Source organism: Pseudomonas sp. GXM4, from assembly GCF_008923895.1.
Classification (GTDB): Bacteria; Pseudomonadota; Gammaproteobacteria; order Pseudomonadales; family Pseudomonadaceae; genus Aquipseudomonas; species Aquipseudomonas atacamensis.
The window spans coordinates 1-57,671 of record NZ_WBRZ01000005.1 but is presented as its reverse complement, the minus strand read 5'-3'; the positions used below and the strand labels follow the sequence as shown (position 1 = coordinate 57,671).

53 protein-coding genes (1 of these 53 running past the window's edge) are annotated in these 57,671 nt (G+C 60.6%); 3 read left to right on the top strand and 50 right to left on the bottom strand.

Going from position 1 to position 57,671, the window contains the following annotated elements:
• From flhB to F8N49_RS01770, 50 genes are all read right to left on the bottom strand, one after another.
• Window positions 1-953 carry the 5' portion of a flagellar biosynthesis protein FlhB gene (gene flhB / locus F8N49_RS02015; protein WP_071171448.1) on the bottom strand. The gene continues 187 nt to the left of window position 1, outside the view, so only the first 953 of its 1,140 coding nucleotides appear in the window; it begins with the start codon at window positions 951-953; its stop codon lies beyond the left edge, outside the window.
• Between the two features lie 3 nt (window positions 954-956).
• Complete coding sequence (fliR, locus tag F8N49_RS02010; protein ID WP_071171447.1) at window positions 957-1,742, bottom strand: flagellar biosynthetic protein FliR; 786 nt, start codon at window positions 1,740-1,742, stop codon at window positions 957-959.
• A gap of 3 nt (window positions 1,743-1,745) precedes the next feature.
• Complete coding sequence (gene fliQ / locus F8N49_RS02005) at window positions 1,746-2,015, bottom strand: flagellar biosynthesis protein FliQ (RefSeq protein WP_016771067.1); 270 nt, start codon at window positions 2,013-2,015, stop codon at window positions 1,746-1,748.
• Window positions 2,012-2,770, bottom strand: coding sequence for a flagellar type III secretion system pore protein FliP (gene fliP / locus F8N49_RS02000; protein ID WP_071171446.1), 759 nt, complete (start codon window positions 2,768-2,770; stop codon window positions 2,012-2,014). Before fliP ends, fliQ begins: the two co-directional genes overlap by 4 nt.
• On the bottom strand, window positions 2,770-3,222 hold the full coding sequence (gene fliO / locus F8N49_RS01995; RefSeq protein WP_024012109.1) for a flagellar biosynthetic protein FliO: 453 nt from the start codon (window positions 3,220-3,222) through the stop codon (window positions 2,770-2,772). The genes fliP and fliO overlap by 1 nt, the downstream gene beginning before the upstream one ends.
• Window positions 3,223-3,681, bottom strand: coding sequence for a flagellar motor switch protein FliN (fliN, locus tag F8N49_RS01990; protein WP_016771070.1), 459 nt, complete (start codon window positions 3,679-3,681; stop codon window positions 3,223-3,225).
• A gap of 55 nt (window positions 3,682-3,736) precedes the next feature.
• Window positions 3,737-4,705 carry a flagellar motor switch protein FliM gene (gene fliM, locus F8N49_RS01985; RefSeq protein WP_003222890.1) on the bottom strand — a complete coding sequence of 323 codons (969 nt, stop codon included), beginning with the start codon at window positions 4,703-4,705 and terminating at the stop codon, window positions 3,737-3,739.
• A gap of 9 nt (window positions 4,706-4,714) precedes the next feature.
• Window positions 4,715-5,218: a flagellar basal body-associated protein FliL gene (fliL, locus tag F8N49_RS01980; protein ID WP_016771071.1), complete on the bottom strand. Its 504-nt coding sequence runs from the start codon at window positions 5,216-5,218 to the stop codon at window positions 4,715-4,717.
• Window positions 5,219-5,431: 213 nt separating this feature from the next.
• On the bottom strand, window positions 5,432-6,799 hold the full coding sequence (locus F8N49_RS01975; protein WP_151550689.1) for a flagellar hook-length control protein FliK: 1,368 nt from the start codon (window positions 6,797-6,799) through the stop codon (window positions 5,432-5,434).
• Between the two features lie 105 nt (window positions 6,800-6,904).
• On the bottom strand, window positions 6,905-7,252 hold the full coding sequence (locus F8N49_RS01970; RefSeq protein ID WP_151550688.1) for an Hpt domain-containing protein: 348 nt from the start codon (window positions 7,250-7,252) through the stop codon (window positions 6,905-6,907).
• A gap of 30 nt (window positions 7,253-7,282) precedes the next feature.
• Entirely contained in the window at window positions 7,283-8,986 is a 1,704-nt protein-coding gene (locus F8N49_RS01965) for a fused response regulator/phosphatase (RefSeq protein ID WP_151550687.1), read from the bottom strand.
• Window positions 8,987-8,991: 5 nt separating this feature from the next.
• Window positions 8,992-9,297, bottom strand: coding sequence for an STAS domain-containing protein (locus F8N49_RS01960; RefSeq protein WP_016771075.1), 306 nt, complete (start codon window positions 9,295-9,297; stop codon window positions 8,992-8,994).
• A 164-nt stretch (window positions 9,298-9,461) separates the two neighbouring features.
• Window positions 9,462-9,911 (bottom strand): flagellar export protein FliJ, encoded by a 450-nt coding sequence (gene fliJ, locus F8N49_RS01955; RefSeq protein ID WP_122747427.1) that lies wholly within the window; start codon window positions 9,909-9,911, stop codon window positions 9,462-9,464.
• Window positions 9,912-9,917: 6 nt separating this feature from the next.
• Window positions 9,918-11,276 (bottom strand): flagellar protein export ATPase FliI, encoded by a 1,359-nt coding sequence (fliI, locus tag F8N49_RS01950; protein ID WP_016771077.1) that lies wholly within the window; start codon window positions 11,274-11,276, stop codon window positions 9,918-9,920.
• Window positions 11,266-12,072 carry a flagellar assembly protein FliH gene (fliH, locus tag F8N49_RS01945; protein ID WP_151550686.1) on the bottom strand — a complete coding sequence of 269 codons (807 nt, stop codon included), beginning with the start codon at window positions 12,070-12,072 and terminating at the stop codon, window positions 11,266-11,268. Before fliH ends, fliI begins: the two co-directional genes overlap by 11 nt.
• Window positions 12,073-12,076: 4 nt before the next feature.
• Complete coding sequence (gene fliG / locus F8N49_RS01940; protein ID WP_016771079.1) at window positions 12,077-13,096, bottom strand: flagellar motor switch protein FliG; 1,020 nt, start codon at window positions 13,094-13,096, stop codon at window positions 12,077-12,079.
• A complete protein-coding gene (gene fliF, locus F8N49_RS01935) occupies window positions 13,089-14,876 on the bottom strand; it encodes a flagellar basal-body MS-ring/collar protein FliF (RefSeq protein ID WP_071171439.1) in 1,788 nt (595 codons plus the stop codon). The genes fliG and fliF overlap by 8 nt, the downstream gene beginning before the upstream one ends.
• Window positions 14,877-14,890: 14 nt before the next feature.
• Entirely contained in the window at window positions 14,891-15,220 is a 330-nt protein-coding gene (gene fliE / locus F8N49_RS01930; RefSeq protein ID WP_016771081.1) for a flagellar hook-basal body complex protein FliE, read from the bottom strand.
• A gap of 128 nt (window positions 15,221-15,348) precedes the next feature.
• Window positions 15,349-16,731, bottom strand: coding sequence for a sigma-54 dependent transcriptional regulator (locus F8N49_RS01925; protein WP_151550685.1), 1,383 nt, complete (start codon window positions 16,729-16,731; stop codon window positions 15,349-15,351).
• 5 nt (window positions 16,732-16,736) lie between these two features.
• Window positions 16,737-17,948 carry a PAS domain-containing sensor histidine kinase gene (locus F8N49_RS01920; RefSeq protein WP_122505929.1) on the bottom strand — a complete coding sequence of 404 codons (1,212 nt, stop codon included), beginning with the start codon at window positions 17,946-17,948 and terminating at the stop codon, window positions 16,737-16,739.
• A 110-nt stretch (window positions 17,949-18,058) separates the two neighbouring features.
• Window positions 18,059-19,534: a sigma-54 dependent transcriptional regulator gene (locus F8N49_RS01915; RefSeq protein ID WP_016771084.1), complete on the bottom strand. Its 1,476-nt coding sequence runs from the start codon at window positions 19,532-19,534 to the stop codon at window positions 18,059-18,061.
• A gap of 172 nt (window positions 19,535-19,706) precedes the next feature.
• On the bottom strand, window positions 19,707-20,003 hold the full coding sequence (locus F8N49_RS01910; RefSeq protein WP_071171436.1) for a flagellar protein FliT: 297 nt from the start codon (window positions 20,001-20,003) through the stop codon (window positions 19,707-19,709).
• A gap of 11 nt (window positions 20,004-20,014) precedes the next feature.
• The gene (gene fliS / locus F8N49_RS01905) at window positions 20,015-20,413 is read right to left on the bottom strand and encodes a flagellar export chaperone FliS (RefSeq protein ID WP_071171435.1); all 399 of its coding nucleotides are present in this window, start codon (window positions 20,411-20,413) and stop codon (window positions 20,015-20,017) included.
• A gap of 129 nt (window positions 20,414-20,542) precedes the next feature.
• Window positions 20,543-22,003, bottom strand: a complete 1,461-nt coding sequence (fliD, locus tag F8N49_RS01900; RefSeq protein ID WP_071171434.1) for a flagellar filament capping protein FliD — start codon at window positions 22,001-22,003, stop codon at window positions 20,543-20,545.
• Window positions 22,004-22,085: 82 nt separating this feature from the next.
• Window positions 22,086-22,442 (bottom strand): flagellar protein FlaG, encoded by a 357-nt coding sequence (locus F8N49_RS01895; RefSeq protein ID WP_071171433.1) that lies wholly within the window; start codon window positions 22,440-22,442, stop codon window positions 22,086-22,088.
• A gap of 72 nt (window positions 22,443-22,514) precedes the next feature.
• Complete coding sequence (locus F8N49_RS01890; RefSeq protein WP_071171432.1) at window positions 22,515-23,366, bottom strand: flagellin domain-containing protein; 852 nt, start codon at window positions 23,364-23,366, stop codon at window positions 22,515-22,517.
• Window positions 23,367-23,608: 242 nt separating this feature from the next.
• Window positions 23,609-23,875 (bottom strand): hypothetical protein, encoded by a 267-nt coding sequence (locus tag F8N49_RS01885; protein WP_071171431.1) that lies wholly within the window; start codon window positions 23,873-23,875, stop codon window positions 23,609-23,611.
• A complete protein-coding gene (locus tag F8N49_RS01880) occupies window positions 23,872-25,161 on the bottom strand; it encodes a motility associated factor glycosyltransferase family protein (RefSeq protein WP_151550684.1) in 1,290 nt (429 codons plus the stop codon). The genes F8N49_RS01885 and F8N49_RS01880 overlap by 4 nt, the downstream gene beginning before the upstream one ends.
• Before the next feature lie 87 nt (window positions 25,162-25,248).
• Entirely contained in the window at window positions 25,249-26,175 is a 927-nt protein-coding gene (locus F8N49_RS01875; protein ID WP_016771093.1) for a ketoacyl-ACP synthase III, read from the bottom strand.
• A 227-nt stretch (window positions 26,176-26,402) separates the two neighbouring features.
• Window positions 26,403-27,455, bottom strand: a complete 1,053-nt coding sequence (gene pseI, locus F8N49_RS01870; protein ID WP_122602236.1) for a pseudaminic acid synthase — start codon at window positions 27,453-27,455, stop codon at window positions 26,403-26,405.
• On the bottom strand, window positions 27,448-28,953 hold the full coding sequence (pseG, locus tag F8N49_RS01865) for a UDP-2,4-diacetamido-2,4,6-trideoxy-beta-L-altropyranose hydrolase (protein ID WP_151550683.1): 1,506 nt from the start codon (window positions 28,951-28,953) through the stop codon (window positions 27,448-27,450). Before pseG ends, pseI begins: the two co-directional genes overlap by 8 nt.
• Window positions 28,950-29,645 (bottom strand): pseudaminic acid cytidylyltransferase, encoded by a 696-nt coding sequence (gene pseF, locus F8N49_RS01860; protein ID WP_151550682.1) that lies wholly within the window; start codon window positions 29,643-29,645, stop codon window positions 28,950-28,952. Before pseF ends, pseG begins: the two co-directional genes overlap by 4 nt.
• 6 nt (window positions 29,646-29,651) lie before the next feature.
• Entirely contained in the window at window positions 29,652-30,815 is a 1,164-nt protein-coding gene (gene pseC / locus F8N49_RS01855) for a UDP-4-amino-4,6-dideoxy-N-acetyl-beta-L-altrosamine transaminase (RefSeq protein ID WP_151550681.1), read from the bottom strand.
• A complete protein-coding gene (gene pseB, locus F8N49_RS01850) occupies window positions 30,812-31,813 on the bottom strand; it encodes a UDP-N-acetylglucosamine 4,6-dehydratase (inverting) (protein ID WP_110645058.1) in 1,002 nt (333 codons plus the stop codon). The genes pseC and pseB overlap by 4 nt, the downstream gene beginning before the upstream one ends.
• A gap of 22 nt (window positions 31,814-31,835) precedes the next feature.
• Entirely contained in the window at window positions 31,836-34,751 is a 2,916-nt protein-coding gene (locus F8N49_RS01845; RefSeq protein ID WP_151550680.1) for a TIGR00180 family glycosyltransferase, read from the bottom strand.
• 52 nt (window positions 34,752-34,803) lie between these two features.
• Window positions 34,804-35,538 carry a cephalosporin hydroxylase family protein gene (locus F8N49_RS01840; RefSeq protein WP_122698914.1) on the bottom strand — a complete coding sequence of 245 codons (735 nt, stop codon included), beginning with the start codon at window positions 35,536-35,538 and terminating at the stop codon, window positions 34,804-34,806.
• 63 nt (window positions 35,539-35,601) lie between these two features.
• On the bottom strand, window positions 35,602-36,459 hold the full coding sequence (locus F8N49_RS01835; RefSeq protein ID WP_151550679.1) for an NAD(P)-dependent oxidoreductase: 858 nt from the start codon (window positions 36,457-36,459) through the stop codon (window positions 35,602-35,604).
• Window positions 36,456-37,682 carry a class I SAM-dependent methyltransferase gene (locus F8N49_RS01830; RefSeq protein WP_122752069.1) on the bottom strand — a complete coding sequence of 409 codons (1,227 nt, stop codon included), beginning with the start codon at window positions 37,680-37,682 and terminating at the stop codon, window positions 36,456-36,458. The genes F8N49_RS01835 and F8N49_RS01830 overlap by 4 nt, the downstream gene beginning before the upstream one ends.
• A complete protein-coding gene (locus F8N49_RS01825; RefSeq protein ID WP_071171420.1) occupies window positions 37,679-38,239 on the bottom strand; it encodes a dTDP-4-dehydrorhamnose 3,5-epimerase family protein in 561 nt (186 codons plus the stop codon). Before F8N49_RS01825 ends, F8N49_RS01830 begins: the two co-directional genes overlap by 4 nt.
• Window positions 38,236-39,318, bottom strand: a complete 1,083-nt coding sequence (gene rfbG, locus F8N49_RS01820) for a CDP-glucose 4,6-dehydratase (RefSeq protein ID WP_151550678.1) — start codon at window positions 39,316-39,318, stop codon at window positions 38,236-38,238. The genes F8N49_RS01825 and rfbG overlap by 4 nt, the downstream gene beginning before the upstream one ends.
• Complete coding sequence (gene rfbF, locus F8N49_RS01815; RefSeq protein WP_071171418.1) at window positions 39,300-40,073, bottom strand: glucose-1-phosphate cytidylyltransferase; 774 nt, start codon at window positions 40,071-40,073, stop codon at window positions 39,300-39,302. The genes rfbG and rfbF overlap by 19 nt, the downstream gene beginning before the upstream one ends.
• Window positions 40,074-40,739: 666 nt before the next feature.
• The gene (locus tag F8N49_RS01810; RefSeq protein WP_071171417.1) at window positions 40,740-44,342 is read right to left on the bottom strand and encodes a glycosyltransferase; all 3,603 of its coding nucleotides are present in this window, start codon (window positions 44,340-44,342) and stop codon (window positions 40,740-40,742) included.
• 114 nt (window positions 44,343-44,456) lie between these two features.
• Window positions 44,457-46,025 (bottom strand): flagellar hook-associated protein 3, encoded by a 1,569-nt coding sequence (locus tag F8N49_RS01805; RefSeq protein ID WP_071171416.1) that lies wholly within the window; start codon window positions 46,023-46,025, stop codon window positions 44,457-44,459.
• 13 nt (window positions 46,026-46,038) lie between these two features.
• Entirely contained in the window at window positions 46,039-48,084 is a 2,046-nt protein-coding gene (gene flgK / locus F8N49_RS01800; RefSeq protein ID WP_151550677.1) for a flagellar hook-associated protein FlgK, read from the bottom strand.
• A gap of 25 nt (window positions 48,085-48,109) precedes the next feature.
• Complete coding sequence (gene flgJ / locus F8N49_RS01795) at window positions 48,110-49,423, bottom strand: flagellar assembly peptidoglycan hydrolase FlgJ (protein WP_071171414.1); 1,314 nt, start codon at window positions 49,421-49,423, stop codon at window positions 48,110-48,112.
• Window positions 49,424-49,434: 11 nt separating this feature from the next.
• Window positions 49,435-50,523, bottom strand: a complete 1,089-nt coding sequence (locus F8N49_RS01790) for a flagellar basal body P-ring protein FlgI (protein WP_024012083.1) — start codon at window positions 50,521-50,523, stop codon at window positions 49,435-49,437.
• Window positions 50,524-50,550: 27 nt separating this feature from the next.
• Window positions 50,551-51,246 carry a flagellar basal body L-ring protein FlgH gene (flgH, locus tag F8N49_RS01785; RefSeq protein WP_016771110.1) on the bottom strand — a complete coding sequence of 232 codons (696 nt, stop codon included), beginning with the start codon at window positions 51,244-51,246 and terminating at the stop codon, window positions 50,551-50,553.
• Window positions 51,247-51,297: 51 nt separating this feature from the next.
• Complete coding sequence (gene flgG / locus F8N49_RS01780; RefSeq protein ID WP_016771111.1) at window positions 51,298-52,083, bottom strand: flagellar basal-body rod protein FlgG; 786 nt, start codon at window positions 52,081-52,083, stop codon at window positions 51,298-51,300.
• Between the two features lie 45 nt (window positions 52,084-52,128).
• Window positions 52,129-52,869: a flagellar basal body rod protein FlgF gene (locus F8N49_RS01775; RefSeq protein ID WP_016771112.1), complete on the bottom strand. Its 741-nt coding sequence runs from the start codon at window positions 52,867-52,869 to the stop codon at window positions 52,129-52,131.
• A 342-nt stretch (window positions 52,870-53,211) separates the two neighbouring features.
• Window positions 53,212-54,774 carry a sigma-54-dependent transcriptional regulator gene (locus tag F8N49_RS01770; RefSeq protein ID WP_071171411.1) on the bottom strand — a complete coding sequence of 521 codons (1,563 nt, stop codon included), beginning with the start codon at window positions 54,772-54,774 and terminating at the stop codon, window positions 53,212-53,214.
• 391 nt (window positions 54,775-55,165) lie between these two features.
• On the opposite strand from F8N49_RS01770, the gene phhA reads away from it, so the two are divergent.
• The 3 genes from phhA (at window position 55,166) to F8N49_RS01755 (ending at window position 57,622) form a co-directional block, all read left to right on the top strand.
• Window positions 55,166-55,957 (top strand): phenylalanine 4-monooxygenase, encoded by a 792-nt coding sequence (gene phhA / locus F8N49_RS01765; protein ID WP_071171410.1) that lies wholly within the window; start codon window positions 55,166-55,168, stop codon window positions 55,955-55,957.
• Window positions 55,958-56,072: 115 nt separating this feature from the next.
• On the top strand, window positions 56,073-56,429 hold the full coding sequence (locus tag F8N49_RS01760; protein WP_016771115.1) for a 4a-hydroxytetrahydrobiopterin dehydratase: 357 nt from the start codon (window positions 56,073-56,075) through the stop codon (window positions 56,427-56,429).
• Complete coding sequence (locus tag F8N49_RS01755; protein ID WP_071171409.1) at window positions 56,429-57,622, top strand: amino acid aminotransferase; 1,194 nt, start codon at window positions 56,429-56,431, stop codon at window positions 57,620-57,622. The genes F8N49_RS01760 and F8N49_RS01755 overlap by 1 nt, the downstream gene beginning before the upstream one ends.
• Window positions 57,623-57,671: the final 49 nt, after the last annotated feature.

Sequence of the window (57,671 nt, the reverse complement as noted above, 5' to 3'; positions counted from 1 at the left end):
GCAGGCGACTCGAGCAGCATGACGTTGTTGGCCACTGCGATTTCGCGGATTTTCAGAGCGATGAAGTCGCTGCCCTTGGCCAGCAGCACCGGCGCGCCGCCCTTCTCCGAGTCGTATTTGAGCGCGACCGCGTAGTGGGTCGGGTTGGTGATGACCACGTCGGCTTCGGGGATTGCGGCCATCATGCGGCGCTGGGACATCTCGCGCTGGGTCTGGCGGATGCGTTGTTTGACCTCCGGGCGGCCTTCCTGGTCCTTGTGTTCGTCGCGCACTTCCTGCTTGGTCATCAGCAGTTTCTTGTGCGCTTCCCAGAGCTGCACCGGCACGTCGACGGCGGCGATGATGATCAGGCCGCAGGCCAGCCAGAGGGTGCTCCAGCCCACCAGCAACACGCTGTGGATGATCGCCATGTCCAGTGGTTCGTGGGCAATGCGCAGAAAATCATCGACGTCGGCGGACAGCACCACCAGCGCCACGCCCAGGGTAATCAGAAATTTCGCAAGGGCCTTGAGCAGCTCGACCACAGCCTTGAACGAAAACATGCGCTTGATGCCGGCTGCCGGATTCATCCGGCTGAACTTCGGCGCCAGCGACTTTGCGGCAAACAGCCAGCCACCGAGAGAGATCGGTCCGATGATGGCGGCGAGCAACAGCGTGATCATTACCGGCTGAATCGCCAGCAAGGCGATCAGGCCCGACTCCAGCAAAAATCGGCCCATGGCGCCCTGATCCATGACCACTTCGCGCGACAGGGTGAAGTTCAGGCGCATCACGTCCATCATTTCTTGCGCGAGCATGCCGCCGAAGATCAGCAGCGCAGAGGCACCGGCCATCATCACAGCCAGAGTGTTGAGCTCTTTGGAGCGGGCAATCTCACCCTTCTCACGGGAGTCCTTTTTGCGTTTCTCCGTGGGGTCTTCTGTTTTGTCCTGACCGCTCTCGCTCTCTGCCATGACTCAGCGCGCCCGTGCCAGTTCGCGTAGCAACTGCAAGGCCTCGCTGGCCAAGGGTTGATACTGGTTGAGAATGTCCGCAAGCCCCACCCAGACGATGAACAGGCCGAGCACCATGGTCAGTGGGAAACCGATCGAGAAGATGTTCAGTTGCGGCGCAGCGCGTGTCATCACGCCGAAGGCGATGTTGACTACCAGCAGTGCGGTGATCGCCGGCAACACCAGCAGCAAGGCGGCGCCGAGTACCCAGCCGAGTTTGCCCGCCAGTTCCCAGTAATGCGCAACCATCAAACCGCCACCGACCGGCAGCGTGGTGAAGCTTTCAGTCAGGACTTCGAATACCACCAGATGGCCGTTCATTGACAGGAACAGCAGCGTCACCAGCATGGTGAAAAACTGCCCGATCACCGCCACCGAAACGCCGTTGGTAGGATCGATCATCGAGGCGAAGCCCATGCCCATCTGCACCGCGACAATCTGCCCGGCGACGGCGAAGGCCTGGAAGAACAATTGCAGGGAAAAGCCGAGCACGGCGCCGACCAGAATCTGCTCGCCGATCAGCAGCAAGCCGCTGAGATCCAGCGGGCTGACGGCGGGCATCGGCGGCAGCGCCGGGGTGATGACCACGGTGATCGCGACGGCGAAATACAGACGCACGCGCCGCGGAATCAGGGTGGTGCCGAACACCGGCATGACCATCAGCATCGAGGCGACGCGAAACAGCGGCAACATGAACGACGCCACCCAGGTGCTGATCTGGGTGTCGGTCAGCTGAAGCAGCGACTGCATGGCTTAGCCGATGACCATCGGAATGTTTTTGTACAGCTGGATGATGTATTCCATGAACGTCTGCACGATCCACGGACCGCCAATGATCAGGGTCACCAACATCACCAGCAGACGCGGCAGGAAGCTCAGGGTCTGTTCGTTGATCTGCGTGGCGGCCTGGAACATCGACACCAGCAGGCCGACCAGCAGGCTCGGCACCACCAAGATTGCAACCATCATGGTGGTCAGCCACAGGGCTTCACGAAAGATATCGACCGCGACTTCCGGCGTCATGGCGAAACACCTCCAAAACTGCTGGCCAGAGTACCGATGATCAGCGCCCAGCCATCGACCAGCACGAACAGCATGATCTTGAACGGCAGCGAGATGATCAGCGGCGAGAGCATCATCATACCCATGGCCATCAGCACGCTCGCCACGACTAGGTCGATGATCAGGAACGGAATGAAGATCATGAAGCCGATCTGGAAGGCGGTTTTAAGCTCGGAGGTCACGAACGCCGGTACCAGAATGGTCAGCGGCGCCTGATCTGGGCTGGCGATGTCGGTGCGCTTGGACAGGCGCATGAACAGCTCCAGATCGCTGGTGCGGGTCTGGGCGAGCATGAAGTCCTTGATCGGCACCTGAGCCTTTTCCACCGCTTGCTGGGCGGTGAGGGTTTCCGCCAGATACGGTTGCAGCGCGTCGTTGTTCACCCGGTCGAATACCGGCGCCATGATGAACAGCGTCAGGAACAGCGCCATGCCGGTGAGGATCTGGTTCGACGGCGTCTGTTGCAGGCCGAGGGCCTGACGCAGGATCGAGAAGACGATGATGATCCGCGTGAAGCTGGTCATCAGGATGACCGCCGCTGGAATAAAGCTCAGCGCGGTCATGATCAGCAGGATCTGCAGACTGACCGAATATTCCTGCGCGCCGTCGGCATTGGTGCCCAGCGTGATCGCCGGGATCGACAACGGATCGGCGGCGAACGCCAGCGGCGCGGCCAGCAACAGGAGCAGCGTCAAGACGATGCGGAGCGCACCCATTACTTCGTATCCTTTTGGTCCTTGCCAAGAATCTTCAGCAGATGCTGAGCAAATTCCGGCGTCGCTTTTTCACTGGCGGTGGGGACTTCGACCGGCTCTTTGAGCACATGCAGCGCGGTGATGGTGCCGGGGCTGAGGCCGAGCAGAATCTGCTCGTTGCCGACCTGCACCAGCATCAAGCGGTCACGCGGACCGAGCGCGCGTGAGCCGATCAGCTCGATTACCTGACCCTTGCCCGCTGGCCCCGCCTGCTGCACGCGGCGCAACAGCCAGGCGAGGAAGAAGATCAAGCCCAGCACCAGCAGCAAACCGAACACCAGTTGCGTCAACTGACCGGCCACGCCGCTGTTGACCATCGGCGCGGTGGCGGCAGGCGCGGCAGTGGTTGCGCTCGGCTCGGCAGCCAGCACGCTCAACGGCCATGCCAGCAGCACCCAGAGAAACCTTTTCACTCAGCGCAGCTTCTTGATGCGTTCGCTTGGGCTGATCACGTCGGTCAGGCGGATGCCGAACTTCTCGTTGACCACCACTACTTCGCCGTGGGCGATCAAGGTGCCGTTGACCAGCACGTCGAGCGGCTCACCGGCCAGACGATCAAGCTCGATCACCGAACCCTGGTTGAGTTGCAGCAGGTTGCGGATGTTGATGTCGGTGCTGCCGACTTCCATGGAGATCGACACTGGAATGTCGAGGATCACGTCCAGGTTCGGACCGTCGAGGGTCACCGGATCGTTGTTCTTCGGCACGCTGCCGAACTCTTCCATCGGCAGACGGTTGGAGCTGGAAGTGCCGGCGTCGGCAGCCAGCAGTGCATCGATGTCAGCCTGGCCGGCATCACCGGTTTCTTCCAGGGCCGCAGCCCATTCATCGGCGAGTGCCTGGTCGTCCTGCGCGTTCATATCGTCGTTCATCATGTGTCCTCGGCGGGCAACAATTCGGTTAAATACGGGGGTGAAAAGCGCCGCCTCAGCGACGCTCGATCGGCTCGATCACTTGCAACGCGAGGTTGCCTTTGTGCGAGCCCATCTTGACCTTGAAGGCCGGCACGCCGTTGGCGCGCATGATCATGTCTTCCGGCATCTCGACCGGGATCACATCGCCCGGCTGCATGTGCAGGATGTCGCGCAGCTTCAACTGGCGGCGGGCCACGGTGGCACCGATCGGCACGTCGACATCGAGCACGTCCTGGCGCAGGGCATTGACCCAGCGCTCGTCCTGATCGTCGAGGTCGGACTGGAAACCGGCGTCGAGCATTTCCCGCACCGGCTCGATCATCGAGTACGGCATGGTCACGTGCAGATCGCCCCCACCGCCATCGAGTTCGATGTGGAAGGTGGAGACCACAATCGCTTCGCTCGGGCCGACGATGTTGGCCATGGCCGGGTTCACTTCCGAGTTGATGTACTCGAAATTGACTTCCATGATCGCCTGCCAGGCTTCTTTCAGATCGACGAAGGCCTGCTCGAGCACCATGCGCACCACGCGCAGTTCGGTCGGGGTGAATTCACGCCCTTCGATCTTGGCGTGACGGCCGTCGCCGCCGAAGAAGTTGTCCACCAGTTTGAACACCAGTTTGGCGTCGAGGATGAACAGCGCAGTGCCGCGCAGCGGTTTGATCTTGACCAGGTTGAGGCTGGTCGGCACGTACAGCGAGTGCACGTATTCGCCGAACTTCATCACCTGCACGCCACCGACAGCCACGTCCGCCGAGCGGCGCAGCATGTTGAACATGCTGATGCGGGTGTAGCGGGCAAAGCGCTCGTTGATCATTTCCAGCGTCGGCATGCGTCCACGGACGATGCGATCCTGGCTGGTCAGGTCGTAGCTTTTGACACTGCCGGGTTCGGCAGCATTATCGGTCTGTACCAGACCATCATCGACGCCATGCAAGAGCGCATCGATTTCATCCTGGGACAGCAGATCCTGCACGGCCATGTCGTGTTCCTACTGCAGTACGAAATTAGTGAAAAGCAACTGTTCGATGACCACTTTGCCCAGTTCTTTCTGCGCCACTTCCTGGACGCTGGCGGTGGCCTTCTGGCGCAACATCTCCTGGCCGACCGGGGTCGCCAGTGTGGCGAAATCCTGACCGGAGAAGAGCATCACCAGGTTGTTGCGGATAACCGGCATGTGCACTTTGAGCGCGTCCAGATCGGCCTGATTACGCGCCAGCATGGTGATGCTCACCTGCATGTAGCGCTGACGGCCGTTCTGGTTGTAGTTGGCAACGAAGGCCGGCGCCATCGGCTCGAAAATCGCCGCCTGCTTGCCGACCGGCGCTGCTTCAGCGGCCTCGGCAGGCTTGCTTTGCGCGCCGTGCATGAAGAACCAGGTCGCCCCGACGGATGCACCAATGGCCACCAGCAACGCCAGCACGATCACGATGATCAGCTTGAGTTTGCCTTTGGTTGCGGGGTCTTTTACTGCTGCAGCTTCGCTCTTCGCCATGCCAATAATCCGTCACTAATCGGGGGTTTCACAGTCGCACGGCAAGGCAAGAGCAAGTGTTATGCCAGAAGTGTCAGCGCGTCATCTGAACGGCGCCATAAACAAATGTGGGAGCGAGCCTGCTCGCGAAAGCAATGTGTCAGTCAACATATAGGTTGAATATCACATCGTATTCGCGAGCAGGCTCGCTCCCACATTGGGTATTGCGTTGCGTCAGGCGTAATAGTCGACCGCGCTGCTGCCAATGACGCTGGTAGTCTGCGCCGCCACTTCAGCGACAGTAGCGGGTGCCAATTCCTCATCCGCCGAATCCAGGCGTCCGCCGGCAGCGCTGGTCCGGCCACTCTGCCCCTGCTGCGCCTGCTCCTGGCCTTGCTGCCCCTGCCAGCCACCGTTCTGGTCGGCGACGTTGACGTCGACCTGGCCCATGCCCTGCTGGTTGAACATGTCGCGCAGGCGGTGCATCTGGCTGTCGAGCGCTTCACGCACGCTCGGATGCGCGCTCATGAAGGTGACCTGGGTCTGCTGATCGGGAACCATGTTCACGCGGATATCCAGACGCCCCAGCTCCGCCGGCTGCAACTGAATGTCGGCGGCCTTCAGGTTGACGCTGGACAGGTACATGACGCGGTTGACCACTTCTTCGGTCCAGCCACTCTGGTGCATGGCGATCGGCTGATTCACCGGCAGCGCATTCGCGGTTTTCGGCGTAGCGGCCTGGGTCAGTGCCGCGAGACGGTTGGCGAAGTCGTCGACACGGGTGTCGCTGGTGGCGGACTTCAGATCCTTCAGGCCATCGTCGATCAGCCCGCTAAAAGCTTGTTCGCCGCCTTGGCTGGTGCTGTCCTTGTCGGCCTGCACGTCGAGCATGCTGGCCATGCCGGCGGCAAAGTTCTGCGCGGCGGTCAATTCGCCGTCAGCCTGAGCTTGAGCAGGCGTGGCTTTCGGTTGCGCCTGGCTGGCGGCGGAAATATGCCCGCCCTGCTCCATCGCCATGCGCACGGCCGGCAGCGAATCGAGCGGGTCGGCTGTCGGATCAAATTCGCTGTCGGTGGCCGCCGGATCTTTGACCATGCCCGACACGACCGCCAGTGCAGGCGCTTCGGTTTCCGGCTGGGCTGGCGTGGTGACTGTTGGTGCTTGCACCACAGGCGCTGCCACCAACGGCTGAACGACTTGCGCCAAGGCCGGATCAAGGGCCGGGTTTACTGGCGCGGCATCAGCCACAGGGGTTTGTACGGTTTCAGCGGTGTCATCGGCAGTGGCAGTCGCGTCGTCGCTCGTCGCCGCTTTGTCGGCAGGCAACGCTTTGCCGCTATCGGCAACAGCTGGCTCGGGCGCGGCAGACTGATCTTTGCCGATATCCTTTTTGCCGCTGCTGTCTGCGACCTTATCGCGTGCCGGCTTGACTGAGTTGTCGGCGCTCACGGCAGGCTTGGCCGGCGCCTGATCGGCAAACACTCTGGCGAAGCTGGAGGCCTTGTCCCCGGCGTCTGCGGCCATTGCCGACGATTTGGCAGAGGCGGCTTGCGCCTTGGCCTGAGCGGCGGTCTGAAGAAGAATGTTGGGGGTCGCAGGCATGACACGGTCTCCGCTGCACTGGGATCGTAGGTACAGTTGAGCAAGATAACTGCAAGTGCCGGGCCAGTTTGGCCAGACACTTGCGAAAAGCGCCGGGCGGCAGCTTCAGTGGATGTGGGCGTGGTGCTTTTCGCTTTCGTACACCGGGCGTACTTCGGCGAATTCGGAATGGATATCGGCCACCAGTTGAGCGAGCGCTTCCGGACTTTTGTCCTTGGCATTCGACTCAAGGTCCTGGCACAACTCAGCCAGTCGAACCGCGCCCATGTTGCTCGCGCTGCCCTTGAAGCTATGGGCTACATCGGAAAGCGCTTTGACGCTGGTGCTGTCCTGCAACTCGTGCAGGCGGCTTTGCGAATCTGCCAGAAAAGTCTCCAGCAATTCCGTATAGCCGTCCTCCATCACCTCGCGCAAAGTATCGAGGACTTCGCGATCAATATGTGTGTCTGTCACTTGCTCACTCCTTGATCAAGAATGGGCGGATTATGCCTCAATCTCCCAGAAAAACTCCACGCTGGCACTACGACCCTGGTCTGACCAACTGGCGTTGCGCCCCAGTTGCCGGACCAGACCGATGCCGCGTCCCGACAAGCGGACGTTATCCACGGGCCGCTCCATGACCCGCGCCACATCAAAGCCCTTGCCGCTGTCCTCGACGCGAATGACCAGCCGCCCGCCCTCGCCTTGCGGCTGGACCTGCAGATGCACGCGCACGAAACCGTCTTGCAGCGCCTCCAGCCGCGCCGCGCGCATTTCATAGTAGCGGGCGAAACCTGCCGCATCGCGTTTAAGGCTGGAGTCCAGCCCGAGCACGCCGTGCTCCAGGCCATTGGAATACAACTCGGCGAGCACGCTGTACAGCGCCCCGCTTTGCGCGCGCAACCCATGCACCTCAAGCAGCAACTGCAAGAGGAACGGCAACGGATTGAAGCGCCTGAGCGTGGCGCCGCGAAATTCGAAACTGGCCGACCAGTCCAGCGGGCACGACTGGCCGCTGTCGGAATACACCGGCGCCGCGCCGTGGGTCTGCGCCGACTCAAGCAGACTGACTTCGACCATGCTCACATCGTCGCGGGCCAGCCCGCGAAAATCGCGCAGTGCCTGTTCGATATCCTCGAACAACCGATCCGGCTCGCGGTTCGCCGCAAACACCTGCTGCAAGCGTTCGACGCCGAACAACTGGTCATTGGCATCGCAGGTATCGATTACCCCGTCCGATAACAGAAACACCCGATCATCGACGGCCATCGGATAGACATCCGTACGGTCATCGAAGGCCTGCGCGCTGAGAATCCCCAGGGGCAAATGCCGCGCCGGCAACGGCACGCGTTCGCCACCGGCCATGCGGTGCAAGTAACCGTCGGGCATGCCGCCGTTCCACACCTCCACCGAACGGCTCTGGAAACTCAGACTGAGCAAGGTAGCGCAGCAGAACATGTCCACCGGCAGGATGCGTTTGAGCTTGGCGTTCATCTCGCGCAGGGTTTCGGCCAGGCCATAGCCCTTGGCGGTCATCCCATAAAACACTTCGGCCAGCGGCATCGCCCCCACCGCTGCCGGCAAACCATGCCCGGTGAAATCGCCGAGCATGACGTGCATGTCACCGGCCGGCGTGTACGCCGCCAGCAACAGATCGCCGTTGAACAGCGCGTAAGGCGATTGCAGGTATCGGATGTTCGGCGCACTCAGGCAACCGGAATGCGCGACCTTGTCGAACACCGCTTTGGCCACGCGTTGTTCGTTGAGCAGATAGTCGTGATGTCTGGCGATCAGATCGCGCTGCTGCAGGACAGTCGCCTGAAGGCGGCGCAAGCGATCCATCGCCTTGATTTTGGCGGCGAGTATCACTTGGTTGTACGGCTTCGCCAGAAAATCGTCACCGCCCGCCTCCAGACACCGGGCCAGCGCTTCACTCTCGGTCAGCGAGGTGAGGAAGATGATAGGCACCAATGCTTCACCCGCCAGTGCCTTGATCTGCCGCGCCGCTTCGAAGCCGTCCATCACCGGCATCAGCGCGTCCATCAACACCAGATCGGGCTGCTGCTCTTTGAACGTTTCGACCGCTTCGGCACCATTGGCCGCCGTCAGCACCTGATGGCCCTGACGGCGGACGATGGTCGACAGCAGCAGCCGGTCGGCGGCGCTGTCTTCGGCGATAAGAATGGTCAGCGGCTCTTGCGCCTGCATGGGCGTCAACTGATGTCGAAGAGTTTGTCGAAGTTGGAAATCGCGAGGATTTTCTTCACATCGGAGCTGCTGTTGACGACACGGATATCCGACTCGTCGCCACCGGCGTGATCACGCAGCAGAAGCAGCATGCCCAGCGCTGAGCTGTCGAGATAAGTGGCCTCTTTGAGGTCGACCACGATGGATTCGGGTTTGTGTGGGAGCCGTTCATACGACTCGCGAAATTCCTGATGGCGACCGAAATCGAACCGGCCTTTGACGGCGATGGTGAGCTTTTTCTGGTCTGGAGAGACTTCTGTAACGACTGACATTGACTGGCTTCCTTGTCATTGACGAACCTGTACAAGGTGTAGCACCTGGATAGGGTTGGGGCAAGGCTGGAAAAGCAGATCAAAAGATCGCAGCCTCCGGCAGCTCCTACATTTGAAAATGCATTCCCCTGTAGGAGCTGCCGAAGGCTGCGATCTTTTGATCTTTAAAAGGCATCACGCCGTGGCAAACGCTGTGACAGTTCATCGAGCAGCTTCTGCTCGCGCCTGTCTTCAAGGCGTTGCGCCTCATCACGATAGCGCTGCACCAGTTTGCGCAAACCCTCGACGCGGGCAAACGCCTGCTGCCACTCCTCACGCGCCTTGTCGAGTTTGTTCTGGTGCCAGACCAGGCTCTGCCGTTGCTGGTCGACGGCGGTGTCGAGTTGCGCGAGAAAACCCTGAAAGCCCAGCAGCCATTGCCCGGTCACGCCGGTGCTGCCGCGCACGATCCATTGCTGCGAGTAATCCAGACGAAAGGCATTGAGGTCGGCCAGTTTGCTTTCGGCAACTTTGACCTGGCCCTGAAAGTAGGCGAGGCGCTGCACGGCGGCTTTCTCGGCCTTTTCGGCCATGTCCACCACCGGTGCCAGGCGCGCGGCGCGGCTGACGGCCATGGCCGGTTACCCGCCCGCCGCAGGGGCGAACAGGGTTTCCAGATAGGCCTGACTTTCACCCAGATTTATTTTGTCGTTGAGGCCCTGGCGCTGATACCTGACCAGTTGTGGTTGCAGGGAAATCGCCAGATCGGTCTCGCGATCGCCACCGGCCACGTAGGCACCGACGCTGATCAAATCACGGCTCTGTTGATAGCGCGACCAAAGCTGCTTGAAATACTGCGCGCGCTGCATGTGATCCGGCGAAACCACCGCCGGCATCACCCGGCTGATCGACGCTTCGATGTCGATCGCCGGATAGTGGCCTTCCTCGGCCAGGCGCCGCGACAGGACGATGTGGCCGTCGAGCACGCCCCGCGCCGAGTCGGCAATCGGGTCCTGCTGGTCATCGCCTTCGGACAGTACGGTGTAGAACGCCGTGATCGAGCCACCGCCCTTCTCCGCGTTACCGGCGCGCTCCACCAGTTTCGGCAGTTTGGCGAACACCGAGGGCGGATAACCCTTGGTTGCTGGCGGCTCACCGATGGCCAGAGCGATTTCCCGCTGGGCCTGGGCGAAACGGGTCAGCGAGTCCATCAGCAGCAGAACGTTCTTGCCCTTGTCGCGGAAATACTCGGCGATGCGCGTGCAATACATTGCCGCGCGCATACGCATCAGCGGTGCGTCGTCTGCTGGCGAGGCGACCACTACCGAACGTTTAAGGCCTTCTTCACCGAGAATGTGTTCGATGAATTCCTTAACTTCGCGACCACGCTCACCGATCAGGCCGACGACGATGATGTCGGCCTCGGTGAAGCGGGTCATCATGCCCAACAGCACCGATTTACCGACACCGGTACCGGCGAACAGACCCAGACGCTGACCACGGCCGACCGTCAGCAAACCGTTGATGCAACGGATGCCGACGTCCAGCGGTACGCTGATCGGATCACGGTTGAGCGGGTTGATGGTCGGGCCATCCATCGGTACCCAGTCTTCGGCCTTCATGCCGCCCTTGCCGTCCAGCGCGCGGCCGGCGCCGTCGAGGACACGGCCAAGCATGCTCATGCCCATCGGCAAACGGCCGGTATCGGCCAGCGGCACCACGCGGGCGCCCGGGGCGATGCCGGCGACGCTGCCGACCGGCATCAGAAAGACTTTGCTGCCGGAAAAACCCATGACTTCCGCTTCCACCTGGGACGGGTGGTAGCTGTCGTCATTGATCACCATGCAACGGGTGCCCATGGCGGCGCGCAAGCCTTCGGCTTCGAGGGTCAGGCCGACCATGCGCAGCAGCCGACCTTCAAGGATCGGCGCGCCGGCAATCTCGGTGGCCTCGGCGTAGGTGCTCAGGCGCTTGGCGAAGCTGGTGCGTTCAAGGCGCATCGCTGGCGTCCGCGCTCGGCTCGTCAGAGTCGACAGCCACTGGGGTGTCTTCGGGGATTTCCAGACTCAAGTCCGGCGTTGCCGGGTGCAGGGCTTGCTCGTGCAATTGGTCGAACAGCTTGGCCATGACCTGGGTCACCCGCGATTCGACGCTCGCGTCGATGCGGCTGTGCTCGGTTTCAACCCGGCAGCCGCCCGGCAACAGCGACTCGTCTTCGACGATGCGCCAGCTTTCTTCGTGGCGTTCGCGCAGGGCTTTGACCTGGGCGAAATCCTGCGGATTGACGTACAGGCGCACGTTTTCCACGCCCAGCGGCAATAGCTTGAGGGCATCGCGCATGACGTGTTCGATCTGCGTTGAATCGATGGCCAGTTCGCGCTTGATCACCTGCTTGGTGATGTGTTGCACGAGGTCAACCAGCGACTTTTCAATCTGGGTGTCTTGCTCGGCGATCGGTTCGAACAGGTTGGCCATCAACAGCTCGAGGCTGGCGATTTTCGCCGCCAGCGCCGTTTCGGCTTCCTGACGCACCTTCAGCGTGGTGCTGTGAAAACCTTCTTTTTCGCCGATGGCGAAGCCCTCGTTGTAAGCCTCCTGACGGATACTTTCGAGTTCTTCCAGGGTCAGTGGCTGGACTTCTTCCAGCGGCACTTCTTCCATTTCCGGCGGTTCGGGCTCGGGTTCCGGCTCGGGTTCCGGTTTCGGCGGGTCGAAGCTGGGCAGCGCCCAGGATTCGAAACCACGAACATCGCGGGCGCGGATCAGATCCGTCACAGATTCGTCAGGCTTATCCATGGGCTTAGATCATTTCCTCGCCGCCCTTGCCACCCAGCACGATCTCGCCGGCTTCGGCCATACGACGGGCAATGGTGAGGATTTCCTTCTGCGCGGTTTCGACGTCGCTGACGCGCACCGGGCCTTTCGCCTCGAGGTCGTCGCGCAACAGTTCGGCGGCACGCTTGGACATGTTCTTGAAGATCTTTTCCTTGACGCCCTCGTCCGAGCCCTTGAGGGCCAGCACCAGCACATCGGAAGAGACTTCGCGCAACAGCGCCTGAATGCCACGGTCGTCGACGTCGGCAAGGTTGTTGAACACGAACATGAGGTCTTCGATCTGACCGGACAGGTCTTCGTCGACTTCGCGGATCGAGTCCATGAGCTGGCCTTCGATCGAGCTGTCGAGGAAGTTCATGATGTCGGCCGCACGCTTGATGCCACCCAGGGTGGTGCGCGAGGCGTTCGAGTTGCCGGAGAACTGTTTCTCGAGAATCTGGTTGAGTTCTTTCAAGGCTGCTGGTTGCACGGTGTTCAACGACGAAACGCGCAGGATGATGTCCAGACGCACTTTGTGGTCGAAGTTGCCGAGCACCTCACCGGCCTGATCCGGGTCGAGGTACGCGACCACGATCGCCTGGATCTGCGGGTGTTCGTAACGGATGACGTCAGCGACTGCGCGCGGCTCCATCCATTTCAGGCTGTCGAGGCCGCTGGTGTTGCCACCGAGCAGGATGCGGTCGATCAGGCCGTTGGCCTTGTCTTCGCCCAGGGCCTGGGTGAGCATCTTGCGCACGTAGTCGTCGGAACCGACGCCGAGGCTGGTCTGATCGCCGACGATGTCGACGAACTCGCTCATCACCTGCTCGACCTGTTCGCGATGGACGTTGCCCATCTGCGCCATGGCCACGCCGACGCGCTGAACCTCTTTGGGGCCCATGTGGCGCAGCACTTGCGCAGCATCGGTCGAACCTAGGGACAGCAGCAGAATCGCGGCTTTGTCGACCTTGGTCAGTTTGACGGTGGCGGCTCGGTTATCACTCATCTGCGTTAATCCACTCTTTCACGACCTGAGCCACGCGACCCGGGTCTTCAGCTACCAGACTCTTGATTGCATTCAGCTGCGCGTCATAACCCTCGCTCGGGCTCGGCAACAGAATGCTCTGCGGACCACCGAGGCTCACGCGGTCGTTGGCCAGTTCGCCGTCCAGGCCGCCCATGCCACCGAGTTCCACGTCGCTGCCCAGACCGGCCAGCTCCTTGCCTTTGCCACCGCCGGTGATGTTGTTGAGCACCGGACGCAGCACACCAAACACCAGTACGAGGATGAACAGCACACCCAGCACTTGTTTGACGATGTCCCAGAACCATGGCTGGGAGTAGAACGGAATATCGGCAATCACTTCGCCACGCTCGGCGGAGAACGGCATGTTGATCACGCTGACGCTGTCGCCACGGCTGGCGTCGAAACCGACGGCGTCCTGCACCAGACGAGTGAAGCGCGCCAATTCGTCGGCGCTCCACGGCGCACGGCTGGTTTCGCCGTTGGCCGGGTTGATCTTGACCTGATCGTCGACCACCACCGACACCGACAGGCGATTGAGACGGCCCTGCTGCTGCTTGGTGTGGCTGATCGAACGGTCGAGCTCGAAGTTCTTGGTGGATTGTTGACGCTTGTCCGCCGGGTACGGCGCGAGCATTGGCTGGCCAGTGGCCGGGTCCATGATCTGCTGACCGTTGGCGTCAACCAGTGGCTGACCCGGCTGGATCATCCCGGCCGGTGCGGCGGTGCCACCGGTGGTCTGCGGCGCCGAGGCAGGCGCCGGTGGCTGGTTGCTCAGGGCACCCGGCACACCTTGCGGACCATTGCTGGCGGTGCGTTGTTCGTTGACCGACTGCTCGCTGCGCAACGCCGGTTGGTCCGGGTTGAATTGCTCGGCAGTCGATTCGACGGCACTGAAATCGACGTCGGCCGAAACTTCAGCCTTGTAGCGATCGTTGCCCAGTACCGGTTGCAGAATGTTGTGCACGCGCTGGGTAAGCATGCTTTCCATGCGGCGGCTGTAATCGAACTGCTTGCCGGCCATGGTCATTTCCGAGTTCTCCGCCTGATCAGAGAGCAGGTTGCCCTTCTGATCGACGACGGTGATCTGCGATTTGCTCAACTCGGGCACGGAAGTCGCCACCAGGTTGATGATCGCCACCACCTGACCCGGCTCCAGCGAACGCCCGCTGTACAGCTCGACCAGTACCGAAGCGCTTGGCTTGCGCTCGTCACGGACGAACACCGAACTCTTCGGAATGGCCAGGTGCACGCGGGCACCCTTGACGTTGTTCAGGCTGGAGATGGTCCGCGCCAGTTCGCCTTCGAGGCCGCGACGATAACGGGTCGCTTCCATGAACTGGCTGGTGCCCAGACCCTGTTCCTTGTCAAGGATTTCGAAACCGATGTTGCCGTCGCTGGGAGTGACACCAGCAGCAGCGAGTTTCATCCGCGCACGGGACAGGTCGTCGGCCTTGACCAGCAAGGCGCCGGAATTGGGTTCTACGTTGTAAGGGATGTCAGCGGCGGCCAGGGTTTCCATGACCTGCTTGGCGTCCATGCCGGCAAGGCTGCCGTACAGTGGACGGTAATCCGGCTGCTGCGACCACAGCACCACGGCAAAGCCAATCGCCACGCTCGCAGCCAGACCGACCAACAGGCCGACCTGACGCAGCACGGTCATCTGGGAAAGGTTTTCCAGAAAGGACAGGCCGAACAGCGGCGGTTTGCCGTCGATCGGGGTGGCCTTGGCCGGAACGTTATCAGCGACTGCTTCTGCCATGACTTATTTCGCCCTTAAACCGGCATCTGCATGATGTCTTGGTAAGCCTGGACCAGCTTGTTGCGCACCTGGGTCAGAGCCTGGAACGACACGCTGGCTTTTTGCGACGCAATCATGACGTCGGTCAGGTCGACACCGCTCTTGCCGATCTCGAACGCGTTGGCCAGTTGAGTCGACGCCTGCTGGGTATCGCTGACTTTATTGATCGCCTGACCGAGCATGTCGGAAAAGCTGCTGCCCGCGATTTCAGGGACAGCGGCAGTCGATTTACGCGCAGACATGGCATCCACTTTCATGGCCTGCATGTCCATCATCAACCGATTAAATTCAATACCTTGGCTCATGGTCTACTCTCTTGGGCGGCCCGCAATTTTTTGACACTCACTCGGCGGGTACACAGGTATTAGCAACAAGGGTGCCAGCTAGTGGGCACCCTTCTGAGAAAAGCATCTGGAATGTTTTGCAGCATCGATCAGGTGGCGAACAGATAGCCTTCGACGTCCATCCCGGCGTCGCGCATTTGCGCGAGCTTGTAGCGCAGAGTTCGCGGGCTGATGCCGAGCTTTTCGGCAGCTTCCTTGCGGCGGCCACGCTCGGCGCGCAGGGTGTCGATGATCATCTGAAACTCCCGGCGGCGCAGGTCATCGCCCAGGGCGCCGGAGGAGTCCGCCTCGATTTCCACCTCGCGAATCACCGGTGCCGCGATCGGAAGCGGCGCAAATGTCACCGCACCGCTCAGGCAAAAATCCTGCGGCTGAATCAAGCCGCCCTGCTGCAGGATCAGCGCGCGCTGAATGGCGTTGTCCAGTTCACGTACATTGCCCGGCCACGGGTACGCGGTCAGACATGCTTGAGCTTCGGGGGACAGCTTCGCTGCTGCGTGCTTCATTTTATTGACGTGTTTGGCCAGCAACTTTTCCGCCAGCGGCAGGATATCGGCAGTGCGTTCGCGAAGTGGACGCCAAGCCAGAGGGAAAACCGACAAGCGGTAAAACAGGTCTTCGCGAAAACGCCCCGCCGCCACTTCACCGGCCAGATCGCGGTTGGTCGTGGCGACCACGCGAATATCCAGACTGATCGGCTTGCGCGCGCCCACTCGTTCCACTTCCCGTTCTTGCAGCACGCGCAATAGCTTTGCTTGCAGGCCGAGGGGCATTTCGGAAATTTCATCGAGCAGAATGGTGCCGCCGTCCGCCTGCTCGAACTTGCCGGCCTGCGAGGCGATGGCGCCGGTGAACGAGCCCTTCTCATGGCCGAACAGTGTTGCTTCGAGCATGTTGTCGGGAATCGCCGCGCAGTTGATCGCAATAAACGGCTGGCTCGCCCGTCGCGATTGCTGGTGAATGTAGCGCGCCAGCACTTCTTTACCGGTGCCGGACTCGCCGGAGATGAGGACAGTCGAATCACTGCGCGCAACCCGCGCCGCCAACTCAAGCAACTGCGCGCTGGCCGGTTCAACGGCGACGGGGCCTTCCGCTTCGCCAGCATCAATGCAGCCCAGCGCATGCCGCGCCACCAGATCGAGCAATGCCTTGGGCTCAAACGGCTTGACCAGATAATCCGCCGCGCCTTGGCGCATCGCATCGACCGCACGCTCGACGGCGCCGTGGGCGGTCATCAATAGCACCGGCAATTGCGGTTGGCCTGCGCGCAGCAACGCGAGCAACTGGTGGCCGTCCATACCCGGCATGTTGACGTCGCTGACCACCAGGCTGAAGGCTTGCTGCGCGACCGCCGTCAGTGCTTCTTCGGCGCTGCCGACGGCGTGATAGTCGTGGCCGGCGAGCAGCAGCGTATCGGCCAGCGCTTCGCGCAACGAACGGTCATCCTCGACCAGCAACACCTTAATGCCCATGACGTTTATTCAACTCCCTGTGCAGCGGAAAACAGTGGCAGGCTGACCTGCGCGCAGGTGCCGCGCCCGACTCGCGAGCGCAGGGTCAATTCTCCCTGATGCGCACGGGCCACCGCTTTGACCACGGTCAGGCCGAGGCCGGTGCCGGTGACTTTGGTAGTAAAAAAAGGCTCGCCGAGGCGCGCCAAAACTGTCGGCTCAATGCCGCTGCCGCTGTCGCTGACACACAGACGCAGGGTGTTGCCTCTGGTGTAGCAATGCACCTTCAGACGCGCTTCGCCGGCGCTGGCCTGAATGGCGTTTTCAATCAGATTCAGTAATGCCCCGACCAGTGTGTCGCGGTTGCACAGCAGCTCACCGGCATGGCTGTCGCACTGCCAGCGAATTGGCAAATCGTGCACATGGGTCAACGCCGCTGCCTGCAGCGATTGCATCAAGGCATTGGGCGAAATGCGGTCGGTCAGCGGCAATTCACCGCGAGCGAACACCAGCATGTCGCGCACTTGATGTTCGAGTTCGTGCAGACGCTCTTTCAGGCGGCCGGCAAAGCGTTGCTGGGTTTCCACCGGCAATTGCTGTTCAGTCAAATGACTGGCGTAGAGCAAAGCGGCGGACAGCGGAGTGCGAATCTGGTGGGCCAGAGACGCAACCATGCGCCCCAGCGACGACAAACGCTCATGCCGTGCCAGTTGATCCTGAAGATGCCGGGTTTCGGTCAAGTCGTTGAGCAGCACCAACTGCCCCGGCTCGGCATCCAGCGAGCGAGTGGAAATCGACAGACGTCGACCGTTTTTCAAGGAGATTTCGTGACCGTCGTCTTCACGGGGAGCGAAGCAGCGTGCGATCACATGGCGCCAGAGTTCGCCTTCGAGTGGCGAGCCGAGCAGATCGATGGCGGCCGGATTGGCTTCGCGTACCAAGCCGTGACCGTCGATGACGATGACGCCGCCGGGCAACAGGTCGAGAAGGTTTTGCAGGCGATTGGCCAAGCGTTCTTTTTCCGCCAGTTCCTGCATGCGTTGGGCGCTGACCACGGCCAGCTCACCCTTGAGTTCGGTGACCCGCGCTTCGAGCAGGCTGTAGGAATCGGTCAGCTGGCTCGACATCTGGTTGAACAGCTGGAAGGCCTGCTCAAGCCCCTGACGACTTGCCTGCTCTACGGACGAGGGTTGCCCCACGATATTGGAGGCAGAAGAGATCTGGGCGGCTTGGGGCATTGGGCTCTCTCGCTTGGCTGACCGTCAGTGAAACGGAACGTTGCGAGGGCTGTAGCAATACCCGTGCCTAAAAAAAACAGCTTATAAATGAAGCGCTTGAAAAACAGGCGTCAATCATCCGCCTGTTCGTCTCCTCCAGCCCGGCTCATGCCGTACTTGCGCATCTTTTCGACCAGGGTGGTGCGACGGATGCGCAGACGTTCAGCGGCCCGTGCCACGATGCCATTGGCATCGTCCAGCGCTTGCTGAATCAGGCCCTGCTCCAGACCACCGAGGTAGTCCTTGAGATCGAGGCCTTCCGGCGGCAGCAGTGCACTGGCGCTGAAATCCGGCGTATGGCCGTTGATCGCCACGCGCTCTTCCAGATCGCTGCGCAGGCTGTCGACCATCTGCTCGTCTTCGTCGTCGACGTAGCGGAATTTCTTCGGCAACTCGACCACGCCGATCACCCCGTACGGGTGCATGATCGCCATGCGCTCGACCAGGTTGGCCAGCTCGCGGACGTTGCCCGGCCAGCCGTGACGGCACAGCGACATGATCGCCGCCGAGTTGAAACGGATCGAACCGCGCTTCTCGTGCTCCATGCGCGAGATCAGTTCGTTCATCAGCAGCGGGATGTCTTCGACGCGCTCACGCAGCGGCGCCATCTCGATCGGGAACACGTTCAGGCGATAGTAGAGGTCTTCGCGGAACGAGCCGATTTCGATCATGCTTTCGAGATTCTTGTGCGTTGCGGCAATGATGCGCACGTCGACGCTCTGGGTCTTGTTGCTGCCCACGCGCTCAAAGGTGCGCTCTTGCAACACGCGCAGCAGCTTGACCTGCATCGGCAGCGGCATATCGCCGATTTCGTCGAGGAACAGCGTGCCGCCGTTGGCCAGTTCAAAGCGCCCGGCACGGCTGGTGATCGCGCCAGTGAAAGCGCCCTTCTCGTGGCCGAACAGTTCGCTTTCCAGCAGCTCTGCAGGGATCGCCCCGCAGTTGACCGGCACGAATGGCGCGTCGCGGCGCTTGGAGTGATAGTGCAGGTTGCGCGCGACCACTTCCTTGCCGGTGCCGGACTCGCCGAGGATCAGCACGCTGGCGTCGGTGTCGGCCACTTGCTGCATCATCTGCCGGACGTGCTGAATCGCACGGCTGGTGCCGACGAGGCTGCGGAATAGATTGGGTTCGCGATGACGGCCGCGTTCGCGAGCCTGATCGTACATCTCGCGATAGACCTGGGCGCGGTGCAGCGAATCGAGCAATTTGCTGTAGCTGGGCGGCATTTCCAGGGTCGACAGGACGCGGCGACGCTGGTCTTCAGGCAGGTCAACGGAAGAATTATCGCCCATTAACAAAACCGGAAGGAACTCATCCCAGGTTGCGAGTGTCTTTAGCAAGCCCAAAAGCGCGCCAGGAGCATTGACGGTCCCGATCAGTACGCAAATGACTTCACGACTAGACGACAAAGAGCCGACAGCCTGCTGCCAGTCATGGCTGCCGCAGGGTAAATTTTCTTCGCCAAGAAAATTCAGAATCACCGCCAGGTCGCGGCGGCGGACGCTATCGTCATCGATCAGCAGAATTTTGGTTTCACGCCACATGCAATAGCAACTTCCCTAGTCAACTCAATGCCCGAAAAATAAGGCAAGCGAGACGCTTGCAGGACACCATGTGCCTGTAGACGCCCTAAACCTGATAATAGCCACTAGTTAAGTCAAAAAACCGTGCACAGTCAAATTTATGGCGCACATCTCTGGTTCAACTGACGGTTAATCAACCAAACAGATGGTAAACCTTTGCAGCCTTTTGCGCTTGGGTGATCTGCGACATCTCGTTGGCTATCGCCTGCCGCTCTCCCATGGCTACCTCAAGAAGCTCTTTGTAGACATGAAGCAGCTCCTCAAGGTTGTCGCGTAGCGCAACTTCATCCATCGAAGCTTCCGCCATGACGTCTTCCATGCAGGAACGGCAAGCCAGATCCAGCTCGCCGATGGCTTCCCAGTTTCGCTCGGCCAAGGCACCGACCAACGCTTCACGGGTATCGGTTATTCGCTGCAATACAAGACTCATGGTGATCTCCTTCAGAACTGCGGAGCCGGCACAGGCGCGATAGCGTCCCAGCCTTCTTTGACCGTTGTCAGCAGGCCGGCTACCTCATCAAGAATCTTCGGATCGCTCTTGACGTTGGCTTCAGCCAGCCGCTTCATCATGTAGATGTACAGCTGATTGAGCTCGCCTACTGAATCGGCGCTGTTTTCCAGATCCAGACCCTCACACAAGCCGCCAATGATGCCCACAGCCTTGCTGATCGCCGTGCATTTGGCCGGGATGTCCTTGCGCTCGATGGCGCCTTTGGCCTGAGCGATACGCTCCAGACCACCTTCCATCAGCATTTGCACCAGACGATGCGGGCTTGCTTCGGAAGTCTGTGCGTGAGCGCCGACTTTCTGGTACTGCCGAAGGGCTAACATTGGATTCATGTTCTACCTCATTGCCACAATGACTCGTATAAGCAGTGTATCGCCAACGAATCGCAGAACTTTAGATCAAAAGACAAAAACCCGGCACACGCCGATAAAGCGTAGCCGGGTTTTTGTCGTCCCTGCTCGTTACTTCGCAGATTGCTGAGCGTTCAGCGTGCTGAAGAACGACGTGATGTTGCTGGCTGTTGCTTTCATCTGGCCGACCAGCAAATCCATGGCGTTGTACTTGGCGGTCAACGTCTTCGTCAAGTTGGCGACACGCAAGTCCAAAGCCAATTGCTGATTGGTCAGGTTGCGCGTGTTCTTGTTCAGAATGGCCATACGCTGGTCGAGCAAGCCGGTACCCAGCTTGTCATCCGCCGGTGGCTTGAGGTACGGATCCACCGCCTTGCTCATGCGCGCCAACAGACCATTGGTGTCGTCAGTGCCGGTAAACAACTGTTGAACCTGACCGGTCATGCCTGGCTGGGCCATCGTTTTGTTGAACGCATTGGTGTCAAACGTCAGGTTACCGGTGTTGCGGTCGGTCATGACACCCAATTGCGACAGCACCGCCAAAGGACCACCGGCGCCTGGCGCAGTCAATTCCGCTCGAACATTGGCAAGCAGCGCGCGCGGCATGGCGTCGCCCGTGAACGCCGCCTGCACTGTCAGCTTGCCATCTGCGTCCGGCGTCGCCTTGGACAGCGTATCAATGGTGTTTTTCAGCGTGTTGAATGCATCGACAAACGCTTGAATCGATGTTTGCAGGCCCTTGGTGTTAGCGTCCACGCCGACAATAGTCGGAGTGGCAACACTGCCCGATACAGGGCTGACTGTCGTCAAGTTCAGCGTCAAGCCACTGATAGCACCGGTCACCGTGTTGCTCTTGCTGCTGACCTGCAAACCGTCAATGGTCAGCTGAGCGTTTTGTGCGACACCGTTGACCGCACCCGACGCCCCTGCTGCCGGACTTGCACCCATCGGCTTGGTGCCATCGATTTCCAGACCGGCAATGCCGCTGACGGTGAGGTCGGAGCCTTCACCAGTCTTGCTCGAGCTGATGACCAGGCGCGAAGCGCCAGTGCTGTCGGTCACGATGTTGGCGGAGATACCGTTGGCGCCCTGTGCCTTGTTGATCGCGTCGCGCGTGGTCTGCAAGGTGGAGTTCGCCGGAATATCGACGTTGTAATCAGTGCCATTCTGACTGATTTTCAGGGTACCACTCGGAATGGCACTGGCGGCACCGCCGGCGAAGGATGCGCTGGCGACTTTCGAACCCGTAGCCAGCTGACCGACAACGACGCTGTAACTGCCCGAAACCGCGGTGCTATCGGAAGTTGCGGTCAGCGTCGTGTTGTTCGCTGAAGCGGTGAAACCGGCGAACGCCGGGTTGGTTTTGTTGCCAAGATTGCTCATCGCTGTCTGGAAAGCGGTCAGCGCGCTTTTCAGCGACCCTACACCGGAAATCTTCAGCGTATTGGCTTTGGTCGCAGTGTCGATCTGCGTCTGCTTCGGCGCCTTGTCGGCATTGACCAAGGCAGTGACGATCGCACCGATGTCCAGGCCGGAACCCAGTCCGGAACCCGGTAGAATTGGACTTGCCATGTGCATCTCCCTTCAGATTGTTGCCATTCTTTTGACCGCTACAGGCGTCCTGAGAACGAACAAACACTATTCATGCCAGCTATCAGACTTTGGCGTCGAACAGCACGTGGCTTGCATTGGCGAGGCTGTCTGCCAGCTTGAGGGCTTCTGCGGAGGGAATCTGTCGCACGATCTCACCCGTCTCGCTTGCAATCACCTTGACGATGACTTTGCCGGAATGCTCGTCGATAGAGAATTCCAGATTGCGCTTGATCGATTGAACGAACTTCTCGATCTCCTGCACTGCCAATTTCAACTTGGTGTCGTCCGAATCCCGACTCTTGGCAGCGACCGGCGCTTGAGCCTTGGCCACCTCGGGCGTTTCCGACGGTTTTTCAGCAACCGACGTGACTGGCTTGGGAGCCGGATAAGACAGGTTAAGCTTGACGCTCATGTCCATGCTCATCACCTCCTAACGTAAAAAAGCGAGAGAGCACGACCAGCGCACTCCCCCGCTCAAACTCATTCCGAATTACTGAAGCAGCTTCAGTACAGCGGAAGGCAGTTGGTTGGCTTGAGCCAGAACCGAAGTGGAAGCTTGCTGCAGAGTTTGCTGCTTGGTCAGGTTAGCAGTTTCAGCGGCGAAGTCGGTGTCTTGTACACGACCCTGTGCAGCGGTGGTGTTCTCAACGATGTTCTGCAGGTTGGAGATGGTGCTGGTCAGACGGTTCTGCGAAGCACCCAGGCTGGCACGGGTATCACCGATCGCAGCGATAGCAGCGTCGATTGCAGTGATAGCAGCGTCAATGTTGGTGCCAGCAGTAGCAGCGTCAGTACCGGTCAGAGCCAGGGTAGCTTTGTCTACGGACAGGCTGACGGCGTCGAACTTGGAGCTCAGTACCAGGTCGATGTGGTTGGCAGTACCGGTGTTTGCGCCAACTTGCAGAGTCACAGTACCAGCCGAACCGTCCAGCAGGTTTTTGCCGTTCAGGTTGGTGGAAGCTGCGATACGGCTGATTTCGTCGGACATGTCGGCGAATTCAAGGTTGGTTGCTTTCTGGTCAGCAGTGCCGTTGGTGCCGGTACGTGCTTTAACAGCCAGCTCACGCATACGCTGCAGAATGTCGGTGGTAGCTTGCAGAGCGCCTTCAGCGGTCTGGGCAACGGAGATACCGTCGTTGGCGTTCTGGATAGCCTGGTTGCCACCACGGATTTGCGATTGCATGCGAGTGGAGATCTGCAGGCCAGCGGCGTCGTCTTTGGCGCTGTTGATTTTCAGGCCGGAAGACAGGCGCTGCATCGAGGTGGACAGAGCGTCGGAAGCGCGGTTCAGGTTTTTCTGAACGTTCAACGATGTGGTGTTGGTGTTTACTGTTAAAGCCATGACGAATTCCTCGTTGGTTGGGTACTGCGGCTTCCGGCCCTGGCAACCGCCGGGTATGGCCTAGAGAACCTTCGTAATAGTTATCGTCGGGTTTGCAGGTTGCTTGAGGGCTTTTTGAAAAAATTTTGCCATCACCACGCCACCCCCGAGAAAACAAAGACTTAGCAGCACATCCAGCGCGAAAAAATGACGTCATAAAACCGCCTGTAACGCAAAGCCGCGGGCCAGCGCTGCGCAGCGGTTCAGCGCCTGGCACTTTCCAGCAATTCGACCAGTTCGTATTCCATATAGTCAGCCAGGCCCAACCAGTCCTGGCGCTCCTGGGAATCGAGCATTTGCATGAGCACCTGCGCCCATTCCAGCTGCACCTTCTCCGCGACAGACGCCAGGCATAGTTGAGCCTGTTCGAATACATCGACCATCGTCAGCGCCGCCTCAACGTCACGCCCAAGGCGAAACAACGCCGCACACTGACGACACTGATCCTGACACTGACTCAGCGCCCTCATTGCACGAACTCCGGATTGAAAGCGGTCCCGGCAATCAATGCACCGGCGCGGCTGCTGTTGAGAAATTCGACCTTTGGATGCGCGGCGATATAACGCTCGAGCACACACAGATAACCGCGAAAATTCAGCTGAGTGCTGACGCGCTGACCGTGGCCATCGCGCACCCAGTGCCGCGCCTGGGCCAGCGGCGGGCCCAGATCGCCGTCGTCCCAACCGGCGTGGGTCTTGTTCATCGGGAAGGCGAAGTCGGCGCCAAACAGAGTGATTCGACTCGCGCCCATTTTTACCGCGAGATCCACCGCCGGATGGATCACGCTGCCGCCGACGTGCAGCTCGCCGCGTGGATACTGTTCTTTCAGCTCGGCATAGATCGGGCTGGCCGAATAGCCGCCATAGCGCTTGCCCTTCCATGCCTTCAATACCTGCGGGTCGCTCATCGGCAGGTACACCAGCGTAATGCTGTCAGACGTCTCGAAGGGCAGATGCCGAAACCCGATGCGCTGATCGATGCTCACCACCAGATCAGGCACGATGCCGTGTTCGCGCAACGGTCGATAAGCGGTATCAACACAGATGAACAACGGCCGCTCGGCACGCTGACGAATCGCCGCCAGCCGCTCGAAATGCTGCTCCAGCGTCGGGCCGGTGGCGATCACGTAGATTTCACGTCCAGCGCAACTGCCGAACAGCTGCGCGACATCGTCATCGCCAAGCAGCACCGGCAGACATTCCTGCAAGCGTTGCTGGATTTCTGGCGACTGCGGATCGAAATCGCGATTGTTGAATGTCAGGTGCACTTCATTGATCAGCCGGTCGCGGATCTTCGCGTTGAAGTCATCGGCCAATAACATCTCGGCGGGCAAGGCAAAGAATGGCGTGAAGAAGTCCGAATGATCACCCGCGTAAAACAGTTCGACCCGGGGATCCTGCAGCCACTGGCGCTGATCGAGCAGTTGCAGTACCAGCGCGAACAGCGCGCCGTTGAGGATATGCACGTACAGACGCTCCAGCCCCGTACGTTCAAGAAGCACGCCGGGCAAGTCGCCCAGGCCGGTGCCATAGACATGGAGTTGCGGTTTTTCCGGCAGGCTTGCCGCCTGAACCTGCGCCTCGTGCAGACGATCATGGCGACTGGTCAGCTGAATGCCGTCAACGCTCAGCGTCGAGCCCAGTCCTTGCACGAGTTCGGCCTGCACGCACGCGCTGTCTTCAGCCATCAGTCGCTCGAACAGCGCCGGCCAGCGCCGTTGCAACACCTCGGCATTGACTTGGAAAAACTCGCTCATGGCGCCTCGCGCTCCTTCTCGGGCAAAAAAATAGCGTTCAAGGTTAACCTTGAACGCTATTTTTGTATCAGTGGTTTTTGCTGCAGCTTACGGACGATAGATGATCGCCGAGCCCCACGACAGACCGACACCAAAACCGCTCAGCGCAACGCGCTGCCAGTCAGAGTCGAGGACGTGTTTTTCCAGCAGCAGCGGAATGCTCGACGACACGGTGTTGCCCGTCTCGACCATGTCCTTGATGAACTTCTCCGGTTCGCCTTCGAAGCGTCGCGCCACGGCGTCGACAATCGCCGCGCTGCCCTGGTGAATGCAGAATGCGTCGATGTCATCGGCCTTGAGATTGGAATCGTCGAGCAACTCGTGCAAGTGCGCCGGGACTTTCAGCAGAGCGAAGTTGAAGACCTGACGACCATTCATGAAGAACACGCCGTTGCTGACTTTCAGGTGCGGTGCGCCGGAACCGTCAGTGCCGAACTTGGCCTTGCCCAGCGCCCAGGTCGGGTTTTCGCCCATCCAGGTAGCGGTGGCGGCATCGCCGAACAGCATGGTGGTGTTGCGGTCTTCAGGGTCGACGATTTTCGAATACGGGTCAGCGGTAATCAGGAGGCCGTTCTTCAGGCCGGCGGCTTCCATGAAGCCCTTGATCGCGTAGATACCATATACATAACCGGAGCAGCCCAAGGAGATATCGAACGCTGCGACATTGGTCGGCAGGCCGAGCTTGTCCTGGACGATTGCTGCTGTGTGCGGCAGGCCTTCTTCATCACCGTTCTGGGTGACGACAATCAACGCGTCGATCGATTCACGCTTCAGTTCAGGATTGCTGGCAAACAGCGCATTGGCCGCTTCCACGCACAGATCGGAAGTTTCCTGCTCAGCGTCTTTGCGCGGCAGGAACGCCGAACCGATCTTGCCAAGGATGAACTCTTCATCCTTTTCGAATTTTGCACCTTGTGCGTAATTGTCCACGCCGGCTACAGGAACGTAGCTCGCAATGCTTTTTATGCCAATCATTACGGCTTCCCAATAAAAAACAGCCCAAAACCACCGCTCGCAAGGATTCGAGGGGCGCCGACAAACAGAAAACGGCCGCCACGACGGGCAGCCACGGGAAGCGCAAAGGGCTATCACTGGAACCGCAAAACGGGCCAGGCGCCATCTCCCCGGTCAATACAATACAGTGAAGATGCGCGTTATGACTCGCAGGTCACGCTATTTTGCCGAATCGATGGCAGATTGGCCTATTCGACCAGCGACCAGTCCAGCGGCGTACCGCGCTTGATCGCGGTGCGCGCACGGCGTCCGAGGACGGCTTCGGTGTGCTTGGGCGGCAGACCGAGGCCGGGACGAATGGCGCGCAGATTGTCCCCGGTAAAGGCTTCACCGGCAGCCATGTCAGCGGTGACATACAGCGAGCGGCGATAGACCAGCGACTTGCGCTCGGCCTCGGTCGGACCGTACTGAACACGCCCCATCGCCTGCCAGGCACGCTCGGTTTCGACGACCAGACTGGCCAGCTCCGCAGGCTCCAGGGAGAAACTCGCGTCCACGCCACCGGCGGAACGATCGAGGGTGAAATGCTTCTCCACCACCGTCGCCCCCAGCGCCACCGCCGCCACCGACACGCCAACGCCCATCGAATGATCTGACAGCCCCACCTCGCAACCAAACAGCTCGCGCAGATGCGGGATCGTGCGCACATTGCTGTTGAGTGGCGTGGCCGGATAAGTGCTGGTGCACTTGAGCAACACCAGATCCTTGCACCCGGCCTCGCGGGCGGCACGCACGGTTTCATCCAGTTCGGCGATGCTGGCCATGCCGGTGGAGATGATCAGCGGTTTGCCCGTAGCCGCCACACGGCGGATCAGCGGCAGATCGGTGTTTTCGAAACTGGCGATCTTGTACGCCGGCACTTCAAGGCTTTCGAGAAAATCCACCGCGCTGTCATCGAACGGCGTCGAGAATGCGAGCATCCCCAACTCCTTGGCCCGAGCAAAAATCGGCGCGTGCCACTCCCACGGTGTGTGGGCTTTTTCGTAGAGATCGTAGAGCGACGTGCCGGCCCACAGACTGCCCGGATCCTTGATGAAGAATTCACCTTCAGCCAAATCCAGGGTCATGGTTTCGGCGGTGTAGGTTTGCAGCTTCAAGGCATGCGCCCCGGCCTTGGCCGCCGCCTCGACGATTTGCAGAGCGACGGCGAGGGACTGGTTATGGTTGCCGCTCATCTCGGCAATGATGAACGGCGGCGCATCGGCACCGATGGTGTGGTGGCCAATCTTGAAACTAGACATGCGGGTGATCCTTCAAAACACGGCTGAACGCGCAGGTTTCCTGGATGAACCCGGCGTCGCGAAAGACTTTCAATGAGGACTGATTGGCCGGCATGACCCGGGCAGTGATGCGTGTCAGTTGCGGCCAGTGCGCAGCGACAAACGCTTCGCCACGGCTGAGCACTGCCCTGCCCCAACCGAGGCCGAAACGCCCTTCCAGCAGATAAATCGACACTTCGGCTTCGAACCCGCGCAAGTCGTAACGCAGCACCCCGACCGGGCCGTCGTCCGCCTCGGCGATCAACAGCAACCGTTGCGGATTGCGCAGGGTCGCTGTCAGCCAGTTCAGATGCTGAGTCCAATCGATCACACCGGTTTCCAGCGACCAGCGCCGTACCGCTTCAGCATTGCGCCCATCGAACAGCAACTGCGCATCGTCCAGCGTCGCCGGGCGCAGTTTCAGCACCGCGCCGGCTAGCGCCGCCGCCACGCGTTCGGCACCGCGTCCGTCGACCAGTTGCCGCGAACGCTCGGCGAGGCTGCGGCGCAAAAAATGATTGTTCACGACGAAGCCGACCGCATCACGCAACTGCTCGACGCTGACCTGCTCGCGGGCGCCCATGAACACATGCGCACCGGCAGCGGCCATGACTTCGCCGTTGGCCTGCTGATTGTTCGCCACGGCGATGCAGATCGTCGGCAAACCCAGCGCCGCGCGCTCCCAACTGGTGCCTCCGCCAGCGCCGATAAACAGATCGGCCTCAGTCATGCGCTGATGGAAATCGCTAACGAAACTGTGCAGGCGCCAGTTCGGTCGCGTCTCGGCCAACGCTTGCATCTGCGTCCACGCCGGGTTGTCGGCGCCAGCGACGAAGTCCACCTGCAACTCAGTGAAATCAGCCAGCGCCAGCATCGCATGATGAGTCTGTCTCGCCGCGTCGAAACCGCCGAAATTCACCAGCACACGCCGGGCCTTCGGTTTGATCTCGATGGCATCGCAGTTGAATTCTTCGCGCAACATGGCGTAGCGCGGGCCGAGCAAGGTGCGACAGCCTGGGGGGAGCAGCTGCGCGTAGTTTTCGCTAAGACCGGACAGGTTCTGATTGAGCAGCAGATCGACGCTGTAACGCCGCGTGGCCAGATCATCCACGGCGGCGATTCGATGCGCCCAGCGCCGGGCCGCGGTTTGCCAGTGATGATCGAGGCCGTAATGGTCGACGATGATCCAGTCGAACGGTGCCTGCCCATCCAGCAGCAGGCCCAGTGCATCAATATCGAACTGCCACGGCAACATCGATTCGATGGCCTGCAGCGGGTCTTCGTCGCGATAGCGCTCGGGCAGCGCGAAGGTCTCGAAGCCCTCGGCATTCAGGGCATCCAGTCGATGCCCCGGCAAACGCCGACAGGCGAATGCGACATGACTGCCCTGCCCGCGCAGCACCCGCGCCAGGGTCAGGCAACGGGCGATGTGGCCGCTGCCGATGGTTGGCGACGCGTCGGCGCGGATCAGCACTCTCATTGCAGTTCTCCGCCGGCTCTGAGTGCGGCGTACAGATATTCGGCGCGCTGCCAGTCTTCGGGCGTGTCGATGTCCTGGACCAGATGACGCGGCAGGATCATCGGCAGGCTCGCTGGCGAGAACAGCGTCTCGCCACGCAACCACGCTTCGCTGCGCCCCCAGTAAAACTGCCCGGCATCCTGAAATGCTTCGGGCAGATCCTGCGAACGGGTCGTACGAAATTCGGGGTACAAAGACGTCAACGCGCCCTCCTCGTCGAGGGTCAGTGCGCGCTGCACCGGGAAGCCGAAGCCGCACACCGAAAAGGCAAACGACTTGTGCGGATGCTGCTTGAGCAAATCCAGACCCTGACGCAGATAACGCGCCTGCAACAACGGTGCAGTCGCGTATACACAACAGGCGTAATCGAACGTCGGCAATTGCTGCAAGGCATGCACGATCACCGCAGCGGTACCGGTGAAATCATCGGCCAGATCGGCCGGTCGCATGAATGGCACTTCAGCGCCATGTGCTCGTGCGACGTCGGCGATTTCGTCATCGTCGGTGCTGACCACAACGCTCTCGAACAGCCCTGACTCCAGCGCCGTGCGAATCGAGCGGACGATCATCGGCACGCCGTCGAACGGTTTGAGATTCTTGCGCGGGATGCGCTTGCTGCCACCACGGGCGGGGATGATCGCGACGCAGCTCACGGTGCCTTACTCCTCCAGTAGCAGCCGACGCAGTTGCTCGACCACCTGATCCTGTTGTGCTTCGCTGAGCAAAGGGAACAGCGGCAAGCTGATCGCCTCGGCGTAATAGCGCTCGGCCTCGGGAAAGTCGCCCTCGGCAAAACCCAGCTCGCGATAGTACGGCTGCAGATGCACAGGAATATAGTGCAGATTCACGCCGATACCGGCGGCACGCAAAGCTTCAAACACCTGACGATGACTGAGGTTGCAGCGCTCGACCTGCACGCGCACCACATACAGGTGCCACGCCGATTCGGCCTCCGGTTGCGCGCTCGGCAAGGTCAGCGGCAGGTAGGCGAGGAGTTGATCGTAACGTGCGGCCAGTTCCCGGCGACGTGCAACAAACTCATCCAGTTTGGCCAGTTGCGACAGGCCCAGCGCCGCTTGCAGATCGGTGATCCGATAGTTGAAGCCCAGCTCGACTTGCTGGTAATACCAAGGCCCGTGGCTGGGCTCGGTCATGTGCTCGGCTTCGCGGGTCATGCCATGGCTGCGCAGGCGTCGCAGACGTTCGGCCAGCACCGGGCGATTGGTCAGGACCATGCCGCCTTCGGCGCTGGTGATGATTTTCACCGGGTGAAAACTGAACACCGTCATTGCCGCAAATTCGCCGCAACCGACCGGGCGGCCGGCGTAGCTCGCCCCCACCGCGTGCGAGGCGTCTTCGATCACAGTGAAGTTGTAGCGCACCGCCAGATCGGCGATCTTGCGCATATCGCAGCTCTGCCCGGAGAACGCGACGGCGACGAGGACTTTGGGCAACGTGCCGTCGCGCTCGGCCTGTTCGAGCTTCGCTTCAAGGGCAAAGGCATCGAGGTTCCAGGTCAGCGGATCGATGTCGACGAAATCAACATCAGCGCCGCAATAACGCCCGCAATTGGCCGAAGCCAGAAACGTATTCGGCGAGGTCCACAAGCGATCGCCCGGCCCCAGGTCAGCGGCCAGACAAGCAATGTGCAGCGCCGCCGTGGCATTGCACACCGCCACGGAAAAATCGGCCTGACAGCGCTCGGCCATGGCCTGCTCGAAGCGTTCGATGGTCGGCCCTTGAGTCAGCCAGTCCGATTGCAGCACCTCGACCACCGCATCGATGTCCGCCTGATCAAGGCTCTGCCGACCGTAAGGAATCATACCGACAGCTTCGCGTGCAGATCGGCGATCTGCCCCACTGAAAGGAAATGCGGGTTGGTGTCCGAGCGATACTCGAAATCCTCGTCCACTGCACGGCCACGTTCACCGAGTTTATCGACCGCGAAATCGACGTCGACGCTGGTAAAACGAATCGACGGCTGAATCGTGTAATGGTCGTCAAACTCAAGGGTCATGCGCGCATCGTCCAGCGGCACCATCAGTTCGTGCAGCTTCTCACCGGGACGAATGCCGACGTTCTTGTGTGGCAGATGCTCGGCCATGCCGCGCGCCAGATCGACGATGCGGATCGACGGGATCTTCGGCACGAACACTTCGCCGCCATGCATGCGGGCGAAGCTGTCGAGGACGAACTGCACGCCGTGGTCGAGGGTGATCCAGAACCGCGTCATGCGCTCGTCGGTGATCGGCAATTCTTGCGCGCCGTCAGCGATCAGCTTGCTGAAGAACGGCACTACCGAGCCGCGCGAACCGGCGACATTGCCGTAGCGTACTACGGCGAATCGGGTCTGCTGCTCGCCGGCAATGTTGTTGGCGGCGACGAACAATTTGTCCGAGAGCAACTTGGTCGCGCCGTACAGATTGATTGGGCTGGCGGCCTTGTCGGTGGACAGCGCCACGACTTTTTTCACACCGTTGTCGATGGCGGCGGCGATGATGTTCTCCGCGCCGTTGACGTTGGTGCGAATGCATTCGGTCGGGTTGTACTCCGCCGCCGGCACCTGCTTCAACGCGGCGGCATGCACTACGTAATCGATGCCGCGCATGGCCTGACGCAAGCGCTCGGCGTCACGCACGTCGCCGATGAAATAACGCATGCACGGTGCATTGAAGGTCTGCTGCATTTCGTATTGCTTGAGCTCGTCGCGGGAGAACACCACCACGCGCTTGGGCTGGTATTGCTCGAGCAAGCGGCGAATGAAGTTGCGCCCGAACGAGCCGGTGCCGCCGGAGATGAAAATCGATTGTCCGTTGAACATGTTGTAGTTCCTGTCGGCCTGCTCAGGCGAGCAACTGCGCCCAATTGATCGAGGCGTTTTCGCCCAGAGTGAAACCTTTGCCGCTCAGGGCCAGGTTGGCGTTGTACGCCGGATCCTGGGCAAAGGCGTCGGGCCATTTTTCACGCAATGCCGCCAATGCCACTGCCGCCTGTGGCAGCTCGCCGGTGTGCAGCACCTGCACCAGTGGCGTCCACACGGTGAGGTAACCGGCCTGACCGGCCTTCAGGCACAGATCGACATCGGCATAGCCGTCAGCGAAGGTCGCTTCGTCGAGGCCGCAAAGGGCATTGAACAGCTCTTTGCCAACCATCAGGCACACCCTGGAGACGGCCGAATAATTCTGCTCGACAACCAGCCGCTGCATGTAGCCCACGGCCTTGTGTTGCTCGCCGATGAAAGGCGAACCCACGCCTTCGTTCAGACCAAGAATCAGACCGGCATTGGCGACTTTGCCATCGCGATCGACGAGTTTGGCGCCGACGATGCCGACTTCAGGACGCTGGGCATGGTTGAGCAGCGAATCGATCCAGTTCGGGTTGACCACTTCGCTGTCCGCGGCCAGCAGCACCAGGTATTCACCTTGCGCCTGCTCACTGGCGGCGTTGAACAAGCCGACTTCGCTCAGCGGCTGGTCGGCGCGCAGGACATTGACCTTGGCATGGCGCAGCGTTCCCAGCCAGTCGTTGACCGCTGCCGACTGGTTGGCGTTGGCGGCCAACAGCACTTCGTAGCGGCTGTAACGGGTGCGCAGCAGCACGCCTTCCACGCAGCGACGCAGTGCAGGCAGATCATCAATGACCGGCACAATGATCGACACCAGCGGCTGTTCGGTATGGCGATAATCGATCTGCCACGTGCCCGGCGTGGTCGATGTAACTTTGGCTTTGTAACCGCGATTGCCCAAATGACGCAGCAGCGCCAGGCGTTCATGGGTGTTTTCTTCCAGAGGCGCCTGCTCGGTGATCAGCAGCGGCTCGTCGAGGTGCGCCAGACCGTCGAGGCCGCCCTGTTCGATGATGCGCAGCAACAGATCGAATTCCAGCGCTTTGCTGAAGTCGGCCTGATAGCCACCCGCTTCAAGCAACACTTCGCGACGGATCAGCCAGTGCCGCGCCATCAGCGATGGCACGCTTTGCAGCAGATCAAGGTTGAAACCAGGGCGGAACACGTCGACCAGTGCTCCTTCGGCAGTGCGCTGAATTTCATCCGTCGCCACCGCGCGAATGCCGCTGGCCGACATCAGTTCCAGACCCGCGCGGGCAAGGCCGGCCGGAGTGAATTCATCACCCACGTTCGCCAGCAACAACCAGTCGCAAGGCGACTGCGCAGCGCTCTGGTTGAGCTTGTCGACAAGATTGCCCGGCGTAACCCGAACAAAATGCAAGGTGTTTTGCGCGGTAGTCGCGGTCTGCGGCTCACCCGTGGTGAAGACTACAATCTTGAAAGCTTTGCTGATCCCTTCGACAAGGCTGTCGAGCGTGATTTGCAGCTTCTCGACACTGTCATCCAGGTCAAGCAGGAAAATACCGAATTGCGGGCCGCCGTTGCTGGCGGCCAGACGCGCAGCAATTGACCCAGCCTGTTCGGCGTCAGGCTTGCGCGCCGCCAGCCAATCGAGCAAACGCCCCGAGCGCATCTTGCGGAAGAGCGGGTAGTGATCAAGGTTCGACACGGCTTCAAGACGCGCGTCCCACTCGAGCATTTCCTGTGCAGGCACTTCCTCGCCAACCAGCTGAAGTTGCTCGGCCAGACGCTTGACCACGTGACGGTTGAACGCGTTGCTGTCATGAGCTTGCCACAGCCGGTCGGTGACACTTTCAGGGGTGTCGTTATTACGCGCCTGCAGCAGATACTCCTGCCGGGTCCAGACGCCTTCAAGCTTTTCAAGCTGAATACGCCCGGCGGGCATCGCATGCAGGAGGAATTCGAACTGGGTCAGCAAGTCGAAGAAGTGCTGGTTGTAAAACGGCATCTCGACGTATTGCCGTGGGCCGAATTTGCGTTCAGGTGCCTTGGTGAAGTTGTTCCAGGTCGACTCGAAAATCAGCTCGGTCGTCAACGCACGCCCAGAGACCAGACTGTCGGTCATGGCCTCGAAGCTTTTCAGGGCAAATGCCTTGCGCTGCGCCTGATCGATATCGGTGATGGCGGTCGGCAAGGACGCAAGGAATTCGGCGAAGGCTTCCCGTTCGGCCACCGACTTGGCATCGGTGTAGGACAGTGCGTGATAGACCTCGGTGTTGTGGTCAGAGAAGCCGATGTTGATCTCGCGCACGACATACGGAATCGGCAGGATCCGCGCCTTGGCGTTTGCCAACAGATAATAGGTGTGGCCGATTTCCTGCCATTCGAAGCTGGTTCCCGCCGGCAACGCGGCGTACCAGTCCTGAACGATCGAAGTACGGCACACGCCATAAAACGGCGGTACGTACTGGTGCATGAAATCGAGGACACGATCCTCGGCGCGCTCGGATGCGTAGTCTTCACAGACTTTCTTGTCGCGACGGTAATAACTGACGCTGCCCGCCAGTGCCAGGTACATCAGGCAATAGCCGTGGCACAGCCCGTAGTCGCGGTTCGCTTCGAGGAAGTTGACCGATTCGGCCAGCGACTCATGCAGTATGAAGTCGTCGTCGGCGGCAAACACCATGTACGGCGTGGTCAACTGCGCAACGCCGTAAGTCAGTTTGGCCTGCATGCCCCAGTAGGCAAATTGCGGCAGGTGCTGATAATCGACCGCCGAAAAATCGCCTTCCGGGCGCTCGGGGGAAGAATCCAGCACCAGCACCTTGCAAGGCAGGCTGCTGTAGTACTGCAGCGCTCGGCGCAAAAAAGCCGGGCGGTTGTGGGTGATCAGTACCACTGTCAGCAACTCGCTCAATGGCAGCGTGTTTTCAGAACCGTACTTGCCTTGCATAACTTCTCCTGCCGCGATCAAACCGTGCGAAAACGCTGTAATGAAAAAACTGTCAACGAACCCGACGCAGATAACCGTCCGAAGCAACGGTGATCAGCAACTTGTCCTGCATCTGCTGATCGATCTCAAAATCAGCGTTTTCCTTGAGATAAGCCCACACCGCAGTCTTCGGGTTGTCACCCGGGCCCCACGGACGATCCGGGAAAGCATCGGCCGGCATGTCCTCGACGACGGTGTCCATGACCACGCAATAGCTGTCCACCGACACCAATGGTGCGTAGAGACGCAACTCTTCCAGGACGTGTTCGTGGGTATGGTTGGAGTCGAGCACCACGATGACTTTCTTGCTGGCAGCCGCCTGCCGCACCTGCTCGGCCACCGCCGGGTCGAGGCTGGAACCTTCGATCATGCTGATGCGCTTGATCATCGGATGACTTTCGATGGCCTCACGGTTGTGCGCGCGGATATCGCGATCAATGCCGAGCACTTCGCCATGGCCCTGCAGCTCCAGCAACGAAGCGTAGTAAATGATCGAACCGCCATGAGCGATACCGCACTCGATGACCAGGTCCGGTTTTATCCGCCAGATCAGTTCCTGCATCGCCATCATGTCTTGCGGCAATTGAATGATCGGGCGACCCATCCACGAAAAGTGATAGGTGTACTTGTGCTTGGCCGACTCGTTATAGAACTGCTGGGCCAGCGCCTTGAGTTCCTGGTTCTGGCCTTGGGCAACCACTTCAGCCTGGCACTCTGCTTCGAAGGCTTTGATCAGGTTATCGCTCATTGTTGGTCTCACTGAAAATTCATTGGGTTTGCACATGGCCAAAAGGCCTTCGCGGCAGGCGCATCAGTCGCTGCGCTGCGCCTCGAGTAATTTTTGTAACCGCTCCACCACAGCCCAGAACGCCATGGGCTCGTGGGTCGGATAGGGATAGTGGCCGAGGTTCAAATCCAGCGTTGCGCCACGCTCGCGCAAGCGCTGTTCGACCAGCGCACGCACCGACACCGGTTGACCGCTGGCACAGTTGACTACGCCAGCGAAATCGCGCTGATGGAGGATCGCGGCGAGGTGACTCGCGGCAATTTCAATTGCGAGGAAATCGCGCAACTGCTCACCGGCCGACATGTTGAAGGTCGGCTCACCGCTATCGATTGCCCGGTCCAGCGCGGCCAACAGGCTGTTTGGGTTCTGCCCTGCGCCGTGCAAATAGAACAAGCGCGCCCATTGCAGGGTGAACGGTTGCTCCTGCTGCAAATTCTGCAGAAACAGGTGCAGCGTATGTTTGGCCAGACCGTACGGATTGCTCGGCCGTGTCTCGGTTGACTCGCTGAGCGGGCCGCTCTGCATGCCGTATTCGAAGCAGGTGCCGGTCACCAGCACCTGCTGCACGCCCGCCTCGACCGCGCTTTTGATAAAGCGGTAATCGGCCATCAGGTTGTGCTCGAAATGAAACAGCGCCCGATAGTTCGGCAGCCCCGGCCAGGCCAGATGCACGAGTGCGTCGATGCCTTCGGTCAGCGCGACGACATTCAGATCGGCAGCGTGAATATCCGCGCTGACGAACTCGACGTCCTCGATCCACGGCATGCTTCGCGCCGTTTCGGCATTGCGCGCCACCGCGCGAACTTCACAGCCGCGCGCAAGCAATGCGGCAACCAGATGCCGACCGACAAAGCCCGTGGCGCCAGTGACCAGAACTTTCACAGCACTTTCAACTCAGGCACGGCGATGACGAAGCGCCCGTCCCACTGACGCACCTGCGCCAGTTGCTGACTGACTTCGTGCAGCAGGTTCCAGGGCAGCACCAGCACGTAGTCCGGTTGCTCAATGTCGATCTGCGCTGGCGCAACAATCGGGATGCGACTGCCCGGCAAGAACTTGCCCTGTTTGTGCGGGTTGGCATCGGCCACCCAGGACAGCAGATCCGCTTTGACTCCGGCGTAGTTGAGCAAGGTATTGCCCTTGGCCGCCGCGCCGTAACCGACCACACGTTTGCCGTCGGCTTTGGCCTGCAACAGGAAGCGCAGCAGGTCATGTTTGATGCGTTCGGCAGCAGGCGCGAGGGTCGCGTAGTACTCAGGGGTTTTTACCCCGGCAGCGAGTTCGGCCTGCAATTGTTGCTGAACTGCCGGGAGAACAGCGCGGCGCTGGCCGTCCTTGCGCTGCACGAATACGCGCAGCGAGCCGCCGTGAGTGCTCAACTGGCTGACGTCGAACACTTCCAGGCCATTGCGCTCGCACAGGGTCTGCACGGCGGTCAGCGACAGGTAGGAATAATGTTCGTGATACAGCGTGTCGAACTGCGCGCCGGCCATCAGCGTCAGCAGTTGCGGAAACTCGAAGGTGGCGACGCCGGTCGGCTTGAGCAACGTCGCGAAGCCGGCGAGGAAATCGTTGATGTCCGGCACATGCGCGAGCACGTTGTTGGCCGCCATCAGGTCGGCGCTCCAGCCTTCGCTGCGCAATTGCGTGGCGGTGTCGCGGCCGAAGAACAGCTCGCGAATCTCCAGGCCTTTTTCCCGTGCAGCCTGTGCGGTGCTGCGAGTCGGCTCGACGCCCAGACACGGGATGCCGCGCGCGGCGACGTATTGCAGCAGGTAACCGTCGTTGGCGGCGACCTCGACGACACGGCTGTCGGCGTTCAGCCCGAAGCGCTCGCTCATCTCGGCGACATAGCGCTCGGCGTGATTCAGCCAAGTACTGGAGAACGAACTGAAGTAGGCGTACTCGGCATCAAACAGGCTGTCGGCACTGGTGTAATCCTCGGTCTGCACCAGCCAGCATTGCTCGCACACCGCGACTTTGAGCGGGACCCATTGCTCGGCCTGCTCCAGGCGATCGGCATGCACGTAGGCGTTGGACGGCGGCGAAGTGCCGAGGTCGATCAGCGGCAGGCTCAGCGGTGCGGCGCACCCACGGCAATTCATAGACGCACTCCAGCAAAGTGTTGATCAAGCGCGGGATGGCTGGAGTCACGCGCTGACAAATTATTGACAGGCAACGGCCAGGCAATCGCCAGCCGCGGATCAGTCACCGACAAGCCGCCCTCGTGCTCCGGCGCGTAATCGGCGCTGTGCAGATAGAGCAATTCGGCGTCCTCGGTAAGCGTCTGAAAGCCATGAGCGAAACCTGCCGGAATCAACAGGCTGCGGCCATCGCCCGCCTTCAAGTGCTCGGCATGCCAGTGCAGAAACGTCTCCGACCCCGGGCGCAGATCCACCGCAACATCCCAGACTTCACCGCGCAGGCACGTGATCAGTTTGGCTTCCGGGGCGTTGGCATTCTGGTAATGCAGGCCACGCACACTGCCCTTCTCGCGGGTGCAGGAATGGTTGATCTGACGGATGTGGAAAGCGCTGCCGAACGCACTCAGGCTGCCCTCGCAGAACAACCGGGCAAAGTGCCCGCGCTGATCTTCGAAGCGCTTGTGCTGAACGCAGAACAGACCGGCCAGCGGCAACGCTTGCAGGGAAAACTCGCTCACATCGCGCCTCGGTAAAGTTTCAATTGGCCCAGAGTTACGGCGCGCATGTCATCGCCGTTCTGCCACGCCAGATGCCAATCGAGGGTCTGCGCCAGGCACGCCTGCAACGACCAGCGCGGCTTCCATCCAAGCACCTGCCGCGCGCGGCTGCTGTCCAGCCGCAGCAGACCGGCTTCGTGCAGTTCACTCGGTTCGATACGCAGACCACGGGCCTGCGGCCAACGGTTGGCGAGCAGTTCGACCACTTCACCGACGCTGCACATGTCGGCCTCACCGGGACCGAAGTTCCACGCGCCGGCGTATTCCGGGCCGTGTTCGTAGAGCGCGGCAGCCAGTTGCAGATATCCGGCCAGCGGTTCCAGCGCGTGCTGCCACGGGCGCACCGCTTGCGGGTAACGCAGGGTCACTGGCTCGTCGGCGGTCCATGCTTTCAACACGTCGGGAATCAGTCTCTCTGGCGCAAAATCACCACCGCCCAGCACGTTGCCGGCGCGTGCCGTCGCCAGGGCCAAACCATGTTCGGCATGTTTGTCCGCCGGGAAGAACGACGCGGCGTAGGACTGCGCGAGCAATTCGCAGCAGGCCTTGCTGCTGCTGTAAGGATCGTGGCCACCAAGGGCTTCGTCTTCGCGGTACGGCCACAGCCATTCCTTGTTGGCGTAGACCTTGTCGGTGGTCACCAGCACACAGGCGCGCACGCCGCCGACCTGACGAATCGCTTCGAGCAGGTTCAGCGTACCCATGACATTGCTTGAATAGGTGCCAAGCGGATCGCGATAGCCCTCGCGCACCAACGGCTGCGCCGCCAGATGCAGGACGATTTCAGGCTCGGTCTCGGCGATGATTTCCAGCAAGGCGCCGAGGTCACGCAGATCGCCGCGTTGATCATTGATGCCTTCGTGCACGCGCGCCAGTTCGAACAGGCTCGGTTCGGTCGATGGATCCAGAGAAAAACCGCTGACTTGCGCACCAAGGCTTTGCAGCCACAGGGTCAGCCAACTGCCTTTGAATCCAGTGTGTCCGGTGACCAGGACGCGTTTGCCACGCCAGAACTCCGCACTCAGGCCCATTGCTTCCATGGGGCCTCCCCGCTCTGCCACAGCGCTTCGAGATGGTTCTTGTCACGCAGGGTGTCCATGGGTTGCCAGAAACCGTCGTGTTCAAACGCTTTCAGTTGCTCCTCGCGGGCCAGACGCGCCAATGGCTCGGCTTCCCAAGTGGTTTCATCGCCAGCGATGTAGGGCAAGACTTTCGGCGACAGAACGAAGAAGCCGCCATTGATCCAGCCGCCGTCGCCCCGGGGTTTTTCAGTGAAGCCAAGGACCTGATCGCCTTGACGCTCAAGTGCACCGTAGCGCCCCGGTGGCTGCACGGCGGTGACGGTGGCCAAACGGCCATGGCCCTTGTGGTAATCGACCAACTGACGGATGTTCAGATCAGAAACGCCGTCGCCGTAGGTGAAGCAGAACGCTTCGTCATCCTGCAGATAACGGCCGGCACGCAACAGGCGTCCACCGGTCATGGTCTCCTCGCCGGTATCGATGAGGGTCACGCTCCACGGCTCGCTGTAGTTCTGGTGCACATCCATGCGGTTCTCGCGCATGTTGAAGGTGACGTCGGAGGTGTGCAGGAAATAGTTGGCGAAGAAGTCCTTGATCGCGTAGCCCTTGTAGCCCAGGCAGATGACGAAGTCGTGGATCCCATGGGCGGAATACTGCTTCATGATGTGCCAGAGAATTGGCTTGCCGCCGATCTCGATCATCGGCTTGGGCTTGAGGTGCGACTCTTCGCTGATGCGCGTGCCAAGGCCACCCGCCAAAATTACTGCCTTCATCGTCTCCCCTCTTGTTCTTCACCGGGCTGCGCATGGCCTTGTTGAGCGTTGCGGGCCTTCTGGCTAAACCTTCCGCCACTTCAGGCGCAGCGAAATGACCGCGAGCGCTCGTTTTATGGCGATTTGAGGGGGACTTGCAGGAAACGCGCCAGCTCAGAGTCGGGTTTTGGGAGATGAGCTGATCGGGGTTGCCTCGAGAGATGGCAGAGGTTTTTGTTTGGGGGCATATCCGTTGCTGGGGGTGTTGCCGCTGGCGGTTTCGCTCTTCCAGCGATTCCATTTTCCAACGCCGGAGTGCTTTTGATCCAGCGGCGACGTCGGAAGGCTGAGTGGAGGGATTGATCCGGGCGTGGGAGCGCAGCGACCGTCTGGCGCAGCCAGACACAGCGGAAGGAGGTGCAGCGAAGCAAACCGTAGCCGCTGCGCCCGGATCAGTCCCGGAGCGAAGGAACCCGAGCCTGCGAGGGCCGAACGTAGGAGCAAGCGTTTTTGCTTACTTTTTTTGGGCTCGGGGCTTGTACAAAAGTAAGTCGCCGTCAGGCGAAACCGCCAGCAGCCGCTACCGAAGCAACGGATTTTCACCCAAACGGCCCAAAGCCTGGTCGGCCCAAAGGCCGCCAAGGCCCCAAAAAAAAGGCGACCCAAAAGGGTCGCCGATCTGAAAGATCAATCCGCCAACCAGCCATATTCCCAATGCCGCAAATTATCACCACGCAGGACATAGTCACGCAGTACCACCTCACGCAATTCGTCGCCCATGCGATAGCTCGCATCCGGATCAGCCAGATGCATGCGGATAGCCTGCAGCCACTCATCGGTCGTATTGGTCTTGATCCGCGTGCACGGCAGGTAACCTCGGTACGCCTCGGTGTCCGTACAAATGACCGGGTAGCCGCAAGCGCCGTATTCCAGCAGACGCAAATTGCTCTTGCAGTCGTTGAAGATATGAAACTCCAGCGGCGCCAGAGCCAAGTCGAGATTAAGGCTGGCCAGTTTCGCCGGGTATGCGTCAAGGGCGATGACGCCATGGAATTCGTGCATATACGGGCGCAAGTCATCCGGGCACATGCCAAAAAACACCCAGTCAACCTCGTCAGCCAGTTCGCGCACGACATCAGCAATCACCGCCAGGTCACCATGGTGACTGGTGCCGCCACCCCAGCCCACACGCGGTTTTTTTGAAGTACGGCGCTGGCTGCGCAGGTTGCTCCAGAACTCTTTTGCCAACATGTTAGGCACCACACGGATATCGTGATGCATGTCTGACAAGGCATTGGCCAACGGCTCGGTCGAGACCACGACGCGATCACACAAGCCGATCCCCCGGCGCACGATCCGCTCCATCTCATGCTTGTCCGGCATGTTGCGAATATGGGCATTGCGATGAGGCACATCGATGACGTAGTCGTCGAGTTCATAGATGCGTCGGGCCTGGAAGTAGTTGCGCAGCAGCGGAATTTCATTGACCGGTGCTTCGGTGTAACGCCCTTGCAGAATGATCACATCCGGTGCCAACCGCTCGATTTCGACGATCGGCGGCAGGTTTACGCTGTAGCGGATCTGCCCTTGCACCCTGCCCGCCGCCTCAAGCTCGATCAGCGGTTGCGTGACACGATAATGACCGATAGCCGATGCATTGATCGGCAGACCCAGGATCTTCGGCAAGGTGCTGTGGCTGAAGGGCGTCCAGCCCGCGCGCAGCCCTGGCTCGAGGGTGAAACTGGAACCGGTATGCTTGTACAACGCCAGATTGGGATTGTAGGCCGGATCCCGCGCAATGAACGGCAGCCACCGTTTGTAGAATGTTTCTTCCTGCTGGCTGTGCGAGGTGGTTTCTTCATTGTTGACCGTCTCGATCGGCTGCGCACCAAGCGCCAGGGTCGCGTAGGGTGTCCACACCACGAGATACCCCTGACGGGCCACGCGCATGGCCAGGTCGACCTCATGCAGCGTGCGCGGCAGCTCCTGCTCGTCCAGGCCGTCAGCCGCTTCGTATACGGACTTGCGCACCATCAGGCAATCGGCGCCGACGGCGCTCAGGTTCTGCACCGCCTGCAAGCGGAACATGTACCCGGACGATTGCATCGCCTGTCCGTAGAACGGCAGACCGGCAGCGCCCTGCAAACCGAGCACCAGTCCCGCATGCAGCACATGGCCGTCGGGGTTGAAGAGTTTCGCCCCGACGATACCGACTTCCGGACGCTGGGCGTGGTTAAGCAACTCATCCAGCCAGTCACTCTGTGTGATCACGGTATAGGGGTTGAGTAACAGCACGTATTCGCCCTTCGCCTGGCCAACGGCAAAATTGCGCAATGCGGCGAGGTTACCCAGGCGCGGGTAACTCAGCACCCGCACGCGCTCGCTGCCCAGTTGCGCCATACCGTCCAGCCAGGCGCGCGCCTCGGCTGTCTCGCTGGCGTTGTCGACCAGCAACAGTTCGTACTCGCTGTAGACGGTTTTTTCCAACAGGCTTTCGACGCAGCGTTGCAAGGCAGCGACCTGGTCGCGGGTGGAAATGATGATCGACACCAACGGGCGACGCGCATGGCGGTAATCGACCCGATTGAGCAGCTCGACGCTGCCGCGGCGCAGATCATGGGCAATTCCCAGGCGATCGAGATGTGCCGACAACAATCGCGGATTGGTTTGCTTCACGGCTGGCAAAGACAACCATTGGCTCAGGTCGAATGACGACTCGATGGCAATTTCGGCCAGATGGCCCACCACCTGAGTGCCCTGATCTTCAACCATGCGCCAGAGCATGTCGTGAGGCGCCAGCTCTGTGAACGTCGAATCGAAACCGCCCATCGCGAGAAAAGCCGCACGCCGAAACGCCAGTGCACGACCGACGTAAGGGAAGGTGCGCATCAGGTCCAGGTTGAAGTCGGGCTTGAAGGCCGGCTCCATCGACTCACCCGCACGCAAGCTGCCTTCATCGCTGTAGACACAATCCAAATCACTATTGAAGGCAATGCGTTCCGCCATCATCAACAAGGCCGGGGCCACCAGACGATCACCGGCGCGCAGCAAGTAGAACCAGTCGGCGCCTTCGAGCTGCGGCAGCAACTGATTGATCTGTTGCAGATAGTCTTCCTGCAACGGCAGATGGAACACCCGTTCATGCAGAACCGGCTCAGCGCAATCGCTCGACAGCACCAGTGTCAGTTCCGGCGCATAGATCTGTGCGGCGAGACTTTCCAGGGTTCGCTCCAGCGCCGCAGGGCTGCCTTGCTCATCAATCACAATGGGCACAAAACGCGGTGTGGAAGGCCACTCGGCCAAAGTGTCGGGCAGCAACCGACGCTGCACGTCACTGAGCGTGCGACACTCCAGCCACTGCGCATAAAGCTCGGAAAAACTTTGGCTTTCGCCGCCCACTTGCCATTTCTGGGCACTCTGCTTGGTGCCGAGCGTTCGGCTCAGCGGCAACTCCTCCCAGACTCTCGGTGAGTCATCGGCCTTGGGCATGGGGACATAACGCACCCATCCCGGCGCAGGCGCCGACTCACCGCTGCGAGCCTTGAGCATTTGCAACAGCCATTGCCGTTCGACCTCAAGCGCGTCCTTCATCGCTTGCTGAGAGCTGAGACGATCGGGATAGAGGCGTTCGACGCTCAAGACATGATTGGAGACCATTGCATTGCCGCGCCGCAGCAGACAAACGAACAGGGCAAAATCGAGGCTTGCGACAAAACAATGGCCCGGCTGTGTCAACGCTGGCAGTAGTTCGGCCACGTCAGCACGGCGGAACAGTGCATTACTGAACCCACCGAGAATGTTCGCTGGAAACGATTCGAAGAGCGCCAGCAGGTCATCACCCTTGAACAACCCGCTGATCGGCGACAGCGGCGTGTTCTCCAGCCGGGATGGCAGGACCATGTCATCGGCGTCCCAGAACAGACGCTGAGCCAGCACCAGATTGACTTCGTCGCGATGAGCCAGCACGTCGGCCTGGCGCTCGATGCAACTGGTGAACAACTGATCGTCATCACACAAAAACTTGATGAACTCGCCCTGGGCCTGAACCAGGCAGGCCTGCAGGTTGCCAACCATGCCCAAAGTGCGCGGATTACGCACATAGCGCACGGCAACGCCGCTCTGCTCACTCAGCGCTACAACAATCGTCTCTATTTCAGCGCCACGACTGTCATCGCACACGATGATTTCAAGATTGCCGTAGCCCTGACTGATAGCGCTGCGCAGCGCCCGCTCGAAGAAGCGCGGATTGAAGGCAGGAATCACAAGGCTGACAAGGGGGAGAGAATTCACGGTGGACTCGCAGGCGGCGCGAACCCGACCGGAACAGCGAGCCCTCAAACCGCGAAAAAAAGACTATAAAAACTCAAGAGCCAACGTACCGGGTGCTTGCACACCCGGTCACTATCAGATCTTGTTGAACAGACCCAGCTGGCTGATTTTGCTGAACGCCAGTTGGGCAGCCTGCAACATGGTCTGCTGCAGGGTCAGGCGGGTCATGACTTCAGCCGGATCCGAATCACGGATTGAGCCCTGCGTCGTGGTGTTGGCCGTGCTCAGGCTGTCATTGGTGACGCTCTGCATATCCAGCGCCTGTCCGCGCGCACCGATCGAAGTGACCGCCGTGCCGATCTGGTTGGTAGCGGCGTCGATATTGCCGAGACCTGCCTCCATCGCACCTTGCAGTTTTTGCTTGGCTACAGGATCGCCATCGATTGGCGTGTTCAATGCGCCAATCATCTGACCCAGCGTGTCGAGAATATTCTGCGTCTGGTGATTGTTCGGCTGGATCGAGAACTGATCACCGGTTGCCGGGGTGTTGCCCAATGCAAACGTCACACCGGCGGCCGTTGCGTTGCCACCGACCACGGTGCCCGAAGACACCGGTTTGCTGTCGGCGGAGACCGGTGCTGCGTACAGATCGAAATCGGTGGCACTGGTGAACTTGAGAACCGCGCCGCCCTGCGGGAATGCCGCAGTGTAGGCTGCCTGATCGGTGATCGTCGATCCAGTAATCACCGCTGTAGAGGTATTGCCCGGGCTGCGTGTGGTGGTGAACGTATCAGGGCTTACCGCCAGCTGAAAGCTGTGCCCGGCAATGACTGCGTCCGGGTTGGTGTCGCCTTCTTTCAGATTGATATTCAGCTTCATGTCGATGCCACGGAAGCTGAAGCTCTGGTTTGAGCCGCTGGTATTGCTGATCACGCCGTTCTTGCTCGCTTCCGCAGTCACGTCGTTGCCCAGGGCGTCGGTGATTTGCATCTGCGTGCTGCTGATGAAGCTGACGGTGTAAGGCTGACCACTGGTGAATTTGGCGTTGTAAGTAGCTTCAGTACCGACCGTGCCGTTGGACAGCACCACGCGACCATCGTCCACCGCCGGGGCGGTCATCTTGACGCTGGTGCGGGCGGCATTGATGGTCTGCTGGAAGGCATCCCAACCGGTGGTGTTGGTGCCGACTGTCAGGCCATCGCCAATGCCCAGATTGATGGTGGTCTGGTCGCCGTTGTACGTGTAGGTGCCGTCGGTGTTTTGCGAATACGGCGCGGTATCGGTTTTCGAACCCGAGAACAGATAGTTACCGTTGGCGTCCTTGGCGTTCATCAGCCCCAGCACTTGTTGCTGGATCTGGCCCAGTTCCGCAGCGTACGCCTGGCGGTCTTTGTCGGTGATCGTGCCGTTGTTCGCGGCCAGCGCGAGCTCCTTGGCACGTGACAACGCCGTGGTTATGGCGTCCAGCGTGGACTCCTGCACGGTCAGTGCGCTTTTGGTGGTATCGACGTTGGTCTTGTACTGATCGAGCATCGCTGCCTGCTGGCCCAATTGCAGCAGACGCCCGGCACCGATCGGATCATCGGCGGCAGTGTTGATGCGTTGCAGGCTGCTCGCCTCGCTCGCGGTGGCGACAGCCTTGTTGAAGTTACGCTGATAATCCGAAGCTTGCGTTCCGTAATACTGGGCGGTGGAAATGCGCATGAATTACGACTCCTTAAAGGCTGTTGATCAGCGTGGCGAAAGTTTCCTGCGCAGCTTTGATGATCTGCGAAGACGCTGTGTAGTACTGCTGGTACTTGACCAGGTTGCCGGTTTCTTCGTCCAGGTTGACCCCGGAAAGCGAATCGCGGGCACCCTTGGCGTTCTCCAGAATCGCCGTGGTCGCGGCGCTGTCGGACTTGCCTTGGGCGGTCTTGGTACCGACGTTGGTCACCAGGGTGTTGTAGGCGTCGGTCAGGCTGATGCCCTTGCTCGCCGAACCGGTGTCCACCGTCTGTTTCGTTTGCAATGCGACCAGTGCCTGGGCGTTGCGGTTGTCCGAAGACGCCGCGCCGGTCAGGTTCATGGTGAAGGTCTCGCCGGTTTTCGGCGTGCCGCCCACGGTGGTCTGCACGGTGAAGGTCTTCTGCACGTTCGGCGTGACCGTAGTGTCCATCACCGGGTTGCCGCTGGCGTCGACGATGCCGACCTTCAGATTCAGCGTGTTCGACTGGCCGGGCACGATGGTGCCGGTACCGATGGTCGCGCCCTTGGCATCGACCAGATTGTACGATTGGCTGCCGCCGCTGGCTGCGCCGAACACCAGTTTGACCGGCGTTGAATTCTTCAGCGCCGCCTGCATGTCAGCCTGGGCGGTCGGGTTGTAGATGTCGATCTTGTCGCTGAGCGTCGGCTGGGTGTAAGTGCCCAGACCGTTGGCGCTGGCGACGCCGGTCAGCGGACCTGCCGCAGCGATTTTCTTCGGATCGCTGAGCACGGTCTGAATGCTCGCCGCCGCGTTGCGGGTCGGCGTGATCTTGAACGAGTCACCTGCGCTCAGCGCGCCGCCATTCAAGGCCAGGGTGAAACCGTCGATCACTGGCGGCGGATTGGTCGTGGTGCTGAACGCGCCCAGATCGGTGCCGTCGGAACGCTTGACGGTGTAATCGGTGGCGCTGGTGAAGGTCACCTGATAATCGCTGGTGGTCAGCTTGCCGGTGTCCTTGATGGTCACATCGAGGTTGCCCGAACCGGCGCTGTTGCCATCCTTCGCAATGCTGCGCTGACTGATCAGCGCGGCACTGTTGATGTTGTTGAAAATCGCCGCGCCGAAGTCACCGTTCTTGTCGATGCCCTGGGCTTGCTGGCTGTTGATCTGATCGGCAATCACCAGAGCGACGCGACCGAGCTCGTTGAGCGACGGGTCGAGGACTTCCTTGCGATAGGTCAGCAGACCGCCGATTTCGCCACCGCTGATCACCGAAGTGATGTCGATGGTGCTCGAACCGCGATCCATCTGGATCGACATGCGCGACGGGTCGGTCTTGCTCGCAACCATGCTCAGGCTGTTGGTGGTGTTGCCGATGACCAGCGGCTGACCGCTGCCGACATAAATGTCGAAGCTGGTGCCGCGTTCGACGACCTGGGCACCGGTCAGTTCGGAGAGCTGACGCACGGCTTCGTTACGGCTGTCGAGCAGGTCGTTCGGCGCCCCGCCACTGGTGGAGATTTCGCCGATCTTCTGGTTGAGATTGGCGATCGCCGTGGCGAGTTTGTTCACCTGGGCAGTCATGTCGCCGAGGCTGCCGTTGATCGTGGTGTTCTGATCGTTGAGCTGCTTGGCCAGGGTATTGAAACGGCTGGTCAGCGCCTGCGCGCCGGTCAGCACCGACTGACGCGAAGTGTCATCGGTGGCCGACGTCGATACGCCCTGCATCGAGGTGAAGAATTTCTGCAGTACACCGGTCAGGCCAGTGTTGGTGTCCGACAGCATCGCGTCCAGCGGCGTCGCCTGCTTGAGAAACGCGGCCGATTCGCTGTCCAGCGACGTCGCGGTGTGCAGCTGCGATTCCAGATACGAGTTGTACACCCGGCGCACGTCGGCCAGGGTCGTGCCCGTGCCGATGAAAACGCTGCCGTACTGCTGCGAGGACTTAGTGCCCTGCACGGTTTGCTGACGTGAATAACCGGCGGTGTCGACGTTGGCAATGTTGTTGCCTGTCGTAGCCAGAGAGGACTGGCTGGCCGACAGTCCCGACATCCCGATATTGAGCAAACTCATGGTTCAGACCTTATTACCTGGTGCCTTATAAAGGCGTGGTGGAGACACCCGCCGCAGCGTAGTTTTCAAAACTGTTCATCTGCTTGGCAATTTGCGAAATCTTCGTCGCGTAGTTCGGGTCGGTGGCGTAACCGGCCTTCTGCAACTCGCGTACAAACTGTTCTGGGTTATCGGCCGACTTCAGCACTTCTTGATAGCGATTGTTGCTCTGCAGCAACGTCACCAGATCGTGGAAGCTGTCCTTGTACGAGGCGTAGGAACGGAACTCGGCCGTCTCCTTGACCATCGCGCCATTGCGGAACTCGCTGGTGATCGCGCGGGCCGAATCGCCCTTCCAGTTGCTGCTCGCCTTGATGCCGAACAGGTTGTGGCTGCTGCTGCCATCCTGGGCGCGCATGACCGATTTGCCCCAACCGGTTTCCAGTGCCGCTTGCGCCACCAGATAACGCGGATCGACGCCGATGCGGTCGGCAGCTTCCTTGGCCATCGGCAGCATGGTGTTGACGAATTCGTCGGCGGAACTGAAGGCCTTTTTCGCCGGTGCCAGCGGAATCTGCGCCATGGCGCGGCCGTAGACCTGCATCTGCCCGCCAGCGGCTTTCTGCTCTTCGGCACGGGCCAGCCAGTCGCCGTTGTACAAAGCGCCGGAGCCTGTGACGGCGGTAGTCGCAGCACGTTGCGGCAAGGCGTTGGTCGCTGCTGCAGTGGTCGCAGTGGCCACGCTCGGCGCCGACGGCACCAGACCGGCGAGCAAGCGATCGGCCAGTTTCGGCGGCAATGCCAGACGCCGCTGGTTGATCAGCGCCATGTCGTTGCGATGGGCAATATCGGTGTTGTTCGGCGCATGCACCGAGCGCGATGCCCACAACGGACGCTCGCCGTTGACGCGGGACAGCGGACCGGTGGCGACGGTGCCAGCGGCAATCGGCGTCGGCACGGCGGCGGCCTTGGCCAGCGCTTCCTGCTGCTTGGCGGCGGACGCGGCCGCAGCCTCGCCCGGCGCCATCGGTTTGTTCTTCGACATCTGCCGGATCAGCACGTCGGCCAGGCCGATACCACCGCCCTCGCGGGACATTGAAACCGCCAGCTGCTGGTCGTACATTTCCTGATACTGCTTGGCCGCCGGCGTGTTCAGCGGGTTGTCCTGACCAAGCGCTTCGGTAGCCGAGCGCATCGACTTGAGCATTTCGCCGAGGAACAGCGACTCGAATTCCTGCGCCACCTTGCGCATGTTCTCGTCGCTGTTCTTGTCGCCGACCTTCAGCTGGTTCAGACGATTGAGGTCGGAGTAGGAACCCGAATCGCTGCTGCTGACCAGACCGCTTTTGCGCATATCCATGGTGGCCGGCCTCAGATCACGATCAGGTCGGCTTGCAATGCGCCGGCCTGCTTCAGAGCTTCGAGAATTGCCATCAGGTCACCCGGTGCTGCGCCGACCTGGTTCACCGCACGGACGATCTCGTCGAGGGTGGTGCCCGGGCCGAACTTGAACATCGGTTTGGCTTCCTGTTCGGCATTCACTCGCGAGCGCGGTACGACGGCGGTCTGGCCGTTGGACAGCGGGCCCGGCTGGCTGACGATCGGGTCTTCGGTGATGGTCACGGTCAGGCTGCCGTGGGTCACGGCGGCTGGCGACACTTTCACGTTCTGGCCGATGACGATGGTGCCGGTACGCGAGTTGATGATGACTTTCGCCACCGCCTGACCCGGATCGATTTCGAGGTTTTCCAGGATCGACAGGTAGTCGACGCGCTGGCTCGGATCCAGCGGCGCCGTGACCCGCACCGATCCGCCGTCGATGGCTTGGGCGACGCCAGGGCCGAGCATGTCGTTGACCTTGTCGACGATACGCTTGGCGGTGGTGAAGTCGGAGCGGTTGAGGTTCAGCGTCAGGCTGTTGCCCTGGTTGAAACCGCTCGGCACCGCACGTTCCACCGACGCACCGCCAGGGATGCGACCGGCCGACGGAACGTTGACGGTAATCTTCGAACCATCGCGGCCTTCAGCGTCGAAACCGCCGACCACCAGGTTGCCCTGAGCGATCGCATAGACGTTGCCGTCGATACCCTTGAGCGGCGTCAGCAGCAAGGTGCCGCCGCGCAGGCTCTTGGAGTTACCGATCGAAGACACGGTGATGTCGACCTGCTGACCCGGTTTGGCAAACGCTGGCAGATCGGCACTCACCGACACCGCCGCGACGTTCTTCAACTGCACGTTGCCCGATCCCGGCGGCACCTTGATGCCGAACTGCGAGAGCATGTTGTTGAAGGTCTGCAGGGTGAACGGGGTCTGCGTCGTCTGGTCACCGGTGCCGTTAAGCCCGACCACCAGGCCGTAACCGATCAACTGGTTGGAGCGCACGCCGGAAATGCTGGCGATGTCTTTCAGCCGCTCGGCGTGTGCGGTGAACGCCGCAGACATCAACAACGCGGCCACCATAAGACTTTTCAGATTCAACGTAGCCACCTAGAAAGGGAACAGCGGGCTGAGGAAGAAACGGTCGAACCAGCCTGGCTGACTCGTATCGGCAAACGCGCCGGTACCCGAGTAGGTGATGCGTGCATCGGCGACACGGGTCGACGACACGGTGTTGTCGGTCGCGATGTCATCGGCGCGGACCATACCGGCGATGCGCACCAGTTCGTCACCGGTGTTGAGCGTCAGCCACTTCTCGCCACGCACGGCGATGATGCCGTTGGGCAGCACGTCGGCGACGGTCACGGTGATCGAACCGGTCAGGCTGTTGCTCTGCCCGGACTTGGCGTCGCCCTTGGTCGAACGGTCGGCGCTGTAGCCGGCGTTCAGGCTCAAGTCGCCACCACCAATCGGGTTGTTGGTGGTCAGGCTGGAGCCGAACAACGAGGTCAGACCAATCGAGTTATCGCTGTTCTTGTCCATCTGCGAGTTGGCGTTCTTGCTTGCCTGCGTGCGCTCGTTCAGGGTGATGGTGATGATGTCACCGACCCGGAACGCCTTGCGGTCGCTGTACAGGTTCTGCTCAAAGCCGGCCTGATAGATCGAGCCGTTGTTGGCCGCCGCCGGCAACGGTGTGCGCGGCAACACCGGGGCGTAGTAAGGGTCATTGGGCTTGGGCGTCGGGGCGACGCAGCCCGCGAGCGAGACGACCCCACTCAATGCCAGAACAGATACAAAGCGCTTCATGACCCTACCTCACGGTGTTGCTGGCGACCTCAGGCCGCCCCAAAGACTGGATTACAGATTCTGCGTTACGAACGAGAGCATCTGGTCGGCGGTGGAGATCACCTTGGAGTTCATCTCGTAGGCGCGTTGAGTGGTGATCATGTTGACCATCTCTTCAACGGTGCTGACGTTCGAGGTTTCCAGGGTGTTCTGCAGCGTGGTACCGAAACCGTTGAGGCCCGGGGTGCCGATCTGCGGCGCGCCGGAAGCAGCGGTTTCCAGGAACAGGTTGTTGCCCACGGCTTGCAGGCCGGCCGGGTTGATGAAGTCGGCGGTCTGCAGGTTGCCGATCACTTGCGAGGCCGGGTTGCCGGCGATGGTGATCGACACGGTGCCGTCACGGCCGACAGTGAAGGTCTGCGCATCGTTCGGAATGATGATCGCCGGCTCCAGCGCGAAACCGCTGGCGTTGACGATCTGGCCATTGGAGTCGAGGTGGAAAGTACCGTCACGGGTGTAGGACGTGGTGCCGTCCGGCTGCAGGATCTGGAAGAAACCGCGACCGTCGATGGCCATGTCCAGCGGCTGCTCGGTGGTTTGCAGGCTGCCGGCGGTGAAGTTTTTCTGGGTGCCGACAATGCGCACACCGGTACCCACTTGCAGACCCGACGGCAGTTCGCTGTCCTGGGTCGACTGGGCACCTGGCTGACGCTTGATCTGATAGAGCAAGTCCTGGAACTCGGCACGGTCACGTTTGAAACCCGTGGTCGAGACGTTCGCCAGGTTGTTGGAAATGGTGGTCAGGTTGGTGTCCTGGGCGGACAGACCGGTTTTGGCAACCCATAGAGCCGGAAGCATTCGATTCTCCTCGTGCGCCTGTTTTACGGCGCGACGTTCTGATAATTAGCTGATCTGCAAGACCCGAGCCATGGCCTGGTCGTCGTCTTTGGCGGTGTTCATCATCTTGACGTGCAACTCGAACTGCTTGGCCAGGGCCAGCACCGAAGTCATTTCTTCCACGGCATTGACGTTGCTCGACTCGAGGAAACCCGAGACCAGTTTGACGTTGGCGTCGGCTTGCGCCGGCTGGCCGTCCTTGGTGTAAATCGAACCGTCGAGGCCTTTGTTCATGTTCTTGATGTCCGGGTTGACCAGCTTGATCCGGTCGACTTCGGCCATGACGCGCGGACCTTCGCCCATTGCGCGAATGCTGATGGTGCCGTCTTCGCCGACTTCGACCTGCTGCTCGGGCGGCACGGCGATCGGGCCGCCATTACCGATCACCGGCATGCCGTTGCCGGCGCGCAATACGCCGAGGGCGTCGATGTTGAGGCTGCCGGTGCGCACGTAGCTTTCGCCACCGCTGGGGTTTTGCACGGCGATGAAACCGTTGCCGGATACCGCGACGTCGAGTTCACGCCCGGTCTGCACCAGTGAGCCCGGCGTGAAGTCGGTGGCGGGACGTTCGCTCATGGCAAACGCGCGCGCCGGAAAGCTGTCACCGAACACCGGCATCGAACGCGCCTGCTCGAGGTCGCGCTGGAAGCCGTTGGTGGAGATGTTCGCCAGGTTGTTGGCATGCGCCCGCTGCGCCAGTGCGTTCTGGCTGGCGCCGGTCATTGCCACATAAAGGTACTTGTCCACTGTGTTTCCTCTGCATGCCGGACGTTTGCCGCCCACCGCTGTACTGCTCAGCCATAAGCAATTTGCAGACCAACTTTTTATTGGCGGGCGAAGGCCCGGTAAACAGGGGACTTGAGAGGATCGGAGGGGGAATCTGAAATGGGTCGAAGACGAAAAACCGGCGGTGTCATGCCGGTTAGTGGCAATCCTGAGTTCGGCGGGGGATGGAGATCCTGTGGCGAGGGATTTATCCCCGTTCGGCTGCGCAGCAGTCGCCAAGCCTGCAATAAGGTCGCTGTGAAGGAAAAGCGGGGCGGCTTCGCCGCCCATCGGGGATAAATCCCCTCGCCACAAAGGCTCTATTTAGCTTTCGGAGGTTTTGCCAACCTCATACTCACGCAACTTGTTGGCAATCGTCGTGTGCGAAACCCCCAGCCGCTTGCCCAACTGCCGACTGCTCGGGTGCTCGGAATACAAGCGTTCCAGCACCGCTTTCTCGAAACGCCCGACGATCTCGTCAAGATTTCCGTCGAGGGAGAAATCGCCAAGCGGCTGCCGCACGCCGTAATCCGGCAGGCGAATATGTTCGGCCTTGACCGTGCCGCCGTCGCACAGGGAAACTGCTTGGAACAGCACGTTCTCCAGCTGCCGCACGTTGCCCGGCCAGTGGTAATGGCTGAGGCGATCCATCGCCGCCTGGGCCAGTTTCGGCAGCGGACAGCCGATCTGCCGACTGGCCTGATCGAGAAAGTGTTCAACCAGCGGCGTCAGACCGTCGAGGCATTCGCGCAGTGGCGGGATGTGCAGCGACAGCACGTTCAAGCGGTGATAGAGATCCTGGCGAAACTCGCCGCGCGCGCACAATTCGGACAAGTCCACCTGGGTCGCGCAGATCACCCGCACGTCCAGATACACCTCTTCATCACTGCCGACGCGACGGAAGCAACCGTCCTGAAGAAAGCGCAGCAATTTGACCTGCAAGCGCGGGCTCATCTCGCCGACGCCATCGAGAAACAGCGTGCCGCCAGCGGTCAACTCCAGCAGGCCAAGCTTGCCCTCAGCGCGAGCGCCTTCGAAAGCGCCGGGGCCGTAGCCGAACAGTTCGGTCTCGGCCATCGACTCCGGCAACCCGGCGCAGTTGAGCGCCATCAACGGTGACTGTCCACGCGGGCTGGCGAGGTGACAGGCGCGCGCCAGCAATTCCTTGCCGGTGCCGGTTTCGCCTTCTATTAATAGCGGTGCATCCAGCGGCGCCATGCGTCGCGCTTCGCGGACCACAGCGGCCATGACTTTCGAGCTCTGGAAGATACTGTCGAAGCCGCGCAGCTCCTGTTTGCGCACGTTGTAGATGCGCTCGCCGACCCGATCGGCGCGGTGCAGCGTCAGTACGGCGCCGGCCATGGCCTCGCTGTCATCGTGCTCCGATTGCAGCGGCGCGATGTCGGCGAGAAAGATGTCGCCCTTGACCTTGACCCGCATGCCGTTGATCCGCGACTTGTTGGCGCGCACCAGTTCCGGCAGGTCGAAATCCTCGGCGTAGCGCGACAGCGGAATCCCCGGCACTTCATCGACGCGCACCCCGAGCAACTGCGCCGCCGCGCGGTTGGCCGCAACGATCGAGCCGCCCATGTCGATCGACAGCACCGGAAACTCCAGTGCGCCGAGCAGTGCGTTCAATTCCATGTGCCGGCGTTCACTGGGCATCAGCCCGACGCGCTTGACCCCGAACACCCCGCCGATCGCCTCGAACTTCGGCCGCAACGCCTGGAACTGGATGTTGATCAGGTTCGGGCAGTGCAGGTAGATCGCATTGCCATGCTCACCACCCACCTCGCCGCGTGCGACGTTGATCCCGTACGCCACCAGCAGATTGAGAATGTCGCGCAGGATGCCGATGCGGTTCTGGCAGTGGACTTTGATGCGCATAGAAAAAGGCCCGACAAGATTGGGAAATTGACCAATGCCCGTGTGGGAGCGAGCTTGCTCGCGAAGGCGGCGGCACATCCTGCATTGATGTGTCAGGCCCACCGCTTTCGCGAGCAGGCTCGCTCCCACAGGGAAACGCGTTGCGCGCCGAACTGTTTTTTGTCGAGGCACGCAGATAGTTGTCAAGATTATGTGACAGCCCCGACCTTTTTCAAACCCGCCAATCACCGTAAATGCGCATTACCCGACAAAGCGTAACGATAACTTTACGAAATACGCAGAATTTTCCTACGCACACACCGGTCAACATGCTGCACGCCCTGTCACTCTCGGGTATTCCTTTAGCCATCGCTGGACATAACAACAACGAATTTCCTAGCAGGAGAGCAGCATGAAGCAGACGCAATACGTGGCTCGCGAGCCCGATGCGCAAGGTTTTATCGACTACCCCGCCGAAGAACATGCGGTGTGGAACACGCTGATCACTCGCCAGTTGAAGGTGATCGAAGGTCGCGCGTGCCAGGAATATCTGGACGGTATCGAAAAACTCGGTCTGCCCCACGACCGCATCCCGCAACTGGCCGAGATCAATAAAGTCCTCGGCGAGACCACCGGCTGGCAAGTTGCCCGGGTGCCAGCGCTGATTCCTTTCCAGACCTTTTTCGAGTTGCTTGCCAGCAAGCAATTCCCCGTCGCCACCTTCATTCGTACCCGCGAAGAACTCGACTACCTGCAAGAGCCGGACATCTTTCACGAGATCTTCGGCCACTGCCCGCTGCTGACCAACCCGTATTTCGCTGAATTCACCCACACCTACGGCAAGCTCGGCCTGCAAGCGACCAAGGAAGAGCGCGTGTACCTGGCGCGGCTGTACTGGATGACCATCGAATTCGGTCTGGTCGACACCCCGCAGGGCAAGCGCATCTACGGTGGCGGAATTCTGTCCTCGCCGAAAGAAACCGTTTATTGCCTGTCGGACGAGCCCGAGCATCAGCTCTTCGATCCGCAGGAAGCCATGCGCACGCCGTATCGCATCGACATCCTGCAGCCGCTGTACTTCGTCCTGCCCAATCTCAAGCGCCTGTTCGATGTGGCCCATGAAGACATCATGGCCATGGTTCGCCAAGGCATGCAGTTGGGCTTGCACGCGCCGAAATTTCCGCCGAAACCCAAAGCCGCCTGAACCGCGACTTTTGCTGACAATTGCGTCTGTCCGTCGCCGCCACTTTGCTTTAGCGTGACGGCATTGGCGGCACACGCGCTTTAATAAAAAACACACTCGTTTTCAGGAATACACCATGTCGACTTTGAACCAAGCCCACTGCGAAGCCTGCCGCGCCGATGCGCCACAAGTCAGCGATGAAGAACTGCCGATCCTGATCAAGCAGATCCCTGACTGGAACATCGAAGTACGCGACGGCATCATGCAGCTGGAGAAAGTTTTCCTGTTCAAGAACTTCAAGCATGCGCTGGCCTTCACCAACGCCGTGGGCGAGATCTCCGAGGCCGAAGGTCACCACCCGGGCCTGCTGACCGAGTGGGGCAAAGTCACCGTGACCTGGTGGAGCCATTCGATCAAAGGCCTGCACCGCAACGACTTCATCATGGCTGCGCGCACTGACGAAGTGGCCAAGACCGCAGAAGGACGCAAGTAATGCACTTCGACGCCATCGGCCGGGTCCCCGGCGACCCGATTCTCGGTTTGATGGAGGCCTATGCGCAGGATGCCAATCCGCGCAAGTTCGACCTCGGCGTTGGCGTCTACAAGGATGCCCAGGGCCTGACGCCGATCCCGGAAGCGGTGAAAATCGCCGAAGCGCGACTGGTCGAAAGTCAGGACACCAAGACTTACATCGGTGGCCACGGCAACCCGCTGTTCGGCAAGGTCATCAATGAGCTTGTGCTCGGTAGCGACTCGGCATTGATCGCCGAACAACGCGCCGGCGCCACCCAGACCCCGGGAGGCACCGGTGCCCTGCGTCTGGCGGCCGACTTCATCGCGCAATGCCTGCCGGGCAAAGGCGTGTGGTTGAGCAACCCGACCTGGCCGATCCACGAAACCATTTTCGCCGCTGCCAAGGTCAAGGTCAGCCACTACCCGTACGTCGGCAGTGACAACCGCCTCGACGTCGAAGCGATGCTCGCCGTGCTCAGGGAAGTGCCGAAGGGCGACGTGGTGCTGCTGCATGCGTGCTGCCACAACCCGACCGGTTTCGACCTGAGCCATGACGACTGGAAGCGCGTGCTTGAAGTGGTGCGCAGCCGCGATCTGCTGCCGCTGATCGACTTCGCTTATCAGGGTTTTGGCGATGGTCTGGAGCAGGACGCGTGGTCGACCCGGTTGTTCGCGGCGCAAGTGCCGGAGCTGCTGATCACCAGTTCCTGCTCGAAGAACTTCGGCCTGTACCGCGACCGTACCGGTGCGCTGATCGTCTGCGCGACCAGCGCCGACAAGCTCATCGACATCCGCAGCCAGCTGGCCAATATCGCCCGCAACCTGTGGTCGACGCCGCCGGATCACGGCGCGGCAGTGGTCGCGACCATCCTCGCCGACCCAGAGCTGAAGGCGCGCTGGGCCGATGAAGTGGAAGCGATGCGCTTGCGTATCGCGCAGTTGCGCAGCGGTCTGGTCGAAGCGCTGGAACCGCATGGTTTGCGCGAGCGTTTCGCACACATCGGTGTGCAACGTGGGATGTTCTCCTACACCGGCCTGTCGCCGGAACAGGTGAAAACCCTGCGCGAGCGGCACAGCGTGTACATGGTCAGCTCGGGCCGGGCCAACGTTGCCGGGATCGACGCCACCCGCCTCGCATTGCTCGCGGACGCCATCGCCGACGCCTGCAAATAATCCCCCCGCCCGACTGAGCGCTCCCACGCTCTGCGTGGGAATGCAGCCC

Bases quoted from the DNA above. Each gene is read 5' to 3' on its own strand.
- fliR (WP_071171447.1), bottom strand. From the start codon at position 1,742: ATGCAGTCGCTGCTTCAGCTGACCGACACCCAGATCAGCACCTGGGTG.
- fliQ (WP_016771067.1), bottom strand. From the start codon at position 2,015: ATGACGCCGGAAGTCGCGGTCGATATCTTTCGTGAAGCCCTGTGGCTG.
- fliP (WP_071171446.1), bottom strand. From the start codon at position 2,770: ATGGGTGCGCTCCGCATCGTCTTGACGCTGCTCCTGTTGCTGGCCGCG.
- fliN (WP_016771070.1), bottom strand. From the start codon at position 3,681: ATGAACGACGATATGAACGCGCAGGACGACCAGGCACTCGCCGATGAA.
- fliM (WP_003222890.1), bottom strand. From the start codon at position 4,705: ATGGCCGTGCAGGATCTGCTGTCCCAGGATGAAATCGATGCGCTCTTG.
- fliL (WP_016771071.1), bottom strand. From the start codon at position 5,218: ATGGCGAAGAGCGAAGCTGCAGCAGTAAAAGACCCCGCAACCAAAGGC.
- F8N49_RS01975 (WP_151550689.1), bottom strand. From the start codon at position 6,799: ATGCCTGCGACCCCCAACATTCTTCTTCAGACCGCCGCTCAGGCCAAG.
- F8N49_RS01965 (WP_151550687.1), bottom strand. From the start codon at position 8,986: ATGCAGGCGCAAGAGCCGCTGACCATTCTTATCGCCGAAGACAGCGCC.
- F8N49_RS01960 (WP_016771075.1), bottom strand. From the start codon at position 9,297: ATGTCAGTCGTTACAGAAGTCTCTCCAGACCAGAAAAAGCTCACCATC.
- fliJ (WP_122747427.1), bottom strand. From the start codon at position 9,911: ATGGCCGTCAGCCGCGCCGCGCGCCTGGCACCGGTGGTGGACATGGCC.
- fliI (WP_016771077.1), bottom strand. From the start codon at position 11,276: ATGCGCCTTGAACGCACCAGCTTCGCCAAGCGCCTGAGCACCTACGCC.
- fliH (WP_151550686.1), bottom strand. From the start codon at position 12,072: ATGGATAAGCCTGACGAATCTGTGACGGATCTGATCCGCGCCCGCGAT.
- fliG (WP_016771079.1), bottom strand. From the start codon at position 13,096: ATGAGTGATAACCGAGCCGCCACCGTCAAACTGACCAAGGTCGACAAA.
- fliF (WP_071171439.1), bottom strand. From the start codon at position 14,876: ATGGCAGAAGCAGTCGCTGATAACGTTCCGGCCAAGGCCACCCCGATC.
- fliE (WP_016771081.1), bottom strand. From the start codon at position 15,220: ATGAGCCAAGGTATTGAATTTAATCGGTTGATGATGGACATGCAGGCC.
- F8N49_RS01925 (WP_151550685.1), bottom strand. From the start codon at position 16,731: ATGGGCATTAAGGTGTTGCTGGTCGAGGATGACCGTTCGTTGCGCGAA.
- F8N49_RS01920 (WP_122505929.1), bottom strand. From the start codon at position 17,948: ATGCCCCAAGCCGCCCAGATCTCTTCTGCCTCCAATATCGTGGGGCAA.
- F8N49_RS01915 (WP_016771084.1), bottom strand. From the start codon at position 19,534: ATGTGGCGTGAAACCAAAATTCTGCTGATCGATGACGATAGCGTCCGC.
- F8N49_RS01910 (WP_071171436.1), bottom strand. From the start codon at position 20,003: ATGAGTCTTGTATTGCAGCGAATAACCGATACCCGTGAAGCGTTGGTC.
- fliS (WP_071171435.1), bottom strand. From the start codon at position 20,413: ATGAATCCAATGTTAGCCCTTCGGCAGTACCAGAAAGTCGGCGCTCAC.
- fliD (WP_071171434.1), bottom strand. From the start codon at position 22,003: ATGGCAAGTCCAATTCTACCGGGTTCCGGACTGGGTTCCGGCCTGGAC.
- F8N49_RS01895 (WP_071171433.1), bottom strand. From the start codon at position 22,442: ATGGACATGAGCGTCAAGCTTAACCTGTCTTATCCGGCTCCCAAGCCA.
- F8N49_RS01890 (WP_071171432.1), bottom strand. From the start codon at position 23,366: ATGGCTTTAACAGTAAACACCAACACCACATCGTTGAACGTTCAGAAA.
- F8N49_RS01885 (WP_071171431.1), bottom strand. From the start codon at position 23,875: ATGAGGGCGCTGAGTCAGTGTCAGGATCAGTGTCGTCAGTGTGCGGCG.
- F8N49_RS01880 (WP_151550684.1), bottom strand. From the start codon at position 25,161: ATGAGCGAGTTTTTCCAAGTCAATGCCGAGGTGTTGCAACGGCGCTGG.
- F8N49_RS01875 (WP_016771093.1), bottom strand. From the start codon at position 26,175: ATGATTGGCATAAAAAGCATTGCGAGCTACGTTCCTGTAGCCGGCGTG.
- pseI (WP_122602236.1), bottom strand. From the start codon at position 27,455: ATGTCTAGTTTCAAGATTGGCCACCACACCATCGGTGCCGATGCGCCG.
- pseG (WP_151550683.1), bottom strand. From the start codon at position 28,953: ATGAGAGTGCTGATCCGCGCCGACGCGTCGCCAACCATCGGCAGCGGC.
- pseC (WP_151550681.1), bottom strand. From the start codon at position 30,815: ATGATTCCTTACGGTCGGCAGAGCCTTGATCAGGCGGACATCGATGCG.
- pseB (WP_110645058.1), bottom strand. From the start codon at position 31,813: ATGTTCAACGGACAATCGATTTTCATCTCCGGCGGCACCGGCTCGTTC.
- F8N49_RS01845 (WP_151550680.1), bottom strand. From the start codon at position 34,751: ATGCAAGGCAAGTACGGTTCTGAAAACACGCTGCCATTGAGCGAGTTG.
- F8N49_RS01840 (WP_122698914.1), bottom strand. From the start codon at position 35,538: ATGAGCGATAACCTGATCAAAGCCTTCGAAGCAGAGTGCCAGGCTGAA.
- F8N49_RS01830 (WP_122752069.1), bottom strand. From the start codon at position 37,682: ATGAATTGCCGTGGGTGCGCCGCACCGCTGAGCCTGCCGCTGATCGAC.
- rfbG (WP_151550678.1), bottom strand. From the start codon at position 39,318: ATGGAAGCAATGGGCCTGAGTGCGGAGTTCTGGCGTGGCAAACGCGTC.
- rfbF (WP_071171418.1), bottom strand. From the start codon at position 40,073: ATGAAGGCAGTAATTTTGGCGGGTGGCCTTGGCACGCGCATCAGCGAA.
- F8N49_RS01805 (WP_071171416.1), bottom strand. From the start codon at position 46,025: ATGCGCATTTCCACCGCCCAGTATTACGGAACGCAAGCTTCGGATTAT.
- flgK (WP_151550677.1), bottom strand. From the start codon at position 48,084: ATGAGTTTGCTCAATATCGGGATGTCGGGACTGTCGGCCAGCCAGTCC.
- flgJ (WP_071171414.1), bottom strand. From the start codon at position 49,423: ATGGATATGCGCAAAAGCGGTCTGGTCAGCAGCAGCGATTCGGGTTCC.
- F8N49_RS01790 (WP_024012083.1), bottom strand. From the start codon at position 50,523: ATGGTGGCCGCGTTGTTGATGTCTGCGGCGTTCACCGCACACGCCGAG.
- flgH (WP_016771110.1), bottom strand. From the start codon at position 51,246: ATGAAGCGCTTTGTATCTGTTCTGGCATTGAGTGGGGTCGTCTCGCTC.
- flgG (WP_016771111.1), bottom strand. From the start codon at position 52,083: ATGCTTCCGGCTCTATGGGTTGCCAAAACCGGTCTGTCCGCCCAGGAC.
- F8N49_RS01770 (WP_071171411.1), bottom strand. From the start codon at position 54,774: ATGCGCATCAAAGTCCACTGCCAGAACCGCATCGGCATCCTGCGCGAC.
- phhA (WP_071171410.1), top strand. From the start codon at position 55,166: ATGAAGCAGACGCAATACGTGGCTCGCGAGCCCGATGCGCAAGGTTTT.
- F8N49_RS01760 (WP_016771115.1), top strand. From the start codon at position 56,073: ATGTCGACTTTGAACCAAGCCCACTGCGAAGCCTGCCGCGCCGATGCG.
- F8N49_RS01755 (WP_071171409.1), top strand. From the start codon at position 56,429: ATGCACTTCGACGCCATCGGCCGGGTCCCCGGCGACCCGATTCTCGGT.